Annotated in this window: 52 protein-coding genes (1 of these 52 only partly in view); 45 read left to right on the forward strand and 7 right to left on the reverse strand. The window is 40.0% G+C overall.

Annotation, left to right across the window (positions count from 1 at the left end):
* The 3 genes in view from RT761_RS10665 to RT761_RS10675 are tightly spaced (each overlapping or abutting the next) and all read right to left on the reverse strand, a layout consistent with a single transcriptional unit that may run on beyond the window.
* Window positions 1-500, reverse strand: the 5' portion of a protein-coding gene (locus RT761_RS10665; protein WP_218111406.1) for a hypothetical protein. 211 nt of this gene lie to the left of the window's left edge; only the first 500 of its 711 coding nucleotides appear in the window; the start codon lies at window positions 498-500; its stop codon lies off the left edge, out of view.
* Window positions 413-1,180: a hypothetical protein gene (locus RT761_RS10670; RefSeq protein WP_218111407.1), complete on the reverse strand. Its 768-nt coding sequence runs from the start codon at window positions 1,178-1,180 to the stop codon at window positions 413-415. Before RT761_RS10670 ends, RT761_RS10665 begins: the two co-directional genes overlap by 88 nt.
* Entirely contained in the window at window positions 1,177-1,836 is a 660-nt protein-coding gene (locus RT761_RS10675; RefSeq protein ID WP_218111408.1) for an endonuclease III domain-containing protein, read from the reverse strand. The genes RT761_RS10670 and RT761_RS10675 overlap by 4 nt, the downstream gene beginning before the upstream one ends.
* Window positions 1,837-1,873: 37 nt before the next feature.
* On the opposite strand from RT761_RS10675, the gene RT761_RS10680 reads away from it, so the two are divergent.
* The 11 genes from RT761_RS10680 to RT761_RS10730 all read left to right on the forward strand — a co-directional run bounded on the left by RT761_RS10680 (window position 1,874) and on the right by RT761_RS10730 (window position 14,459).
* Window positions 1,874-3,313 carry a sodium:solute symporter family transporter gene (locus tag RT761_RS10680; RefSeq protein ID WP_218111409.1) on the forward strand — a complete coding sequence of 480 codons (1,440 nt, stop codon included), beginning with the start codon at window positions 1,874-1,876 and terminating at the stop codon, window positions 3,311-3,313.
* Entirely contained in the window at window positions 3,288-4,298 is a 1,011-nt protein-coding gene (locus RT761_RS10685; RefSeq protein ID WP_218111410.1) for a zinc-dependent alcohol dehydrogenase family protein, read from the forward strand. Before RT761_RS10680 ends, RT761_RS10685 begins: the two co-directional genes overlap by 26 nt.
* A 466-nt stretch (window positions 4,299-4,764) precedes the next feature.
* Window positions 4,765-5,610 (forward strand): sugar phosphate isomerase/epimerase family protein, encoded by an 846-nt coding sequence (locus tag RT761_RS10690; protein WP_218111411.1) that lies wholly within the window; start codon window positions 4,765-4,767, stop codon window positions 5,608-5,610.
* 151 nt (window positions 5,611-5,761) lie between these two features.
* Window positions 5,762-6,991, forward strand: a complete 1,230-nt coding sequence (locus RT761_RS10695; RefSeq protein WP_218111412.1) for an ABC transporter substrate-binding protein — start codon at window positions 5,762-5,764, stop codon at window positions 6,989-6,991.
* Between the two features lie 92 nt (window positions 6,992-7,083).
* Entirely contained in the window at window positions 7,084-7,971 is an 888-nt protein-coding gene (locus RT761_RS10700) for a carbohydrate ABC transporter permease (RefSeq protein ID WP_218111413.1), read from the forward strand.
* Window positions 7,972-7,974: 3 nt separating this feature from the next.
* Complete coding sequence (locus RT761_RS10705; RefSeq protein WP_218111414.1) at window positions 7,975-8,802, forward strand: carbohydrate ABC transporter permease; 828 nt, start codon at window positions 7,975-7,977, stop codon at window positions 8,800-8,802.
* Window positions 8,783-9,829 carry a radical SAM/SPASM domain-containing protein gene (locus RT761_RS10710; RefSeq protein WP_218111415.1) on the forward strand — a complete coding sequence of 349 codons (1,047 nt, stop codon included), beginning with the start codon at window positions 8,783-8,785 and terminating at the stop codon, window positions 9,827-9,829. Before RT761_RS10705 ends, RT761_RS10710 begins: the two co-directional genes overlap by 20 nt.
* 327 nt (window positions 9,830-10,156) lie before the next feature.
* The gene (locus tag RT761_RS10715) at window positions 10,157-11,029 is read left to right on the forward strand and encodes a MurR/RpiR family transcriptional regulator (RefSeq protein ID WP_218111416.1); all 873 of its coding nucleotides are present in this window, start codon (window positions 10,157-10,159) and stop codon (window positions 11,027-11,029) included.
* Between the two features lie 280 nt (window positions 11,030-11,309).
* Window positions 11,310-12,128 carry a ParA family protein gene (locus RT761_RS10720; protein WP_218111417.1) on the forward strand — a complete coding sequence of 273 codons (819 nt, stop codon included), beginning with the start codon at window positions 11,310-11,312 and terminating at the stop codon, window positions 12,126-12,128.
* Entirely contained in the window at window positions 12,073-13,380 is a 1,308-nt protein-coding gene (gene ftsZ / locus RT761_RS10725; protein WP_218111418.1) for a cell division protein FtsZ, read from the forward strand. The genes RT761_RS10720 and ftsZ overlap by 56 nt, the downstream gene beginning before the upstream one ends.
* Before the next feature lie 2 nt (window positions 13,381-13,382).
* Entirely contained in the window at window positions 13,383-14,459 is a 1,077-nt protein-coding gene (locus RT761_RS10730) for an aldose 1-epimerase family protein (RefSeq protein ID WP_218111419.1), read from the forward strand.
* Here the strand turns inward: RT761_RS10730 and RT761_RS10735 are convergent.
* Complete coding sequence (locus RT761_RS10735; RefSeq protein ID WP_218111420.1) at window positions 14,434-16,590, reverse strand: lytic transglycosylase domain-containing protein; 2,157 nt, start codon at window positions 16,588-16,590, stop codon at window positions 14,434-14,436. The two genes, RT761_RS10730 and RT761_RS10735, sit on opposite strands and share 26 nt — an antisense overlap.
* A 457-nt stretch (window positions 16,591-17,047) precedes the next feature.
* Here RT761_RS10735 and polX point away from each other — a divergent pair, with 457 nt between their 5' ends.
* Window positions 17,048-18,787: a DNA polymerase/3'-5' exonuclease PolX gene (gene polX, locus RT761_RS10740; protein WP_218111421.1), complete on the forward strand. Its 1,740-nt coding sequence runs from the start codon at window positions 17,048-17,050 to the stop codon at window positions 18,785-18,787.
* Between the two features lie 35 nt (window positions 18,788-18,822).
* Here polX and nadE read toward each other — a convergent pair whose 3' ends face one another.
* Entirely contained in the window at window positions 18,823-19,581 is a 759-nt protein-coding gene (gene nadE / locus RT761_RS10745) for an NAD(+) synthase (protein ID WP_218111422.1), read from the reverse strand.
* A 215-nt stretch (window positions 19,582-19,796) separates the two neighbouring features.
* Between nadE and RT761_RS10750 the strand changes: the two genes are divergently transcribed.
* From RT761_RS10750 to RT761_RS10765, 4 genes are all read left to right on the forward strand, one after another.
* Window positions 19,797-21,053 (forward strand): 3-isopropylmalate dehydratase large subunit, encoded by a 1,257-nt coding sequence (locus RT761_RS10750; RefSeq protein ID WP_218111423.1) that lies wholly within the window; start codon window positions 19,797-19,799, stop codon window positions 21,051-21,053.
* A gap of 5 nt (window positions 21,054-21,058) precedes the next feature.
* Window positions 21,059-21,574 (forward strand): 3-isopropylmalate dehydratase small subunit, encoded by a 516-nt coding sequence (locus RT761_RS10755; RefSeq protein ID WP_218111424.1) that lies wholly within the window; start codon window positions 21,059-21,061, stop codon window positions 21,572-21,574.
* Between the two features lie 11 nt (window positions 21,575-21,585).
* Entirely contained in the window at window positions 21,586-22,842 is a 1,257-nt protein-coding gene (locus tag RT761_RS10760) for a serine hydroxymethyltransferase (RefSeq protein ID WP_218111425.1), read from the forward strand.
* 76 nt (window positions 22,843-22,918) lie between these two features.
* Complete coding sequence (locus tag RT761_RS10765; RefSeq protein WP_218111426.1) at window positions 22,919-23,137, forward strand: NifU family protein; 219 nt, start codon at window positions 22,919-22,921, stop codon at window positions 23,135-23,137.
* A 126-nt stretch (window positions 23,138-23,263) separates the two neighbouring features.
* Here the strand turns inward: RT761_RS10765 and RT761_RS10770 are convergent, their stop codons facing one another.
* Window positions 23,264-24,040: a formate/nitrite transporter family protein gene (locus RT761_RS10770; RefSeq protein WP_218111427.1), complete on the reverse strand. Its 777-nt coding sequence runs from the start codon at window positions 24,038-24,040 to the stop codon at window positions 23,264-23,266.
* A gap of 151 nt (window positions 24,041-24,191) precedes the next feature.
* Here RT761_RS10770 and RT761_RS10775 point away from each other — a divergent pair, with 151 nt between their 5' ends.
* From RT761_RS10775 to purF, 20 genes are all read left to right on the forward strand, one after another.
* Window positions 24,192-24,833: a corrinoid protein gene (locus tag RT761_RS10775; RefSeq protein WP_218111428.1), complete on the forward strand. Its 642-nt coding sequence runs from the start codon at window positions 24,192-24,194 to the stop codon at window positions 24,831-24,833.
* Between the two features lie 108 nt (window positions 24,834-24,941).
* Window positions 24,942-26,636 carry a formate--tetrahydrofolate ligase gene (locus RT761_RS10780; RefSeq protein ID WP_218111429.1) on the forward strand — a complete coding sequence of 565 codons (1,695 nt, stop codon included), beginning with the start codon at window positions 24,942-24,944 and terminating at the stop codon, window positions 26,634-26,636.
* Entirely contained in the window at window positions 26,636-27,676 is a 1,041-nt protein-coding gene (locus tag RT761_RS10785) for an FAD-dependent oxidoreductase (RefSeq protein WP_218111430.1), read from the forward strand. Before RT761_RS10780 ends, RT761_RS10785 begins: the two co-directional genes overlap by 1 nt.
* Window positions 27,677-27,741: 65 nt before the next feature.
* A complete protein-coding gene (locus RT761_RS10790) occupies window positions 27,742-29,196 on the forward strand; it encodes an ATP-binding protein (RefSeq protein ID WP_218111431.1) in 1,455 nt (484 codons plus the stop codon).
* A 60-nt stretch (window positions 29,197-29,256) separates the two neighbouring features.
* Window positions 29,257-29,640, forward strand: coding sequence for a hydrogenase iron-sulfur subunit (locus RT761_RS10795; RefSeq protein ID WP_218111432.1), 384 nt, complete (start codon window positions 29,257-29,259; stop codon window positions 29,638-29,640).
* A complete protein-coding gene (locus RT761_RS10800) occupies window positions 29,637-30,287 on the forward strand; it encodes a methylenetetrahydrofolate reductase C-terminal domain-containing protein (RefSeq protein ID WP_218111433.1) in 651 nt (216 codons plus the stop codon). The genes RT761_RS10795 and RT761_RS10800 overlap by 4 nt, the downstream gene beginning before the upstream one ends.
* The gene (locus RT761_RS10805; protein ID WP_218111434.1) at window positions 30,284-31,210 is read left to right on the forward strand and encodes a methylenetetrahydrofolate reductase; all 927 of its coding nucleotides are present in this window, start codon (window positions 30,284-30,286) and stop codon (window positions 31,208-31,210) included. The genes RT761_RS10800 and RT761_RS10805 overlap by 4 nt, the downstream gene beginning before the upstream one ends.
* The gene (locus tag RT761_RS10810) at window positions 31,207-31,707 is read left to right on the forward strand and encodes a 4Fe-4S dicluster domain-containing protein (RefSeq protein ID WP_218111435.1); all 501 of its coding nucleotides are present in this window, start codon (window positions 31,207-31,209) and stop codon (window positions 31,705-31,707) included. Before RT761_RS10805 ends, RT761_RS10810 begins: the two co-directional genes overlap by 4 nt.
* Window positions 31,694-36,193 (forward strand): FAD-dependent oxidoreductase, encoded by a 4,500-nt coding sequence (locus RT761_RS10815; RefSeq protein WP_218111436.1) that lies wholly within the window; start codon window positions 31,694-31,696, stop codon window positions 36,191-36,193. Before RT761_RS10810 ends, RT761_RS10815 begins: the two co-directional genes overlap by 14 nt.
* A complete protein-coding gene (locus RT761_RS10820) occupies window positions 36,190-36,627 on the forward strand; it encodes a hydrogenase iron-sulfur subunit (RefSeq protein ID WP_218111437.1) in 438 nt (145 codons plus the stop codon). The genes RT761_RS10815 and RT761_RS10820 overlap by 4 nt, the downstream gene beginning before the upstream one ends.
* A complete protein-coding gene (locus RT761_RS10825) occupies window positions 36,620-37,564 on the forward strand; it encodes a 4Fe-4S dicluster domain-containing protein (protein WP_218111438.1) in 945 nt (314 codons plus the stop codon). Before RT761_RS10820 ends, RT761_RS10825 begins: the two co-directional genes overlap by 8 nt.
* Before the next feature lie 10 nt (window positions 37,565-37,574).
* A complete protein-coding gene (locus RT761_RS10830; RefSeq protein WP_218111439.1) occupies window positions 37,575-38,573 on the forward strand; it encodes a 4Fe-4S dicluster domain-containing protein in 999 nt (332 codons plus the stop codon).
* Entirely contained in the window at window positions 38,557-39,399 is an 843-nt protein-coding gene (locus RT761_RS10835; RefSeq protein ID WP_218111440.1) for an FAD/NAD(P)-binding protein, read from the forward strand. Before RT761_RS10830 ends, RT761_RS10835 begins: the two co-directional genes overlap by 17 nt.
* 13 nt (window positions 39,400-39,412) lie before the next feature.
* The gene (locus RT761_RS10840) at window positions 39,413-40,747 is read left to right on the forward strand and encodes a bifunctional folylpolyglutamate synthase/dihydrofolate synthase (RefSeq protein ID WP_218111441.1); all 1,335 of its coding nucleotides are present in this window, start codon (window positions 39,413-39,415) and stop codon (window positions 40,745-40,747) included.
* Window positions 40,744-41,544: a dihydropteroate synthase gene (locus RT761_RS10845; RefSeq protein WP_218111442.1), complete on the forward strand. Its 801-nt coding sequence runs from the start codon at window positions 40,744-40,746 to the stop codon at window positions 41,542-41,544. Before RT761_RS10840 ends, RT761_RS10845 begins: the two co-directional genes overlap by 4 nt.
* Window positions 41,545-41,755: 211 nt before the next feature.
* Complete coding sequence (locus tag RT761_RS10850; protein ID WP_218111443.1) at window positions 41,756-42,133, forward strand: hypothetical protein; 378 nt, start codon at window positions 41,756-41,758, stop codon at window positions 42,131-42,133.
* A gap of 18 nt (window positions 42,134-42,151) precedes the next feature.
* Window positions 42,152-42,409, forward strand: coding sequence for a phosphoribosylformylglycinamidine synthase subunit PurS (purS, locus tag RT761_RS10855; RefSeq protein WP_218111444.1), 258 nt, complete (start codon window positions 42,152-42,154; stop codon window positions 42,407-42,409).
* A 10-nt stretch (window positions 42,410-42,419) separates the two neighbouring features.
* Window positions 42,420-43,130, forward strand: coding sequence for a phosphoribosylformylglycinamidine synthase subunit PurQ (gene purQ, locus RT761_RS10860; protein ID WP_218111445.1), 711 nt, complete (start codon window positions 42,420-42,422; stop codon window positions 43,128-43,130).
* Entirely contained in the window at window positions 43,117-45,315 is a 2,199-nt protein-coding gene (gene purL / locus RT761_RS10865) for a phosphoribosylformylglycinamidine synthase subunit PurL (protein WP_218111446.1), read from the forward strand. Before purQ ends, purL begins: the two co-directional genes overlap by 14 nt.
* Window positions 45,316-46,163: 848 nt before the next feature.
* The gene (gene purF / locus RT761_RS10870; RefSeq protein ID WP_218111447.1) at window positions 46,164-47,561 is read left to right on the forward strand and encodes an amidophosphoribosyltransferase; all 1,398 of its coding nucleotides are present in this window, start codon (window positions 46,164-46,166) and stop codon (window positions 47,559-47,561) included.
* Window positions 47,562-47,576: 15 nt separating this feature from the next.
* Here the strand turns inward: purF and RT761_RS10875 are convergent, their stop codons facing one another.
* Window positions 47,577-48,044 carry a flavodoxin family protein gene (locus RT761_RS10875; protein WP_218111448.1) on the reverse strand — a complete coding sequence of 156 codons (468 nt, stop codon included), beginning with the start codon at window positions 48,042-48,044 and terminating at the stop codon, window positions 47,577-47,579.
* Between the two features lie 418 nt (window positions 48,045-48,462).
* On the opposite strand from RT761_RS10875, the gene RT761_RS10880 reads away from it, so the two are divergent.
* The 9 genes from RT761_RS10880 (at window position 48,463) to RT761_RS10920 (ending at window position 57,071) form a co-directional block, all read left to right on the forward strand.
* Complete coding sequence (locus tag RT761_RS10880; protein WP_218111449.1) at window positions 48,463-48,786, forward strand: hypothetical protein; 324 nt, start codon at window positions 48,463-48,465, stop codon at window positions 48,784-48,786.
* Window positions 48,776-50,746, forward strand: a complete 1,971-nt coding sequence (locus RT761_RS10885; RefSeq protein WP_218111450.1) for a V-type ATP synthase subunit I — start codon at window positions 48,776-48,778, stop codon at window positions 50,744-50,746. Before RT761_RS10880 ends, RT761_RS10885 begins: the two co-directional genes overlap by 11 nt.
* Before the next feature lie 89 nt (window positions 50,747-50,835).
* The gene (locus RT761_RS10890; protein WP_218111451.1) at window positions 50,836-51,312 is read left to right on the forward strand and encodes a V-type ATP synthase subunit K; all 477 of its coding nucleotides are present in this window, start codon (window positions 50,836-50,838) and stop codon (window positions 51,310-51,312) included.
* 12 nt (window positions 51,313-51,324) lie between these two features.
* On the forward strand, window positions 51,325-51,918 hold the full coding sequence (locus RT761_RS10895) for a V-type ATP synthase subunit E (RefSeq protein ID WP_218111452.1): 594 nt from the start codon (window positions 51,325-51,327) through the stop codon (window positions 51,916-51,918).
* Window positions 51,915-52,949 carry a V-type ATPase subunit gene (locus RT761_RS10900; RefSeq protein WP_218111453.1) on the forward strand — a complete coding sequence of 345 codons (1,035 nt, stop codon included), beginning with the start codon at window positions 51,915-51,917 and terminating at the stop codon, window positions 52,947-52,949. The genes RT761_RS10895 and RT761_RS10900 overlap by 4 nt, the downstream gene beginning before the upstream one ends.
* Window positions 52,942-53,271, forward strand: coding sequence for a V-type ATP synthase subunit F (locus RT761_RS10905; RefSeq protein ID WP_218111454.1), 330 nt, complete (start codon window positions 52,942-52,944; stop codon window positions 53,269-53,271). The genes RT761_RS10900 and RT761_RS10905 overlap by 8 nt, the downstream gene beginning before the upstream one ends.
* A gap of 5 nt (window positions 53,272-53,276) precedes the next feature.
* A complete protein-coding gene (locus RT761_RS10910; RefSeq protein WP_246465133.1) occupies window positions 53,277-55,061 on the forward strand; it encodes a V-type ATP synthase subunit A in 1,785 nt (594 codons plus the stop codon).
* Window positions 55,054-56,463, forward strand: a complete 1,410-nt coding sequence (locus tag RT761_RS10915; protein WP_218111456.1) for a V-type ATP synthase subunit B — start codon at window positions 55,054-55,056, stop codon at window positions 56,461-56,463. Before RT761_RS10910 ends, RT761_RS10915 begins: the two co-directional genes overlap by 8 nt.
* Before the next feature lie 2 nt (window positions 56,464-56,465).
* Entirely contained in the window at window positions 56,466-57,071 is a 606-nt protein-coding gene (locus RT761_RS10920; RefSeq protein WP_218111457.1) for a V-type ATP synthase subunit D, read from the forward strand.
* Window positions 57,072-57,671 lie beyond the last annotated feature (600 nt).

Raw genomic sequence — 57,671 nt, forward strand, 5'->3', positions numbered from 1 at the left:
CGATCGATAAATTTGCCAGAATTTTCTAAACTGGGCAGAAAAAATATCTGTTCCATATCAAAAGTTGACTCGGTTATTTTTAGTGACGTCTCTTTTTTACCATAGGGAGATTCTAATATTACATCCACTTTTTCCTGGCTGTATTGAGCTTCAATAGTTATTTCACCTTCAGAAATTTTCAACCATTTCTTGGATAGTTTTGGAGCTAAATCCTCACGATTAATAATCAATTCAATGTCTTTTTGAGGTTCTTCACTTTGATTGGTGACAAAAAAAGAACGAATAATTATTTTCTGATCGATGGTTTCAATTTCATAAAACATCTCACCCAAAACCAAATCTCTAGAAATAATTGAATATTTTAAGGTTTCAGTTGCCAAGGCAATTGGTTTGAATGAAAAAAGGATGATAATTATGAAACAGATGAGTCCGAAACAACGTCGGTACTTGCTTTTTTGGTTTCTAATTCTTTTTTCTCTTGACGACGATAAGAAATCCATAAAAATACGCCTCCTAAAATGAAGAGAAGGGGTAATATACTAATGACATAAACAGCCGAGAAGAAGGCAAAGGACGGTACATATTGGAAAAGAACTTGAACTAAAGCGTCAATTTCTAAAATGCAAAAGGCAAAAATAATCGACATAATACCAGCTGAGTGTTGTTTTTTTGTCAACCTCATTAAGCCAATTCCTAAAAAGCCACTGCTCACAATAACGATGAGAATTTGAAGGATTTCCTGTGCTATGAAAAAACCGGTTATAAAATTTGAAAACTGGCCATATCCAAAAAAGGAACTGAGTGGATGATACCATACTAAAATCACATTCCTAAAAAAACGCCCGCAACCTAAACCGACTCCAATCAATAAAAAATATCTGAAAAGTTCAATCCCGCTTTTTTTGGTTACTTTTACTAAAAAAAGCAAACTTACAGATAATAGAATGAGTTCAACAATAACAAGAATCGAATTAATTGAAAAAACTGGTAGGAATCCTGCTAATCTATTGAGGAAGAATCGTTCGACCTGATGATAGGGTATGATCATCACCAAAATAAAAGGAAAGAAGAAAATTGTAATCCAATTTTGAAGCGATAACGGCTTTTTTCGAAAAAAGATCAGGTAGAACAAGATATTAATAATAAATATGGTTATAAGAGGAACAATGAAAATGTTCATTTAGTTTGAGTCTCCCTTTTTTCAATACCAACTTGATCACAGAAATTTTCAATAGAACAATTCCCACAGCGAGGTCGTCGAGGAAGGCAAATATTTTGACCGAATAATACCAGCAAGGAATTGATGGGAATCCAGAATTCTTGAGGAAGTTTGTCACGAAGGGCCATTTCAGTCTGTTCGGGTGTTTTGGTCTTTACATATCCCCATCGATTCACGATCCGATGAACATGGGTGTCAACACAAATACCAGGTTTACCAAACCCGACAGTTAGAACTAAATTGGCAGTTTTACGTCCAACCCCGGGGAGTTCCAATAGTTCCTCCAATGTGGAAGGAACTTGGCTTTGATATTTAATGATGAGAATCTTTGAAATATCAATTAAGTTTTTCGCCTTCCTTCGGTAGAAGCCAACAGGATAGATTAATTGAGCAATATCATCTTCAGAATAGCTGAGAAGTTGTTGCGGGCTCCGAATTATCTTAAATAACCGTTCAGCAACTTGACGGGTCATTTGATCCTTGGTTCGTAAACTTAAAATACATCCTACTAAAATGAAAAAGGGATTTTTTTCCAAACTTTCCAGAGTTGAATCTTGCCATTGTTTTTTATTTTCCTGTAAAATAGCAAAAGTTTGAGCAATGTTTTGGTTATTCATATGAGATAATAATAAATAAAAGGGGGTGGATTCGCAAGTGAAGATATTAGCTTTAGTAATTTACATTGTAATTATGATAGCAATTGGTTTCTATAGCTTGAAAAGAACAAAAAATATCGGCGATTTCTTTTTAGCTAATCGGACCCTTGGCCCTTGGGTTTCAGCATTTGCTTATGGAGGTGCCTATTTTAGTGCAGTAATTTTTATAGGATATGCTGGTCGGATTGGTTGGGGTTACGGTCTTTCCGACCTATGGATTGTTGCCGGAAATACCCTTGTTGGATCGCTTTTAGCATGGTTAGTATTAGCAAAAAAAACCCGCTCCGTAACCGAGCAACTTAACGCTCGGACTATGCCGGAATTTTTGGAAGCTCGCTACGGAAGCAAGATATTGAAATATCTTGCTGCGGTTATTATTTTCATATTATTAGTTCCTTATTCTGCATCTGTCTATATGGGACTGAGTTATTTATTTGATGTGGTTATGGGAATTCCCTATGTATACGCCCTCTTGCTCATGGCTGTTCTTACCGGAGCTTATCTGGTTATGGGTGGGTATTTCGCAGTGAGCATTACCACCCTAGTCCAGGGCGGAATCATGTTTTTTGGTTCAATTTATATGGTTTTGTATTTACTAAGTCGACCTGAAGTTGGAGGCTTGAGTCAGGTAGTGGAAAAAATGAGTGCTATCAACCCTAAATTGGTAGGTGTTGTTGGCCCGCCGGGATTCATTGGTCTTTTCGGTTTGGTGGTTTTAACCAGCTTTGGTCCTTGGGGACTCCCTCAAATGGTTCAGAAGTTTTACTCAATTAAAAATCAAAAAGTGATATTTACTGCTACCATTATAACCACCATTTTCGCACTGGTTTGCAGTTTTAGTGCCTATTTTTCCGGAGCTTTAACTCATCTCTTTTTTAAAGAACTTCCGACAATGAATGGGGTAGCCAATCCTGATCTTCTTATGCCCAATTTATTAATTCAATACATGCCCACTGCTTTTTCAATCATCTTTCTCTTGCTGGTTTTTTCTGCATCAATGTCAACACTCTCATCATTAGTTCTAGTGTCGTCTTCAGCAATCACCATAGACCTTTTACCAAAAAAATATGGGAAAGACAATGTGACGGTGATGAGAATTTTATGCATTTTATTTATCTTTCTATCCCTGATTATTGCCATATCCCAAGTAACCTTTATTGTAAATTTAATGTCGATTTCTTGGGGAGCAACTGCTGGTAGCTTTGCTGCACCATATGTTTATGGTCTTTTTTGGAAAAAAGCCAACCGCCAGGGCGCTTTAGCTAGCATGGTCACTGGCCTGGCATTTGCATTGATCCTTTCCTGGGCATTTGGATTTAAGTCCAGCATTGTGCCGTTTATCGGATCTCTCGCTATTTTAATTCCTTTTGGAGTTCTCCCCTTAGTATCAATATTAACTGGAGGAAATAAAAATGAAAGCGTGTCTATTCGAAGCTAAAGAAAAATTTGTAATAAGTGATATTAAAAAACCTGTACCACAAAAAGATGAAGTTCTAATTCGAGTTAAAGCTGCTGGGATTTGTGGCACAGATATTCATATTTTAAAAGGTGAATACTTTTCTGATTTCCCTTTAGTAGCCGGCCACGAGTTTTCAGGAGAAGTGGTGGAAGTTGGAGAAGAAGTCACTCAGTTTCAACCAGGTGATCGGGTTACTGCCGATCCCAATATATTTTGTGATAAATGTTATTTTTGCAAAATAAATAAAAACAATCATTGTTTGGATAGTCACGTGATAGGTGTAACTCAAAATGGAGCTTTTGCTGAATATGTTGCCGTTTCCGAAAAGGGTGTCTTTCATATACCCGACCATTTAAGTTATTCTGAAGCAGCGCTTGCTGAACCACTAGCGTGTGTGGTTTACGGAGTCCGAAGAAGTGGGATCAAACCAGGCGAAAAGGTTTTAATATTTGGAGCTGGAGCAATTGGTTTGCTTTTAATGTCATTGCTTAAAATAAGCGGTGCTTCCCAGGTGATTATGGTTGACATTAGTCAAAAAAAGCTTGATTTTGCTAAAAAGATGGGAGCGTCTGAGGTGATTCTCAACAATGCAGAAGGAGAAAAAAAATTAAAAGCGATTGCTCCTTTTGGGTTTGAATTGGTTGCCGATGCTACTGGATCACCCCGAGTTATGGAAAGAGAGCTGCAATTTGTTGAGCCCGATGGAACCTTTTTAGTTTTTGGAGTTGCTCCTATTGGTGATATGATGAAAGTCGAACCTTATGATATTTTTCGTCGTGATATTCATATCGTTGGCTCCTACGCTGTGAAAAAAACGATGCAGTATTCGATCAATCTCCTTGCCTCGGGTAAAATACAGGTCAAAAACCTTATATCTTCAACTTATTCCTTAGAAGATTTTGAAAGAGGGATACAGGATTTTTATCACGACCCCGATCATATGAAAATTCAAATCATTCCATAATTTATTAGCATGACTATGAGTGTGAATGGGATTGCCATGTCGTCCAACCATTCTTTGGTTGGACTTCTCGCAATGACGGAGCAGGAAAAAATTCAAATCCCCCCAACCCCCTTTGCTAAAGGGGGAGATTGATCGTCATATATATATTTTTCATTGTCATCAAATGACGTAACATGGCATGAAAATCAATCCTGAAAATACACGGGCATGATAAATCAAGCCCCCACAAAAGGATATAAAATTGTAGGGGGAAAGTATGTATTGCGCTCATTTTTTGATTAATGTAGCGACATGCCATAGCATGTCGAATCTTTGTTTTCGACCTCATCTGGTGCTGTGAAAGCAGCATGAGGGTCAATTCTAAAAATACGGGAACGAGTAATAAATAATCAAGCAGAAGTAAATAAATAGTGGTAATAAAAAACTATAATGATTTCTTATCATTTTTTCTTAAGGAGGATTAAAAATGAAAAAAGGAGTTAATCAATGGGCATTTCCTGGTAACTTTTCAATACCGGACATTATTCAATTAGCAGCGAAACACCGTTTCGATGGTGTAGAGCTATGCCCTGATGAAGAAGGTAGTTTTCCTTTAAATATCGATCAACAAAAGTTGCTGGAATGGAAAGCTCATTCAGAAGATAAAAATATAGAAATTCGTTGCATTGCTTCAGGGTTACATTGGAAATATAATTTGGCATCCATTAATACCGAAGTTAGGAAAAAAGCTATTGATATCGCTAAGCGTTTGATTGAAATCGCTTCTACTTTGGAAGCCAAGTCTATTTTATTAATCCCAGGGTATGTTAATGTTCCCTGGGACCCTTCTTCAGAAGTAGTTCCATACGAAAAAGCCTATAAAAATTCACGATTATCAATTTCAGAAATAGCAAAATTTGCAGCTGATGCTAAAATAACTATAGGTTTAGAAAACGTATGGAATAAATTATTTCTTTCCCCCTTAGAATTCCGCAGTTTTATCGATAGTTTTAATAATCAATGGGTAAGAGTTCATTTTGATACTGCCAATGTTCTTATTTCAGGATATCCAGAACAGTGGATCGAGATTCTTGGAAAACGAATTGTAACCATTCATATAAAAGACTTTAAACTTTCAGTCGGAAACATCAATGGATTCTGTCTTCCTCTTGAGGGTGATGTTAACTTTCCAGCAGTAATGGGAAGTCTAAAATCAATTGGATATGATGATTTCTTGATTGCAGAAATGATTCCTCCTTATCACTATTCCATCGACGCTTTGCTGGCAAACCTTTCTTATAATCTTGATTGTATCATGAATATGAGGGTATAATAATACCGTCTATCATTTTTTATGTTTATCTTTAAATAAAATATTTAACGGGTGAGTGAAAATTATTAATATTTTTAAGGGGGGTGAAACATTTTATCTAAAACATTTACCTAAAGAATATTTTAATGTAACACTAAAGGAGGAGTGAATTATGAAAAAATCATTATGGGTCGTTTGTCTTTCAATGTTTTTAGTTCTGGGATTAGCCTTAATGGTTGGAGCTGCAACTAAAGTTAGAGTTATGTGGGCAGAGTATGATGGATTAACTCCGGAATATGCTACAAATTTAGAAAAGGCTTTTGAAGAAAAACATCCGGATATTGATTTAGAAATAATATCTACACCTTGGAATGATATGCATGATCGTCTCATTACTTATATTGCGGGAGGCAATCCTCCTGATCTTTCAGTTATTGGAACTCGTTGGCTGCTGGAATTGATGGATATGGGGGTTGTGGAACCAATTGAGCAACATCTCAGCCCAGAATTACTCGATAATATAGATCCAGCACTTTTTGAAGGAAAAATTAAGGGAGTGGTGTATGGTTTGCCAGTAGCGGCGGGAACTCGGGTCATGTATTGGCGATCCGATCTTTTAGACAAAGCTCCGGAAACCTTTGAAGAAATGCGCACTATGTTAGAAAAAGTAGCCAAACCGGAAGAAAATTTCTATGGAATAGCCTTAACTGGTCAAAAATACGTTGAGCTCACTGAATTTGCTTATTTCTTGTTTGGTAATGATGGGTATTTCTTTGATATCAATGAAGACGGGAGCTACGGAAAATGTATTGTCAACAACGAAGCCGGTGTTAGCACTTTAACCTTTATGAACGATTTAGTTAAAGATAATTTAACCCAACCGGGAGTGACTGCATACAAAAGAGATGAGGTTCAAAATCTCTTTATATCTGGAAACGCTGCTATTATGATGACCGGAGGTTTTGGTGCGACACTTCTTACCCAACAAAATGTTCCTTTTGAATGGGATGTTGCTCCTCTTCCTCATTTTGAAGGGAAACCTCAGAGTTCACTTATTGTTACCGACGCCCTAGTTATGTTTAAGGATTCAAAAGCGAAAGCCGAAGCTTCCAAATTCTTAGACTTTTTCTATTCCGATGAGTGGAGGCTGGAATTCGATAAATTGGTTGGTTTCCCACCGGTTACCAAATCACTTGCCGACAATGAGTTCTTCCAAACTCCAGTATATAAGTACATGGTTGATCAAATTGCTGGTGCCAAACCTTGGCCATTGATGGCTGAGTGGCCAGAATGCAACGATCTGATTTGGGATAATATCGAGGCAACTTTCCTTGGACAGAAAACACCACAACAAGCGATGGATGATGCTGCAGCTTCTATTGATGCCGTAAGAGGATTCTAAATATGCTTTAGAGAGGGGAGACAAAATCCCCTCTCTAATATACTTAAAAGTTACAGGAATCACTTCTTAGCGATCTACAAAAGGAGAAGATTATGAGTCGGGCTGGGAAATTTTGGACTACAGAATCACGATTAGCCTATCTCCTCTTAATACCCTCAGCAGTTTTTCTAATCGTCTTCATGTTTTATCCCATTTTTTACGTTTTTCTCATGTCTTTCTTCAAAGTCAATAAATTAGCAAATTTAACTGGTTTTTTTGGAATGGGGAACTATATTACACTTTTTAAACTCCCTGAATTTTGGCAAATTATTATTCGATCGTGCGTATGGACAGCGCTGGCAGTAACTGCAAAAACGGTAATCGGATTAATTATCGCTCTTCTTTTAAACGTCGATTTCAGAGGAAGAAAATTAGCTCGGACTTTAATCATCATACCTTGGGCAAGCTCCATTCCAATCAGTGCCATGCTCTGGCAATGGACTTACAATAACGACTTTGGATTATTAAACTATACTTTACGATGGTTAGGTTTAAACCCGCCAGTGTGGTTAGCTTATCCCCTTTCTGCATTTATGGCAAATTTATGGGTTGATATTTGGTGTGGAATTCCTTTCATGGCATTGGTTTTTCTAGCTGGATTACAGGCAATTCCTCAAGAACTGTATGAAGCTGCTGAAGTCGATGGTGCAACCTCAATTTCGAAATTCCGATTTGTCACTCTTCCTCTTTTAAGTGGGGTATTGACAGTGGCAACCTTGCTTTCTATTTTATGGACGTTTAATGATTTTAATGTTATTTACATTTTGACCAAAGGAGGTCCTGCTAACTCAACCGACATTCTTATCACCTATATTTATAAATATGCATTTCAATACATCAAGTTTGGTCCTTCGGCAGCCATGGCAGTTATTACCTTTGCGATTCTCCTTACTGTGAGTATTATTTATGCCCGAAATTTCTTCCGAGAAGGAGCGCAATAAATAATGAATAGAAAAAATACTCACTATCTTGTTTATCCGGCTATTATCTTTGTCCTTTTAGTTTTACTCTTTCCTTTTTTTGTTATGATTTCAACCATGCTCAAACCACTTGAAGAAGTTTATTCCAATCCTCCTCACTGGATTCCTAAAAATTTAACCTTTACTAATTTTAGTGACATATGGTCGAAATACCCGTTGGTTGCTTATTTTAGAAACAGTTTTATTGTCGCCTTTGGAACTACTGTATTCAATATGCTTTTATGCATTCCAGCTGCTTATGCCATTGCTCGATTAAGATTTATGGGAAAAAACTTTATGATGTATCTTTTTTTAGTGGTTCAAATGTTTTCTCCAATTATTGTAGTCATCTCACTTTTTAAAATTGTCGCACGACTTGGTCTCTTAGATAATTTACTTTCCCTGGTTCTAACCAATGGTGTCTTTACTTTAGCTTTTGCTATATGGCTATTAAGTGGCTATTTTCGTAGTATTCCCAAAGCCATTGAAGAAGCAGCCCTCATCGATGGATGTTCTCGCCTCCAAACCATAACCCGGATTCTTATTCCAATTGCTATGCCGGGATTAGTTACAACTATCATTTATACTTTTATATCGGCCTGGAATGAGTTTATGTTCGCTTTAACCTTTATAACCTCGATGGAAAAAAGACCGTTAACTCTTGGTCTATATAATTTCATTGGTCGGTGGACCGTTCAATGGCAGTATCTTATGGCAGCAGCATTTTTGGCCTTGATTCCGGTGGTTATTTTATTTATGATTATTGAAAAAGAACTGGTCCAAGGTCTTTCGGGTGGAGCAGTTAAAGGTTGAAAGCGAGCTGAAAAATACGGTAGAAAACCCCGATCGAATGTTCAATTTTCAATGGCATATTACTGACCGTTGTAATCTTCGGTGCCATCATTGTTATCAATCGGAATATTCTCAAGGTGCAAGTCTTGATTTTTTACTCGCTGTTGCTGAGAAGATTATCAATGAATTAAAATCACGAAATTATTCAACCTGTATCAATATAACCGGTGGAGAACCCTTACTGGATAAACCGGTTCTTGTTTCCTTGCTCCGTTTTCTAAATCAAAGCCCAGTTGTCCAAGAATTGATGCTTATTACGAACGGATTGTTATTAAACGAAGACTATCTTCTTGAACTGAAAAAATTTTCAAAATTAAGCACCATTAAATTATCACTGGAAGGCGCTACTTCCCAGAGCAACGATCTTATTCGGGGGAAAGGCACCTTTAATTCTATACTGCAAAAAATAAAACTAATCCAATTGCGTCATGATTTTAAAACTGTTGTTATGTTTACCCTTCAAAAGATGAATCTCCCCGAGTTAGAATTAATGTTGTCCTTAGGCGAAAAACTCAACCTTGACGGATTAATATTGGAAAGATTCATTCCTGAAGGGCAGGGAAGAGGCTTAAAAAATTTAGTTTTAGACAAATATGACTGGGAAAACCTTTTAAAGAAACTGATTCAATATTTCGACCTTGATGTTGCTCCTGAAGACCTTCTTCCTTATAAGGCCTTTTGGATTCAATTTTATCCTCAGTTTGATATCTTGGGCGCAGCCTGCAATCTCAACGAAGCACTTTGTATAATGCCTAACGGAACGCTTTATCCCTGTCGACGATTTATCTATCCTCTGGGAAATATTCTTCAAGATGGGTTATGGTCGGTTATTGAAAAGTCCAAGCTCCTTCAAACTGTAACTAAACATGATCATCTAAAGGGGAAATGCCATTCCTGTTTCATTGATGATTGCCATGGCTGTCGAGCTCTTTGTTATTCTCTTTTTCGTGATCCGTATGCTGATGATTATCAGTGTTTTTTAAAATAGTTCGGTTTTAAACCATTATTTTTTTCTTTCTATCGATATATTTCTTCATCATTAAAAATGTTCGAATTACTTATTATCCTTATCCTTCTTCAACTGGTTTTTAATTTTAAAATCTGGTACAATTGCACCCTATTATAACTCGGATACAAGATAATCTATGTCTTTTATTTAAGCATAAAGCAGTTTTGTTAAATTTCACTATTATCTATTAAATATTATATTTATTTAAAATCATTTTTCTGATATAAATACATAAAACAATATTGACAGATGAAAATATTTATTCTAATCTGTTTAGTAAATCTTAAAGGAATGAGGTAAACTGAATTGGCTCAAAACAAACCACCCCTGATAATTAAAATTAAAAGCAATTATTCTTCGTTCACTCCATCTTTGAAAAAAGTTGCAGATTATCTATTCACCCATTTTGAAGATTTTACCCATATGACGATTAATGAAGTTGCCAAGCAAAGTGGAGTTAGTGAATCAACTCTTACCCGATTCTCTCAAAAGATAAATATGAAAAATTTTCAAGCTTTAAAAATTCAATTGGCTCACGAATTGGGAGGAGTTGAAGAAGACAAAGAATTAATCTATGGAGAAATCCGGTTTCAAGATAGTATGGAAGCAATTGTTCAAAAAATATATTTAGCTCAGGAAGAAGTTTCCAAAAGCACGCTCCAGCAAATCGATAAAAATATCATTGAAAAAATTGCTGTAAAAGCTGTTGAATCGCGCAAAGTTAATATTTTCTGCAGCGGAAAATCCATCATTGCTGGAATGAGTCTTTATGGTCGTCTCAGTCGTTTAAATATGAACTGCAATATTTATACCGATCTCCCTCTCATGATGGTAGCAGCCGGACATTCCGGTTCCGAAGATTTAATCATAGTCGTTTCGAATTCCGGGACTAATCCTGCTCTGATAATGGCAGCCGAAAAAGCCAAAGAAAACAAAGCAGACATTGCGACCATAACCAGCTATGAGTCTTCGCCGTTAGCAAAACTTGCTGATTATTGTATTCTTACCGCTGCTTGTGAAGAATCAGGATTCTTTGGTGAATCTACGGTTTCAAGATTTGCTCAACTCCTTGTAACTGATATTCTTTATGCGACCATTGTAGTAAAGTATGGACCTCCTGCTCTTCAACTCTTACAAAGAAGTGCTGAAGTTCTTCAAAAAATGAGCCAGGAAAAGTAAAATATATTTTCATTTTTTATTATTCAGGAATAATTGGATAAGGGCAAAATATACTTGACGCTTTGGTTTCTGACGGTTAACATAGGGAAAGAAAATTTAAACAAAGGAGGAGATTAAATAGGTTCATTATTGGTTTAAATGGAATTTTCCTATGTTAACCGTTATTTTGTTTCTGGTTTGATTTGTATTTATAAACTAATCTTGAACCTGTCGCATCGAACTACCATAGTTTGGGAATTATGGTAATTTTTGTAATTGTTTCTTGCGACAAGGGGGAATTATGAGAGTTATTGCGGTTGCCAATCAAAAAGGTGGGGTTGCCAAGACAACAACATGTATCAATTTAGGTGCTTCGTTGGCTTATCACGCCCGAAGGGTTCTTATAATCGACATGGACCCTCAAGCTCACTCTACGCTTGGTCTCGGTTTTGAACCTAATGAGTTTGAAAAAACTATTTTGAATGTACTCGAACCCGTCCGGAGTCCCTTTCATTTAGAACTGAACGATGTTATTATCCCGACCAAAACTCCAAATCTGTATATAGCTCCTTCAAATATTGATTTAGCTGGCGAGGAATACCGCTTGATCGATAAATTAGGTCGGGAAGATTTTTTAAATTCCGGTATACATCGGGCAAAACCGCAGTATGATTATATTTTAGTTGATTGCCCACCTTCGTTGGGAATATTGACTATTAATTCTTTGAAAGCATGTCAAGAAGTAATTGTTACTATACAACCTCATTATTTTGCACTTCGCGGTATACAAGAATTTGTCGAAACCGTAGATATAATGAGGGAAAGTTTAAAACACAACCCGGAAGTCTACGTCCTAATCACCATAGCCGACATCAGGACAAATTTATACCGGGAAGTCATGAACGAGATTGAAGAATATTTTGGAGATCGAACCTTTCAAACTATTATCCACAAGAACATTACTATTGCTGAAGCCTCGAGCCATGGTGTACCGGTAATCGAGTATGAACCGGAATCCAGTGGATCACAGGATTATCTTTCACTTGCGAAAGAGGTGATTGAACTTGAAAAAGAAAAGCCTGAAAAGGGGCTTTTCCGAAAGAATAGACTTCAAACGTGAGCTTATTCGTGATACAACAAAAAAATTTGATGTCGATGAAAGTGCAACGCCACCACCGAAACCCGTAGAGGAAAAAACTCTTCATCCTCCCAAAACTGTAAAAAAAGCAGCACCTTCAAAGCCAAAAAAAGATGAAGCCATGGAACGGCTAGCAATTATCAAGGTTATTGGAGTAGGAGGGGGAGGAAATAACGCTGTAAACCAAATGGCTGAATCGGGTTTGGATGGTGTTGATTTGGTTGCTGTCAATACTGACATTCAATCTTTGAAAAAATCCTTGGCAAACGAAAAGTTGCAAATCGGCATTAGTGCCACTCGTGGCTTAGGAACTGGTGGGAATCCTCGTATTGGAGAGGAAGCTGCCCGCCAAGATAAGGAAAAAATCGTTGATCTTATCAATGGTTCTGAATTAGTTTTTATAACTGCCTGTTTAGGAGGAGGCACCGGCACCGGAGCAAGCCCGGTTATAGCTCAGATTGCTAAAGAGGCTGGAGCTTTAACCGTCGGTGTTGTTACTAAACCTTTTCAATTCGAAGGAAATAAAAGAAAAATTCAGGCTGAAGCTGGTATTGAAGCCCTTCGAAATACCGTTGATGCCCTTATTGTTATACCGAACGATCGCCTAATGCAAGTAGCCAAAAAAGATACATCTTTTCAGGAAGCATTTAAATCAGCAGATTATATACTTTATCAGGCGGTTAAAGGGATAACAGATTTGATATCGTCAGCCCAAGATATAAACTTAGATCTTGCCGACTTACGGACCGTTTTAACCGGAGCTGGAACGGTATTAATTGGGATAGGACACGGCCGAGGAAGGGAAAAGGCTAAACATGCAGCCGAAGAAGCAATCTATAGTCCTTTATTGGAAATATCAATTAAGGGAGCTCGATCGATTCTCCTGAATATCACCAGTGGACCAGATATGACGCTTCATGAGGTAACCGAAATCACTGAAATTGTTCGAAATGCTGCTGGGATAGAGTCGGATATTTTATTTGGAAACAAAGTCGATGAAACATTGACTAATGAAGTTTCAGTAACGGTTATAGCAACTCGTTTTGAAAAAGAGGAAGAAGAAGTTTCTTCTTTTGAAGAAGATGATATTGATAGTAGAATTGTTATTGAAGATGACCTCGATATGCCAGCCTTCCTCCGGGAGTCACAAAGAAGATCATCAACACCACCACCAGAAGAAAAAACTCGCACCGATGATATATTGTCATTTTTTAGAAAGCAAAGGAGAGAATAGATATGGCTTTTATTTATAATCGAGAAATGACTCGAGAAGAAATTTTAAAACGAGTTGGAGATATTTCCCAAATTGGAGGAGTTATTCTTTCTGAATTACAAGATGGACCAGAAAGAGGAAATCGAACTGCACAGGTTATTACTGGAGGAGGTCTTCACTATACGGTTTTATTAGACAGGGGAATGGATTTAGCTTGGACCTGGTATAAGGGAATAGCAGTTTCCTGGAGATCTGCTACCCAAGCAGTAGCCCCCTATTATTTTGAATCTACCGATTTAGGTTGGTTAAGAGGATTTCATGGCGGTCTTATGAATACCTGTGGGTTAACTTACTTTGGTTCACCGGTTCATGACCCTGAAACCGGGCAAAATTTAGGATTGCATGGACGAGCTTCTTATACCCCAGCGAAAAACGTTTATGCCGATGGCGCTTGGCAGGGTGATGACTACCAGATATGGGTCCAAGGCAAAATTCGAGAAGCATCGGTATTTGGAGATAAATTAGTTCTTTATCGAAAAATTATGAGTCGTCTCGGAGAAAAAACTATTTATGTAGAGGATGAGGTTGTTAATGAAGGGTGGGCAGAAAGTCCTTTCATGCTTCTCTACCATGTTAATGTTGGATATCCATTGTTAGATGAGGGAAGCAAGCTTTATGTTCCTGCCGAAAAAACTGTTCCCCGAACCCCGGAAGCAGAAAAGGGACTTTCAGAATGGAATATTTTTAGTACTCCCCAAAAGAACTTCTTTGAGCAAGTTTATTTTCACACTCCAAAAGTTCTTCACGATGGGTATAGTGCGGCACTTCTTCACAATGAAAAAATGGCTTTAGGTTTTTATGTCAAGTTTAAAAAAGAAACCTTGCCCTACCTTAGCCAGTGGAAAATGATTGGGGAAGGCGAATATGTGCTCGGTATTGAACCGGGTAATTGTTTGCCAGAGGGACGTCCCATAGAAAGAGAAGCTGGTCGTTTAGTAACTTTAAAACCTGGAGAATCGCGAAAAATGGTTCTTGAAATAGGTATCGTTGAAGGTGATAAGGAAATCGAACAATTTAAAAAATACATGGGGACATTGTAAATTGTCCAGTATAAATCATTGAATATATGAAGTAGAAGTTTATTACTTTTTTAATATAGTTTTTGGTTTCTGGAAAAGGAATAGTTTCAATGAAGGAATCAGGATTAGCCTGATTTCCTTCATTTATCCATTCATTCAGTCTGCCCGGTCCCGCATTGTATGCGGCAATGGCCGGGCATATTTTTTGATTGAAATAATCTAATAAGTACCTAAAATAAGTTATCCCTAACTCAAGGTTAACCTCCGGATTCATAAGAAAAACATCTTTCCACTCAGCAAAATCGACAACCTGGTTCATTCCAGTTTCTATCATCCAGGCAGCCGTAGAAGGCATGATTTGCATCAATCCAACTGCTCCAACCGGTGATATGATATCATCTTCGAAAGCACTTTCAGCCTTAATAATTGCAAGAACAAGATAAGGATCAACAGAATACTGCTCGCTCAAACCCTTAATTATTGTATGATAGTAATCCGGATATAATTTTTTCCACACATTTTTAAAATTCTTAAACTCCGGATAGCGGTTCTGAAAATAAATTGCATTTATCTGGCTTTTTCGATATTCTTGGTTACGAGCATAAAACCGACTGAGTTCGAAAAAAATTTCTGGATGACTCGGCATCAATCTCTGTAGAGTCAAGAGCTCAGCTTCTGCATTGGTAAAAAGATAAAAGTCGCTAAGAATGAGATAGCGATGCCAATGAATCTTTTGATTTTGAGTAAATATCTCCATCTTGGTGATGAATTCATGAGGCGGAAAAAGCTCACGAGACGATGGAAGGTTCCAATTAATTTCACTCAGTTCCTGCCAAGCACGAACGAAGTAATAATCGAGACTTCTAGTTTGAATTATTTCTTCTAAATAGTGAATGTTTTCTTCCGATTGATCGATATTATATTTCCAAAAAAGGGCACGACTATTTTCATCAGGATAGGTTGAAAGCAAGTCTAAAGCCGATTGAGCTGAGTTTAAGTCTTTTTTTTGATAAAGATACCAGAATTTTTCCCATATTGGTTCACTATCATAGGGGAATTTCGCAACTCTTCGATCTAAAATATCGAGATAGTTCTTCTCATCGCCTAATACCCGATAACAAAAAGAAAGATTACGGAGAGTATTTAAAGCATATTCACTATTGGGAAATTGGTTTAAAAGGTTTTCATAGGCAATACTGGCTAAACTATATTCACCCCGCCTCTGATGGTAAACACCAGTATAAAACCAACCATCAGGATAATCCATTAACATATTGTTCTGCATTAAGACATTTTGTATATCTGTCAAATTTTCCTGACGTAAATGTATTCTTAACCACAATACCCAATATTCAAGGATTTCAGTATCAAGCAGTGAGTTAGTATCGATTTGATCTAAAAATTTTATTGAATCCGAAGTCCACCCTAACTGGAAGAAAAAAGCTGCGATATCCAACTTTGTATTCATTGAATAATCCTCTGGGTTAAGAACATTTAAAATGGGGTAAATCAAGTCTCGTGCTTGGTGGCTAGTCATGGTTTGATAAGAAAAATATATTTTTTTGGTGTGAAGTAGAGCTTCCAAGTGATTTCCTCTTTCTACAAGGACTCTGCTGATTCCCATCAGGGAATTGAGCCGTTCTGACTCATCGTAAGCATTAGTAAGGGATTCAATAAAATAATTGATCGATTGATTGTAGTTTTTTTCATCTCGAAACAATTCAGCAATTTGCCAGGCTGATTGATGAAGCAAGATTGACAAGGTCGATAATGATTGTAAGTGATGGTAAACAATTTCTACTAAGTCGATTCTTTTTTGTATTATAAGTTCATCAAGATATAGCGACCAAAGGTGATCAGAAAGAATTATTTGACGATTTTTTTCTTCTTTTAACAAAAATTCCTGAGCTTGTTCTAATTGATTGGTAGCTATAAACGATTGTAATTTTAGAATGGCGGTTTGATTTGCATAGTGTTTGGCTTGGTCGGGGTGGTTATTGATTTGATTAATAACCTTTTGGTAATCTTTTTGACGGTAGTCATTGATCAGCTCGGAAAGAAAGTCATCTTTCCCCCAGACATTTCCAGCTGCTCCTAATAGAAAGCTTATGAAAACAATGAAAACGATAAAGTCTTGGATTTTGTTTCTCATATTTCTTTCTCCTGGTTCATGATATTATATATTAAACTAACTTTTTTCAGTTCCTCATTCATCGTGCATCTGGTAAATAGTAAAAAATAATTAAAAAATGTTACTAAACAGTGAAAAGAAATGTATTGAAGGGGGAAGGAACTATAGTAACACGTCATCCTGAGCGGTGCTTTCCCGCGTGAGGATCTCAACTGACACTGCAGTTGTCATCCTGAGGCTTCGTATTGAGAAGCCGTTAGGATCCCATCCTTTCATTGTTTTAAAAAAAATACTAAATGAGATTGCCACGTCGTCCAACCAAAAAACGGTTGACCTCTTCGCAATAACGGATTTAGAAAGATATTTTCATCCCCATCTGGTGCGATGAAATAACATGAGGGTTTATTCAACCTTTATTTAAATTTAAAAATTGATATGAATTTATAATTAAGATGTTTTTATCTTGAGGGATAAAATTATGAGAAATATTGAAGTAGCTCAAATTCTTCGTGAAATTGGCATTCTTTTAGAAATAAAGGGAGAAAACCGGTTTAGAGTTTTGGCCTATCAGGAAGCTGCCAGAAAAATTGAAAACTGGCCTGAAGCGGTTGAAACACTCGCCGAAGAAGGAAAGTTGCGGGAGATATCTGGTATTGGCGAAGGATTATCAACTAAGATAGAAGAATATCTACGCACGGGAAAAATTGATTTTCTGGAAGAATTAACCAAAGAAATTCCTCGAGAACTCATTCGGCTCACTGAAATCCCTGGAGTTGGTCCAAAAATTGTCCGACAAATCTATTCCGAATTAGGAATCGTAAACATTGAACAGTTAGAACAAGCCATTCAGGAGCATCTCCTTCAAAACCTCCCTGGATTGGGTATCAAAAGTGAAGAAAAAATAAGAAAAGGGATCGATATTATCAAGAAAAGTACCGGTAGGATGCTTTTAGGTGATGCACTTCCCTTAGCTGAAGAAGTTGTTATCTTTCTTCGTGAAAATACTCAAATCAAAAAAATAAGTACTGCTGGAAGCCTTCGTCGCATGAAAGAAACCATTGGTGATATTGATATTTTAGCATCGACGGTTGATGCAAATCGGATGATGGAAGCTTTCATCAATCTTCCCATGGTAAAACAAATCATTGCCCATGGAACAACCAAATCGAGTATTTTAACTTATGAAGGAGTTCAAATTGATCTTCGCGTGGTTGATAACCAAAGCTTTGGTGCCGCTCTTCAATATTTTACCGGTTCAAAAGAACATAACGTCAAACTTCGGGAATATGCGTTAAAAAAAGGGTATAAAATTAACGAATACGGGATTTATCGGATAGATGATGGGGAAAGAAGAGGAGGAGAAAAGGAAGAAGATATTTACCAGATTTTGGGTATGGAATGGATTCCACCCGAAATGAGAGAAGATCAAGGTGAAATTGAAGCTGCCCTTCAAAAACGCCTGCCAATCTTGGTCGATGTAAAAGATATTCAAGGAGATCTTCATGTCCATTCTGACTGGAGTGATGGATTGGTTTCTATTGAAGAGATGGCAAAAGCTGCAGCACAGAAAGGATATCAATATATCGCTATTTGTGATCATAGCCAGGGATTAGCAGTTGCTTCCGGTTTAACACCCGAGCAAATCCAACAAAGAAAAAAAGAAATTATCCATTGGAACAATAATCATGCTGAAATATTTGTTTTAGAGGGGATAGAAGCGAACATATTAAGTGATGGAACAATCGATCTCCCAGATGAAGTCCTTGTTCAACTTCCTATTGTCGTTGCTGGAATTCATACCGGACTAGGCCAAGCCACAGAAAAAATAAACCAACGTCTTGAAAAGGCATTCAAAAATCCTTATGTCCAGATTATCAGCCACCCCACTGGACGATTGATCAATAAGCGTGATGCGACTCAAGGAGATCTCGCACTTCTTTTTAAATACGCTCAACAGACAACAACCGCCCTTGAAATGAATGCCCAACCAGAACGTTTAGACTTAAAAGATATTGATGCTCGACAAGCGAGTGAAAAGTACCAAATTAAATTGGTTGTTTCTACTGACTCTCATGATACTCTATCATTGAATCTTATGCGTTTAGGTGTTGCTCAAGCACGCCGTGCTTGGTTAACAAAGAATGACATTCTCAATACTTATGATAAAGACCAACTCCTTCAGACCCTTCATAAAAAACGGGATCGTCTTATAATTTAGGAGAATTCCTTCTTCTCAGTAGTCTTTTTGCTATATTACCTATAATTATCTGTTCTTTGCCATTCTTCAGTGCTTTCCAAGCGCGGTGGAAGTTGTCGTTTGTGTTCGGTTTTTTCTATCATATTTTGAATTTTGGCTGTATCCTTCTGGTTTCCTAAACCAAATTGAATAAATTGATCTAAAACTGCATAGCGAATACCCATTTCCTTTTCATCAGTTTGATCTTCCCATAGACCTGCTGATGGTGCCTTTTCGATTATGGATGCCGGTATTTCTAAAAAATTGGCGAATTGCCAAATTTCGGTTTTAGTCAGATGGGCAAGAGGCATCAGATCAACTCCTCCATCCCCATATTTGGTATAATATCCGACCGTTAATTCACTTTTGTTGGTTGCTCCACAAACCAAATAATTTTCCTTTTGCGCAAAATAATAAAGGAATATCATTCGGATTCGAGGAATCATGTTTGCCAGAGGAAGGGGCAATGGTTTTGAATAGCTTTTGCCAAGTAAAGCCAGGAAAGAATCATATATTGCATCGAGTGGAAATATTAAATAAGGAATAGAAAATTTTTCTGCGATTAATTCAGCATCCTGTTGATCTTGGGGGAGGCTATAACAGGGGAGCATGAGACCAAGAGTGTTTTCTGGAAAAGCAATTTTAGATAATATTCCCGCGACTGAAGAATCAATTCCTCCGCTCAAGCCAAGAACCACCCCCTTTGCCTTGGCTTTTTGGACTGTTTCCTTTAACCAATGAACTATTCGATCTCTTTCCTGACACCAATCTTTCATACCTTTTCTCCTTCATTGACATTTATTTCTCTGATACTGTATCATTTTTAGACATGTAGAATAAACTTACTATGTTGTATTAAGTAATTATAAACCAATCAGTGATCAATTTGTCCTTTTAATTGACCAGGTTATAATAGCAGTTGAGGGTTAACCCAATAAACTTGGTTTTTTAATTAAAAGATGAAGGGCAAAAACTCAAAGGAGCGATGGATATGGGAAAAACCATTGCAGAAAAGATTTTTGAAAAGAAAGTTGGCTACCCGGTTAAGGCAGGAGATTTGGTTATTGCCCGAATTGATATGGCAATGGGTCAAGATGGAACCACACCACTGGCAATCCAATCTTTTAAAGAAATGGGCGGAAAAAAAGTATTCGACCCATCTCGCATCGTGTTTATCATTGACCATAATGCCCCAAGCCAGTTGGAAGCAATATCGATGCTTCATGATAGCATGCGAAAGTTTGCTGAAAATTATAGATTGACTCTTTTTGAAATCGGATGTGGAGTTTGTCATGAAATCATGGTCGCTAAAGGTTTGGTGGTTCCCGGTGACTTAGTGATTGGTGCTGACTCACACACCTGTACCTATGGTGCCATCGGAGCCTTCTCAACCGGAGTAGGAAGCACTGAGTTGGCAGCAGCCATGATATCAGGCCAACTCTGGTTCAAGGTTCCTGAAACCATTTTGGTTCATCTCAACGGGACTCTTCCTCCGGGAGTTTTTTCTAAAGACGTTATTCTTTACCTTGCTTCTCAAATAGGTGCTGATGGAGCAACTTATCAGGCTATTGAATTTGCTGGTCCCATTATTGATCAACTTTCGGTAGATGAACGATTAACTATTTCGAACATGGCGGTTGAATTAGGAGCCAAAGCTGGCATAATTGCCCCTGATGAAAAAACCTTAACCTGGGTTAAACAAAGAACAAACAAGCCTTTTGAGCCGATTTTTCCAGACCCGAATGCGGTATATATAAAAGAATTAACCTATGACTGCTCAACGCTTGTTCCCCAGGTTGCTCTTCCTCATCGGGTTGATACGGTTACCTCAATCGGTTCCTTAGGAGAGGTAATAATTCAAGAAGCCTATTTAGGAACCTGTACCAATGGTCGAAGCGTAGATATTGAAATTGCTGCCAAGATACTACAAGATAAAAAAGTCCACCCAAAGGTTCGTCTTATCGTTGCTCCGGCCTCAAAAGAAATTCTTTTGGAAGCGATCGAGAAAGGTTGGATAGAAACCATTGTCAAAGCTGGAGGAGTTCTGGTAACTCCCGGTTGTGGGCCTTGTGTTGGAACCCATCAGGGAGTTCCAGGCGATGGATGGAATGTTGTTTCAACAGCCAATCGAAATTTTAAAGGACGCATGGGTAATAATAAAGCTTTCATTTACTTGGCTTCTCCTGCTACCGTTGCTGCCTCGGCATTAGAAGGAAAAATAACCGATCCGAGAAAATATTTGAGGTGATTGACATGATACTCAAAGGAAAAGCTCACGTTTTTGGAGATGATATTAACACCGATTATATCATTTCAGGGAAATATAAATTTAAAACACTGGATATGAACGAATTGGGAAAACACGTCATGGAAGATATCGATCCTCAGTTTTCACAAAAAGTAGAGGTTGGAGACTTCATTGTAGCTGGGAAAAATTTTGGCTGTGGTTCTTCCCGTGAACAGGCGCCCAGAGCTTTGCTTGCCAGTGGTATAAAAGGAGTTATTGCTTCGTCAATAGCGCGTATTTTCTTTCGTAATGCCATTAACTGCGGTTTAGTGGCATTAGAGTGTGATACCAGTCGAATTCAGAGTGGTGATGAATTGGAAATTAACCTAACAACAGGGAAAATTAAAAACGTAACTCAGAATATTAGCATTGAAGCTGCTCCGCTTCCGGAAGTAATGATTCAAATCCTGAACGAAGGCGGTTTAGTTTCTTATTTTAAAAAACATGGATCATTTCCTGAGCCGGTTAAACACCAATCTTAAAGGAGAAAATTATGTGGGAAAGTTTAAAAAAAGGTGATCCAGAAATATTCCATTGGGTAAAAGAAGAACTAAATCGACAAAGAAATACTCTGGAAATGATTGCTTCAGAAAATTTTACCAGTTTAGCCGTTCTTGATGCCCAAGGATCAGTGCTCACTAATAAATACGCTGAGGGTTATCCAGCTAAACGGTATTACGGCGGCTGTATCTATGTCGATGAAGTGGAAAATATTGCCCGCCAAAGAGCCTTAGATATTTTTGGAGCTGATCATGTTAATGTTCAAGCCCACTCGGGTTCTCAAGCAAATATGGCGGTTTATATGGCAGTCCTCAAGCCTGGTGATACAGTACTTGGTATGAATCTTGCCCACGGAGGGCACCTTACCCATGGAAGCCGGGTGAATTTTTCCGGGGTTCTTTATCATTTCATTCCTTACGGCGTCCATCCTGATACCGAAAGGATTGATTATGATGAACTGGAAAAACTGGCTGCCGAACATAAGCCTAAATTGATTGTAGCTGGAGCCAGTGCTTATCCTCGTTTTATTGATTTTAAAAGGTTAAGAAAAATCAGCCAACAAATTGGCGCTTATCTGATGGTGGACATGGCTCACATAGCAGGTCTGGTAGCAGCCGGTGTTCATCCCAATCCTATCCCTTATGCTGATTTTGTAACCACGACGACTCATAAAACCCTTCGTGGACCTCGGGGAGGAATGGTTTTTTGCCGAAAAGATTTTGCCGGAATTATTGATAAAGCTATTTTTCCTGGAACCCAGGGAGGCCCTCTTTTACACGTTATTGCTGGTAAAGCAGTTGCTCTCAAAGAAGCACAAAGCGAAGAGTTTAAAACTTATCAAAGACAAACAGTCAAAAACGCAATTGCACTTGCTGTTTCTCTTAAAGAAAAGGGATTTCGCTTAGTTTCCGACGGAACTGACAACCACCTCATTCTTGTTGATGTTCGAAATCAAGGGATAACTGGGAAGGAAGCTGAAAAGTATCTGGATCAAGTTGGAATAACGGTGAATAAAAATGCTATTCCCTTTGACCCAGAAAAACCAAATACCACCAGCGGAATCCGGGTTGGAACTCCGGCTTGCACAACTCGTGGAATGAAAGAAAGAGAAATGTCGATCATTGCTGGACTGATTCATAAAACATTTGAATTAAAAAGCGATATATTGGCACTCGAGAAAATTGCTCACGAGGTGAATCAACTGTGTCATCAATTTCCCTTATATCCTGATCTTGTAATTCCGGAATAGATAATTTAAATTATGGTTTTATAGATCATAATCAGCAAAGAGATTCCAGGATTCGCAAACGAGGAGGTTTGTACCGATGAAAGAAAAAGTCGAAAAAGCATTGGAAAAGGTAAGAGGATATCTCCGTATGGAAGGTGGAGATGTTGAATTAGTAGATATCGTTGATGGCGTAGTGAAGGTTCGATTAAAAGGAATGTGCAGTTCTTGTCCAATGTCAATGATGACTCTAAAAGATGGCATTGAACGTGTGGTAAAAGAAGAAGTTCCTGAAGTCGTTTCAGTTATTCAAGCTTAATCAATCAGATTATCTCATAAAAAAAGCGTCTGATTTTCAAGCCAGACGCTTTTTTTATTTTTCAACTTTTCATTCCAAAATTTATATTTGATTAAAAAATACCTACCATTCAATGCAATTTTCTACTTATTTTGCTGACTTTCCCTGAATAACCCAATAAAAAAGACTGACAAAGACGATTCCTCCAATAATATTTCCTAAAGTAACTGGTAAGAGATTTCGGAAAATATTCCCCCAGCTTAAGAGTTTTTCTACAGAAATGTATCCTTGAGCAACAATACCAGCTGGTAAAAAGTACATATTCGCTACACTATGTTCATACCCCAGCGCTACGAAGGTTAGAATTGGTGCCGGTATGACCAGAAGCTTGGTTAGGTTATTTTCTGAATAAATACAAAGCAAGACGGCAAAGCAAACTAACCAATTACATAGAATTCCGCGACTTAAGGCAGGAATAAAAGCAAGACTCATTTTAGCACTGGCGATGGCATAGGCTCTTTCGGCTATGATTCCTTGCCCGGAAGCAAGTAATCCAGAAGCATGGTAAAGTCCAATCAAAAGAAGAGCTCCAAGAAAATTACCAACATAAACAACCACCCAATTTTTCAAAGTTAAAAGCCAAGATGATGTTGAGTCATAACAGGAATAAGAAAGCAGACAATTCCCCGTAAAGAGATCGGCTTTCCCCAATACCACAAAAATCAAGCCTACCGAAAATATCAAGCCACCTAAGATTTGGCTCAGTCCGAAAGAAAGCCCCGATGATGCAGTGAGCAGAGTAAAAAGTTGTGATGCAAATCCGATATAGGCACCAGCTAAAATCGAAGCAAAAAAAAGAGATAAAAAACCTTTATGAGTTTTTCCATTACACCATTGAATTAAAGTCGTATGCTCTGTTTCCATATTTTTTCCTCCTAATTTGGAAAAATCATTACAATAACTAATTACTTAAATAGATAATATAATAGGTTATAAAATTTTTAAAGATAAATTATAGATTTTTATTTATGTTTTTGTTAAAATGTGCACAATACCTTACGAGGGAGGGTCATTAATGGCGGAAGTATTAGAACAACTCGCAAAAGAATTATTTGCTGGAAATGCTAAAGGTGTAGCCGAGCTAACCAACAAAGCATTAGCAGAAGGCCTTAAACCTTCTGAAGTACTGAATGATGGTCTTATCAAAGGAATGGGCGAAGTTGGTGTTAAATTTAAAGCCAATGAAATTTATGTTCCCGAGGTATTAATTGCTGCCCGTGCTATGAAAGCTGGTATGGAGATTTTAAAACCAAAATTAGCCGAAAGTGGAGTAGAACCGGTAGCAAAAATGATCATCGGTACGGTAAAGGGAGACCTTCATGATATCGGAAAAAATTTAGTTGCCATGATGATGGAAGGAGCTGGTTTTGAAATAATCGATCTTGGCATTGATGTCCCGGCTGAAAAATTTATCCAAGCAGTAAAAGATAATCAACCACAACTCATCGGGATGTCAGCTTTGTTAACCACCACCATGGTCCAAATCAAAGAAAACATTAAGGCTTTCCAGGATGCTGGAGTAAGAAATAATGTAAAAGTATTAATTGGAGGAGCTCCAGTTACTCAGAAGTTTACAGATGAGGTCGGTGCTGATGGTTATTCACCAGATGCCGCATCAGCCGTAGACAAAGCAAAAGAACTATTAGGTATTGCGTAAAAAAGGGTGGAATTCCACCCTTTTTTTTAATCTTGAATTAATTAATTATCTTATTTAATAAATAATTCAAATACTTTATTAATTTTCACTAAAAGGGGGATTACAGTTATGATGAGCGATCTTGAAATCGCCCAGCGCTCAAATATGAAGCCAATTTCAGAAGTTGCCAGCTTAATTGGTTTAAGCGATGATGATTATGAACTCTATGGAAAATATAAAGCAAAAGTATCACTCGATGTCTTGGACAAGTTTCACGATCGACCCTTAGGAAAGTATATTGATGTAACGGCTATCACACCAACTCCGTTAGGAGAAGGAAAGACAGTTACCACCATAGGATTAGCCATGGGTTTAAATGCCATTGGCAAAAAGAGCATCGTCTGTATTCGTCAACCTTCTCTTGGTCCAGTATTTGGAATTAAGGGTGGAGCAGCTGGCGGTGGGTACTCCCAGGTTATTCCCATGGAGGATTTTAATCTCCATTTAACCGGGGATACTCATGCCGTATCTTTAGCTCATAATCTTCTTGCCGCTTTTATTGATAATCATCTTCATCACGGCAATGAATTGAATATTAACCCATTTACAATAAGCTGGCCTCGAGTTGTTGATGTAAGCGATCGAGCACTTCGAAAAATTGTCCTTGGTTTAGGCGGGAAAGAAAATGGAGTTCCTCGAGAATCCGGTTTCGATATCTCGGTTGCTTCCGAGGTCATGGCAATTTTAGCTCTGACGACCGATTTATCGGATATTCGAAAGCGATTAGGACGAATTGTTATTGGTTATAACAAAAAGAAACAACCGGTAACTGCGGAAGATTTGAAATGTGCTGGTTCGATGGCAGTTTTAATGAAAGATGCCATTAAACCCAATCTTCTCCAAACCTTAGAAAATACTCCATGTCTGGTTCACGCTGGTCCATTTGCCAACATCGCTCATGGCAACAGTTCTATTCTCGCTGACCAAATCGCTCTTCGTCTAACCGACTACGTTGTAACCGAGAGTGGTTTCGGAGCTGATTGTGGAATGGAAAAGTTCATGGATATTAAATGTCGATATAGTGGGCTCAAACCCAATTGCGTGGTAATGGTGTGTTCCATTCGAGCATTAAAAATGCACAGTGGAAAATATAAAGTCGTACCAGGAAAACCACTGGATCCTGGTTTAGCTCAAGAAGATATTGAAGCTATTACCCAAGGCTCAGAAAATTTAATTAAACAGATCGAAAATGCCCGCTACTTTGGAATACCAGTAGTCGTTGCTATTAACGCCTTTACCTCCGATACTCCAAAAGAAATTGAAGCGGTCAGAAAAATATCCATAGAAAATGGTGCCTTCGATGCAGTGATTTCCGAAGTATGGGCTAAAGGTGGAGAAGGAGGAAAGGATCTAGCTCAAGCAGTTGCTCGGGCGTGCGACAATGGAGGAGATTTTCAATTCCTCTATCCTCTTGATGCTCCAATCAAAGATAAAATCCACGCCATCGCGACCAAAATTTATGGAGCAGACGGAGTGGTTTACGAAAGTGTTGCTGAGAAAAAAATCAAACTGTTCACCGAAATGGGATGGGATACTCTCCCTATTTGCATGGCAAAAACTCATCTTTCTCTTTCCCATGACCCCAAACTACTAGGTCGTCCAAGAGATTACAAATTACCAATTCGCGATATTCGACCTTCAATTGGTGCTGGTTTCCTTTACCCACTTTGTGGTGAGATGAGAACCATGCCTGGTCTTCCCTCTAAACCGGCAGGAAATGCAGTCGATTTCGATGAAGACGGGAATGTGGTGGGACTTTTCTAATGAACCGATTTATCTCTTCTGTTCCCATTTATGATATCGCAATCCTGGGTGCCGGTGTCGCTGGTTTATCTGCTGCTCGGTTTTTGAGTTCCTCATTAAAAGGAGTAGTAATCGAATCGGAAAAGCAAATAGGGGGGTTAGCTTGGCAACTGGGTTGCAAAGCCACTGATATGTGCTTATATTGTGGTGTATGTCATGGAATACAATTGCGACGGGACCTGGAAGGTTTCTCGTCATACCCCTTTGATCTTATCCTTGATCAACAACTATCTTCGATGACTAAAGAAAATGGGGATTATCAACTTTCTTTCAAAAACGGCCGATCGATAACTGCTCATTCGATATTGGTCGCAACTGGAATTCAACCTTTTGATGCCTGCCAAGTTCCTCAATACGGATATGGCACTTTTTCTCATATTTACACGGGAATTGAAATTGAAAGAAATTTAAATTCAGAAGGGGTTAATGCATTTAATACCTATCAAAAGATCGCCTTCATCCAGTGTGTAGGATCAAGAAATTTTAAAGAAAAAAGAGGGTATTGTTCTCGGGTATGTTGCCGGTATGCTCTTAGGATTGCTGAAGATTTAGCTTTTCAGTATCCCCATCTACAGATTGATATGTATTATATGGACCTCCAACTTCTGGGCGGAAAGAAAGAATTACTTGCTGAAATCTCAGAGAAAAGGGTAAAGCTCATTCGCCATATGCCTTATCGAGTGGATTCACCAAATGGAAAACCGATTCTCATGTTTGAGGATGACCAAAGGGTCACTCGAATTGAATATGATGCGGTCATCTTATCGGTTGGCATGATCCCTAGCCCGGGAACTAAACAAGCAGCTGATATTCTTCGGCTAAATATCGACGATTCTGGTTTTATAAAAGATTACGGGGATGGAACCACTAGTCAGGAGAATATCTATGTATGTGGAACCGCATCGGGAGCAAAGGATATTGAAACAGCCATTTCCGATGGAAAAAGAGTTGGGCGGCGAATTCTTTCTGTTCACCAGGAATTGCAACAGGTTAAATCCTAAAAAAAGATGTTAAAATATTCGAATATTTGTCGTCTGATGACAAATCTGATAAGGGGGATAATAACTTGAAGACTGTTCTTATCGTCTCTCTTGGCGATACCCGGTCTTGGATGAAGCCTTGGATAGATCAAATTGATACTCATTTCCCGGTTCGGGTTCATTCGCTTTCTTCGGCTGAACTTGGGAATAATCTTCCATTGGATTACGATCGGTTCATATTTACTGGAAAAAGCCTTCTCCTACATCGAGAAAATATAGCTCGGATTTGTGCTGCAGCAAACATTGATCCTTTGCGAGTTTTTTCTTATCCAGAAGAACATCTTCCTCAGTCAATGGATGATGAAAAAATAAATCAATGGAATTCTTACCTTCACCAGGTCATACTCGCTCCTGAAGCTGAACAACCGGTTGAAGCAATCAACCTTCATTTAATTAAGAAGATTGCTGTCTTAGGGAAGAATCCAATTGACGATAGCATTCTCGAAGAATTTCAAAAAGTCGGTCTTGAAATTTTCCAACCCATATTTCCTTTTGCTATCGAGCGTCAGGGAATTCAATATTGTATTGAGTCACAAACAGGAGCAACAATAGTTGGAGGGGTAGTGGTTGTTCCCGAATTTCAACCGGTTTTTTCCTACCCAATTCCCAATGAAGTGGATGATACTCGTAAGGTCTTTTTCCTCGAAGATTTTAAAAATAAAGTTCCCATGAGAAATTTTCGAAAACAAACCGCGGTTTTTCTGATTCCAGAAGTTATGGTCTCAGCTGAAACCTGGTCAACACTTTATGACATCTCTCAGCTCTTGGTTCAAAGAGACCAAGCTCAAGTATTCATTCTCTGCAGGGAAGCCGTTGTTGCCGGTGATGGTTTGGAAAGGAAATACCTTGAAAGCCGAAAATCAGGTGTTCTTATTGAAAAAATTGACTTTTCTCGTTTGATACTTCAACCATCTTTGGACATGAGAGGAAGTTGGGTTCGCTTTGTTACCGAACGAGATGGGATCTCGCAGAAAATTTTAAGTGATTGGCTAATCAAGGTGCCTGGAAAAAAATTCATTCCTTATGACTTCACCAAAATATTCTCCGGTGATCGTTTGATTCCATCTTTATCGCCATTGAATAATATTAACCTACCTCTCTATAGTTTACCTCTGGAAGGTTGGTATCAGCTTCCTGATAATAAATTAACAATTGATACTCACTATGCTATACAGGAAGTAATTGACTATTTCCAACGGGGAGTAACCGCCGAGAGGAATCGGGCCATGGTTGACGAGGAAAAGTGTGTTCTCTGTTTGACCTGCCTTCGAACCTGCCCTTGGAGTGCTATTGACATTGAAGGAACGTCGAAAAGAAAAAAAGCCAGAATCAATTGGGAACAATGCCATCTCTGTGGTTTATGTTCAACGTCTTGCCCAGCTGGTGCTATAACTCTATACGGTCTTGAAATGGGAAAAGACCAACACAACTCAAGAAGACTTGAGGTCATGGGTGTTAGTGAAAATACCGGGAAGATTTAAAATGAATTCGTAATCACTCGTTGCTATTTTTTAAATATTTTTGTTTTGGAGTGATGGATATTGAAAATATTGGTAATCGCTTGTGATAAAAGTGGTTATCCAGCGATGATAAAATATACCACCGAAAATACGACCGATCATGAACTTACTAGCATTTTAAAAGTACCCTGTCTTGGGAGTGTAAAAGAAAGTGATATTCTTGAGGCCTTAGAAGGAGATTGCGACCGGGTTCTCTTGGTGGGCTGTCCCATTGATAGCTGCTTTCACCAAGATGGAAGTCGCTTTGCTCAAAGAAGAGTGAATAGAATCAATCATCTATTAGAAGAAGCTGATATTAGCAAAAGAGTTGTGATCAGTTTTGTAACTGCTGAAAAAATATCTGAAATAAAAAGGACTTTGGATTTAATCTCGGGTACTCCAGCCCAAGAGGAGCTTAAACCATGATCGTTGGTGAAAGAAAACCAATACCAGAAATCCTTGCTATGCTTGATGATTCTAAAAAAGTCTTAGTCTTAGGATGCGGAACTTGTGTAACCGTCTGCCTCACCGGAGGTGATAAAGAAGCAAAAGAATTAGCCTCTTTATTGAGAATCAAAGGATATGAAGCTGACAGTTTAACTGTTGAACGACAATGCGAACTAGAGTTTATCAATCCTTTGCGGGAACGCATTCAATCGGTTGACGCCGTTATTTCTCTGGCTTGTGGTGTTGGCGTTCAAGCTCTATATGAGCTCGATTCTGGAAAAAGCATCTATCCTGGATTAAATACGACCTTCATGGGAATGCCGGTAAAACAAGGAAATTGGGAAGAACGTTGCTGGGGGTGTGGAGACTGTATCATTCATCTTTTTGGAGGAACATGCCCGATAACCCGCTGTGCTAAAAGTCTCTTAAACGGCCCTTGTGGTGGCTCAAAAGATGGAAAATGTGAAGTGAAACCTGATCGTGATTGTGCTTGGCAGTTGATTTATGATCGCCTAAAGAAACTCAACCGTTTGGATTGGTTGTTAACGATCCAGCCTCCGAAAGACTGGTCAACATCCCGCTATGGTGGACATCGTAAAATGACCCGGGAGGATATGCTGTTATGAGCTGGCTCAAGCAAGTATTGCAAAGTGGTCATTTCGCTGTTACTGCTGAAGTGGGACCTCCCAAAGGATCCGATCCTCAGGTAATACGAAAAAAATGCAATTTGCTCAAAGGTTTTGTTGATGCAGTCAACATCACTGATAATCAGACGGCTATCGTTCGTATGTCAAGCTTTGCCAGTAGTTTGGTTGCCCAGGAGCAGGGAATCGAACCGGTTATGCAAATGGTCACTCGAGACCGAAATCGTATTGCTCTGCAGAGCGATTTCCTCGGAGCTTGCGCTTTAGGAATTTCCAATCTTCTTTGTCTTACCGGTGACCATCAGAGCATGGGGAATCACCCCCAATCAAAAAACGTCTACGATATTGACTCAATTCAACTCTTGCAAATCTTTAAAAATATAAGAGATCAAAAAATATTCCAGAATGGAGAAGAAGTGAAAGGGGAAATGAATATTTTTTTAGGTGCGGGTGAAAGCCCATATGCTGATCCTCTCGAGTTTCGTGCTCTTCGCTTGGCGAAAAAGATTGCTGCCGGAGCCGAATTTATTCAAACTCAGGCAATTTTCGATGTGGAAATTTTCACCCGATGGATGGAAGAAGTGTGTCGCTTAGGACTTCATAAAAAATCATTTATTTTAGCCGGAGTTATACCGGTAAAATCAGCGAAAGCGTTACGTTATATGAAAAACGAGGTACCGGGTGTTGTCATTCCCGACAGCTTAATTGAGAGAATGGAAGCAGCCACTGATCAAAAAGCTGAAGGAGTTGAGGTTTGTATCGAAACCATCCAAAAAGTTGCAAAAATCGAAGGTGTATCCGGGGTTCACATTATGGCCATTGCTTGGGAAAGTATAGTTCCGGAAATCGTACAACGGTCTGGTCTATTACCCCGACCGGCAAAAGGAGAGATCACTTCATCATGAAGGCTGAAAAAAAATTCGATCCTCAATTCAAATATCAAGTTGCGTCACGACCCGGTGGAGAGGGCTTGATGGCATGTTTTGCCTGTGGAGTGTGTACCGCCGGATGTCCGGTAAGTGAAGTGGAGAGTGGTTTTAACCCTCGTCGAATTATTCATCAGATCTTAGTAGGAGATCGTGAGGGAGTTTTAGCCTCAAAGGCAATTTGGATGTGTATCGGTTGTTATACCTGCACTGCTCACTGCCCGCAGGATGTTGAATTTACCAATCTTCTAAAAGTTCTCCGACGTATGGCAGTGGAAGAAGAATATGTTGATTCTCATTGGATAAAAATGATTGAAGATGTTGACCGACAAACCCAAAAGCTCCGTCGTGATTTAATTTCCCACCTCTGGGAAGAGAAGAATATTCACTCGGTTAATGACTTTGAAAAATTCTATGAAAATGAAATCAAAAAATTGGCCTGGGTAAAGGAGAATAATAATCATGACCATGAATAAAATCGGTCGGGTCATGGTAGTGGGAGGAGGAATCGCCGGAATCCAGTCATCTCTTGATTTGGCTAACTCCGGTTTTCATGTTTATTTAGTTGAATCGTCACCCACCATCGGAGGCCTCATGGCTCGGCTCGATAAAACCTTTCCGACCAACGACTGTGCGATGTGTATTCTGTCTCCCAAATTGGTAGAATGTGGTCGTCATCTCAACATCGACATTTTATCCTATTCCGAAGTTGAAGAGATTGAAGGGCAACCAGGACAATTTACCGTAACTGTTCGGAAAAAAGCTAGATATATTGATGAATCTAAATGCACCGGTTGTAGCGATTGTGTTGGAGTCTGTCCAGTTGATCGACCCAATGAATATGAAAATTTTCTCAATACTCGAAAAGCTACTTTCCGACCGTTTCCTCAAGCTTTTCCCAATGCTTTTACCATTGAGAAAAAAGGAACGGCCAATTGTCAGGCTGCCTGTCCATTAGAGCAAAAAGCCCAGGGATATATCGCCCTGGTGAAAAGTCAACGTTATGAAGATGCTCTTCGAACTGTACGATTGGACAATCCCTTCCCGGCAATTTGCGGAAGAGCCTGCCATCATCCCTGTATGGAAAAGTGTCAGCGTGGCGTGCTGGATGAGCCTTTGGGAATACCGTCGATTAAAAGATTTTTATCCGATTATGAAACTGCTCATCAAATGAAAGCATTGCCGGAACGGGAAGAACCAAAACCTCAAAAAGTGGCGATTATTGGTGCTGGACCCAGCGGATTAAGTTGTGCTTATTTTCTTGCGTTGAAAGGATATTCAGTCGAAATCTTCGAGGCCAAAGACCAACCGGGTGGGATGATGGTCTACGGAATACCAGCCTATCGGCTCCCCCGTGATGTCGTCTCTCGAGACATCGAAACCATTCTATCCCTGGGAGTTTCAATTCATTACGGAAAAAAGTGGGGTAGTGATTTTACCCTTGATCATTTATTTGAGCAAAATTTTCAAGCGGTCTATTTGGCCTGTGGAGCTTGGAAGGGGATGAAAGTTGGAGTCAATGGAGAAAATCATCCCCGAATCATGGATGGCCTTTTTTATTTAGATAAAGCCAATAGCGGTAAAGAACTTCCTAAAGCTCAAGAAGTGGTTATTGTTGGAGGAGGAAATGTTGCCATCGACTGTGCCCGAACCGCTCTGCGGCGTGGTGCCAAAAAAGTATCCATTTACTATCGTCGTTCCCGGGAAGAAATGCCAGCTCGAAACGAAGAAATCGAAGATGCCCAGGAAGAAGGAATTGAATTTGTCTATTGTGCCAGTCCCCGTGCTTTTACCGAACGGGATGGTTCTCTATATATGGAAACCTTTGTTATGAGGCTCTGTTCTCCGGATGAATCAGGACGAAGAAGACCAGAAGTTATTCCCGGATCAGGATATGAAGTGGCTGCCGATCTCTTCATATTGGCTATCGGTCAGGAAGTCGACATTCCCGACGAGGGCCTGGAAAAAACTCGAAGAGGAACCATAAAAACCAATGAAAAACTGGAAACATCCCGTCAAGGCGTCTATGCCGGCGGTGATTTGGTAATGGGACCTGCTACGCTGGTTGAATCAATCGCTCACGGCAAAAGAGCTGCTCAAGCAATTGATGCCAAGTTTACTGGAAAGGAGTTTTCAGTTGAACGCCGCCGTCCAGCACCTCTTAGCATTCCTTGGAACACCATTCGTAAAAACCATACTCACATGGCAAAAGCACCAGTTTCGGAAAGAATCAACGATTTTCGTGAAGTGGAGTTAGGATATACTGAAAAGGAAGTTCTCGAAGAAGCCGCCCGTTGTCTTTCTTGTGGGGGTTGTTCCGAATGTATGCAATGTGTTTTTGCCTGTCAACGGAATGCAATTGACCACACCATGAAAGACACCAGGGAAAAGATTGAGGTTGGTGCCATCATTTTTTCTGCAGGAGCTGAAACCTTTAATCCCACCGAGAAGTATCGGGAACTTGGTTATCGGAAGTTTCCCAATGTTATCACCAGCCTGGATTTTGAAAGAATACTCAACGCTTCCGGACCATTCTCGGGCAAAGTCCAACGTCCATCAGATCGAAAAACTCCTAAAAAAATCGCATTTGTTCAATGTATTGGCTCAAGGGATCCAGAAAGAGGAAAATCCTACTGTTCCTCGGTTTGTTGTATGTATGCTATTAAAGAAGCTTTGGTTGCCAAAGAGCATCTGGCTATAGAACATCATGAAGAGCAACCAGTTGAAGCTGGCTGCAGTTGCGGAACCGACTTGTCCAATGGCGAGGAGACTGCCAACCAAAACCTGGTCATGGCAAATTCCTCAGAAGAATTTTCGGCCACAGTGTTTATGATCGATATGCGAGCCTATGGAAAAGATTTTGAAAAATATTATCAGAGAGCGAAACGGGAAGGGATTCGGTTCATTCGAGGGAAGGTTGATCGGGTCAAGGAATTAGATAACGGCGACCTCGAAGTTGCCTTTGTTGACAACCTGGGGAACTTCCAGAAAGAAAATTTTGAGCTTTTGATTCTCTCGGTTGGACTTCAAGTTGAACCGGAAAAATTGGCTCAATTGGAAAAATTAGGACTTTCGATAAGTTCAGAAGGCTTTCTTTCTACTGATCCCACCAATCCCATCCAAACCACTCGCCAAGGAGTTTGGGTTTGCGGCACCTTAGCTGGTCCGAAAGATATTCCTGATACAGTAATGGAAGCCAGTGCTGCCAGTTGTGATGTTGCCGGATTTCTTCATTCCGCCCGATTTACCCAGGTAAAAGAAAAAGCCTATCCCCAGCAACGAGACGTTTCCAACGAGCCGCTTCGAATCGGAGTTTTCATCTGCCGCTGTGGAATCAATATCGGTGGAGTGGTGGAAGTTCCGAAAGTGGTTGAATGGGCAAAAAGCCTCCCCGGTGTCGTCTATGCCGAGGAAAATCTCTATACCTGTTCCCAGGATACCCAAGAGCGGATTAAAGAAATGATTTTGGAACTCAGCCTCAACCGGATTATCGTGGCTTCCTGCTCACCACGAACCCATGAACCGCTCTTCAGAGAAACGCTCAAAGAAGCCGGACTTAATCCTTATCTCTTTGAAATGGCCAATATTCGAGACCAATGTTCCTGGGTTCACCAACAAACTCCTGATGATGCTACCGATAAATCGCGGGATTTGGTTTCTATGGCGGTTGCCAAAGCAACGCTTTTGGAACCACTCACTCCCATGCTTCTCCCCTTAGAAAAATCTCTATTGGTTCTCGGAGGAGGCTTGAGTGGAATGACCGCCGCTCTGGAAGCCGCCCATCAGGGATTAAAAGTTTTCTTGGTGGAAAAGGAAACAAAACTAGGTGGAAATGTATGTGGTTTCCAGAATAAAATGAACATTGAAGGAACTCATCTCACTGACCTTTTGAATTCAATGAAAGACCAGATCACCAATCATCCCAATATTGAAGTTTACCTCAATGCCCAAGTAAAAGAGGTCAATGGATTCGTGGGTAATTTTGAAAGCACTATTTTGCAGGCTGATATTGAAATCCCGGTGAAGCACGGAGGAGTTATAGTTGCTACCGGTGCTCATCAATATCAACCTCAAGAATTTCTTTATCAAAAAGATCAACGGGTTCTTACTCAAACCGAGTTAGAGAAGCAACTTGATCAGGATGATTTTTCTCCAGTCACTTCAGTGGTGATGATCCAGTGCGTCGGTTCTCGGAACGACGAGCATCCCTGGTGCAGCAAAATATGTTGTGGCACCGCGATTAAAAATGCTCTGACCATTAAAGAAAAGAGTCAGGACACCGAAGTGTATATTCTCTATCGAGACATGAGAAGTTACGGTCTTCAGGAAAAATACTACCGAGAAGCGCGAAAACGAGGTGTGGTTTTTATTCGCTTTGAGGATGACGACCCCCCTGAGGTTTTTCAAAAAGATTCTCTTCTCCAGGTTAAAGTCAATAGTTCAGTGTTTCAGGAAAGTGTAACATTACCAGCCGGTATGGTCGTGCTCAGTGCCGGGATTGTTCCTCTTGAAACAAACGTTGCCATCGGTAAGATGTTGAAGGTACCTCTAAATGAAGATGGATTTTTCTTGGAAGCCCATGTTAAGCTGCGACCGGTTGATTTTGCTACTGATGGTGTGTATGTCTGTGGTTTAGCCCATGGCCCAAAATCTGCTTTGGAAAGTATGCTGCAAGCTAAAGCTTGTGTAGCCCGAGCGATGAATATTTTAAGCAAAGATCAAATTCAATCAGAAGCTCAAATTGCCTATGTATTGAAAGAACGCTGTACCGCTTGTGGCGATTGTGAGAAAGTATGTGCCTATAAGGCAGTAAAGATTAATCAAGAAAAGAAGATAGCCGAGGTTAATGCTGCTCTTTGCAAGGGGTGTGGTTTATGTAGTGCAACCTGCAAGAGCACCGCTATCAAAGTTCAGGGGTTTGCCCCTGAACAGCTCATATCTGAGGTGGAATACTTATTATGACCGAATCATCTTGGGAACCAAAAATTGTTGCTTTTCTTTGTCATTGGTGTAGCTATGCTGGAGCCGATTTAGCCGGGGTGAGCCGAATGCAATATCCTCCCAATATTCGGGTGATTCGTGTTCCCTGTTCCGGAGCAATCAATCCTCTCTATATTTTTAAAGCCCTTCGGGAAGGAGCCGATGGAGTTCTGGTTTCCGGCTGTCATCCTGGTGATTGTCATTACATCAGTGGTAATTACTATGCCCGACGTAAGTTTTACATCCTTAAGGAACTGCTGGTCTGGGCGGGAATCGAAGCTGATCGCATCCATTTTTCCTGGGTTTCAGCTTCTGAAGGACAAAAATTCTCCGAGGTGGTTACCGAGGTTGTCAATGCTGTCAAGCCACTCGGACCCTCTCGAAAATTAGTAAAGGAGTTTTCAACCAATGTTTGAAAGCATCCTCATAGATATAGCAAAAAAACTACTCCGAGATAAAACGGTTGATTTGATAATTGGTTATGGGTCTACTCACTATCCCTTTCGAACCGAACCTATCGTTATAAAACAAGAAGACCAGGCTGATGCCTTGGTTTGGAATCCTTTTTGTGGAAATAACTTAGCCCGTTATTTAAAATATTATAAAAATACCCAGCATAAAATCGCTTTGATGGTCAAAGGTTGTGATTCCCGGGCTGTTCAGGTCCTCTTAAAAGAGGATCAAATCAAAAGAGATCGACTTTACTTGATTGGATTATCCTGTCCGGGTTTAGTCAATCATGAAAAGCTTCAAAAGCAATTTCCTCAAGCTTCACCAGATGATTTCCAATGGAAAGAAACCGGTTGGTTCTTTCATGGTGAGCAAATTGACCCGGGACTGCTTCTTGAGGAAACCTGTCTTCGTTGTCGATACCCCAATCCTCTTGAATATGACCAGCTGATTGGTGAACCCCAAACTACCAGTCCCTATCAGACCTATCAAAAAGATTACTTAGATCCAATCGATGACCTTTCTCCAGAAGAACGGTGGGATCGGTGGTCGAAGGAAATGACGAAATGCATTCGTTGTTATGCCTGTCGAAACTCTTGTCCTCTTTGTTATTGTCAGGAATGTTTTGCCGAGAGCACTCAACCCCAATGGGTGAGTCCGGCTGCAACTCCTTCAGATAATTTCCTTTTCCATTTAGTTCGGACCATGCATATGGCTGGACGTTGCGTTGAATGTGGTGCCTGTGAAAGAGCCTGTCCGGTTTCCATTCCAATTGCCCAGCTTCCACTTAAAGTTGAGGCGATCATTCGTGAACAATTTCAATTTGAAGCCGGAACCGATCAAGAGAGCGCTGCTCCTTTGCTCACTTATCGGGAAAATGATCCCGGAGACTTTATAAAGTGAGGTAATGGCTATGAATTCCGGAAAAGTGACCAAAAATGATCTCATTCAGTGGCTAAGAACCCATCAAAAAAACTTTTTAGTCACCGAAAAGGTGGCTCATCACCAACCAGAGCTTTTATGCGATCAATCAAAAGAAATAAAAAATATTAAAGAAGCCCTTTTCCTCCCCTGGGACAAACTTTTCAATTATCATTGGGAAAATCAACAATGGAATGTTGAGAATATCCAGCCATCAGCTTCACCCCGATTCCTGATGGCTCTTCCCTGTGAAGCCCGAGCCATATATGAAGTTCTTGATCGAGTCTTTCTCCAACCATCAGAAACCGAAAGTGGATATGCAGCTCGTCGCCAAGGACTAAAAATGGTCATCATAGGATGTATAAATCCCGAACCGACCTGTTTTTGCCACTTAGTGGGTGGAAATCCTTATTGGACCCATCCCGATGCTCTCTTTATTCTTCCCTTTCATGATGAATATTATCTTGAAACCAACCAATCAGAGCAATTTGATATCATGAAAAAAGGAACTACACTGAATAAATCTGAGAAGGAAGAAATCGAAGTTTTACGAAAACAGATGAAAGAGAAAACCAATCAGGAGAAGCTTCCTGAAGAGGTCCCTCAGGGACTTTATGACCTCTTTGAAGACCAAGAATGGGAAGATTTGAGTTGGAAGTGCTTGAATTGTGGAGCCTGTACTTATCTCTGTCCAACCTGTCAGTGCTTTGATATGAATGCTGAAGGACGTTTAAAGGGTTTTCAACTTAAAACCTGGGATTCATGTATGTTTCCCAAGTTCACCCTTCATGCCTCGGGACATAATCCCCGACCTACTTTCAAAGAAAGAGTCCGACAGAGAGTTCTCCATAAGTTTTCTTATTTTCCTCTTCGAGAGGAAGGACGCTACGGATGTGTTGGTTGTGGAAAATGCATCGAAATTTGTCCGGTGAACTGGAACATTCGGGAAGCCGTTGAAAGGATGGTAAAAAAAATTGGCAATCGATCTTGAAAATAAAAACATTTATCTTCCACGTCTCTTTCGAATTATGGAAATCATCCCGGAGACTTCCGACATCAAAACCTTTCGTCTTGACTTAGAAGGTGAAAATTCTTCCCATCTCCCTGGGCAATTTGCTGAACTTTTTGTACCAGGGGTAGGAGAAGCCCCAATTTCCATCACGTCCTCACCAACCCAAAAAGGGATTCTGGAATTTAGCATTAAAAGAACTGGCTTGGTAACCTCTGCCATTCATCGCCTTAATTCCAACGATCGTTTGGGTATCCGAGGTCCTTATGGGAATACTTTTCCCATTTCGGACCTCACCGGACAAAACCTGCTCTTCATTGCCGGTGGCATCGGATTAGCACCGCTTCGTTCTTTAATAAACTACGTTTTAGATACCGAAAAACGAAATCAATTTAAAAAAGTAATCATTCTTTATGGAGCACGTTCACCACAGGATCTGGTTTTTAAATGGGAACTCAAAAAATGGCAAATGCGAGATGACATTACCTTTTTACTTACCGTTGACCGAGGAGATGACCAATGGAAGAGTACGGTTGGTTTGGTTCCTAATGTACTTAAGGAAAACATTCAGGTGAATCCTTTAGAGTGGAAGTCCATCATCTGTGGCCCTCCGATTATGATTAAATTTACTATCAAGGCGTTATTGGAAATGGGTTTTCAACCTCCCGATATTATTACCACACTGGAAATGAGAATGAAATGTGGATTGGGAAAATGTGGTCGATGCAATATCGGACCCTATTATGTCTGTAAAGACGGTCCGGTATTTACCTACCAGCAACTCCAGAATATACCAGAAGAGTATTGACGGAGGCTATTTTATGAATTTCCAAGAAAGCATTCAAGCTCTCTATTCCTTAATTAATTATGAAAAAACTGATTTTTCTTATTCTGACCTCAAGCTCGATCGGATGAGAGAATTCATGACTCTCCTTGAACACCCCGATATCCATTCACCGGTAATATTGGTTGCTGGCACCAAAGGAAAGGGAAGCACTTGTTATTATTTGGAACGAATTTTAGCGTCTCAGCAAAAGAAATGCGGATTGTATATTAAACCGCATCTTCTTACCTTTCGAGAACGTTTGCGATTTAATGGAGAACTCATACAACCAGAAGAGTTAGCTCGGTTGGTAACAGAAATTTTTCCTATTATTGACCATATGGAAAAATATTCACTTTATGGAAAGCCTACTTATTTCGAAGTTTCGGTTGCCCTGGCTTTCCAATACTTTAAAAAAAGAAATGCCGATTATTCGATCATGGAAGTCGGTTTAGGAGGTCGTTTAGATGCGACCAATGTAGCCAATCCAATCCTTACCGTTATCACCCCGATAAGCTATGACCATACTGAAATTTTAGGAGAAACCATCCCTCAAATTGCTCGAGAAAAAGCTGGAATTCTCCGTCCTCATATTCCTCTGATTTTAGGATTACAGGAAAAAAAACAAGCCAAGAATACCATATTACAAATTGCTGAAAACCTCCGGGTTCCAGTATTACCTCTTGAGGAGAATTACTCATACCGAATTCACAACCGGAGTGAAAAAGGATCAGTTTTTGAGTTGCAATCAAAGTCTGGTCGAGAAGGGATTTTTTCACTACCGCTGTTAGGTGATCAACAGGTTGAAAATTTTCTCACTGCCTTGCTTAGTGCCGAGCATTTAGGGTATTCACCATCCAATCAACAGCTCCAAAACCTTCTCAATGAAGCAGTTTGGCCCGGTCGAATTCAAATAATTCATTCATCACCCATGACAGTATTTGATGTCGCCCATAACCAGGCTTCATTTGCCACATTATGCCATACCTTAAGAGATTATTTGGGGATAAGAAAAGCTGTCTTCCTTTTAGGTTTTTTAAATGGAAAAGACTTTCCAGGAATTGCTCAAGAACTTTCTCAAATTGACTCTCAAGTCATTTTAACCACACCTTTTAATCCGAAAGCCGCTTTTCCAGCTGATATTGTTCATTTCTTTGCACTTCATATTCCTCATTATGAAGTTATCAATGATCCCTACCAAGCTTTTAAGAGAGCCCTTCAATATGCTAATGAATTTCACTTGCCCTTAGTTATAGCTGGATCATTTTATTTAGCAAAATTATTAAGTGATAAACTCAACGTAACCCTTTCGAAAGAGGAGGTGGAATTATGATCATAGTCGCCGAAAGAATCAACGCTACCCGAAAATCCATCCGGGAAGCACTGGAGAAAAAGGATCGGGAGTTTTTTGTTCATGAAGCTCAAAAGCAAGAAAAAGCCGGAGCAGCTTTTATTGATGTCAATGCTGGCACCGAAGCCACTAAGGAAGTTGCTGATCTGAAATGGCTGGTCGGGTCTATTCAAGATGACGTTGAAATTCCATTATGCTTAGATTCCGCTAATGATCAAGCTTTAGAGGAAGCCCTCACCGTCTATAACAAAAAAGAGGTAATGATTAACTCATTCACCGCTGAAGAAAATCGAATCAAAGCCTTGCTTCCAATTGTGAAGAAATACGATGCTTTGGTTGTTGGGTTGGCGATGGGTGAGGGAGGAATCCCGCAGTCGGTTGAAGAACGAATGAAATTAGTAGAGACTTTAGTTAAAGCCGTTGATGAATATTCTATTCCACGAGAGCATCTTTTTATCGATCCACTGGTAGTACCAATCGGTACCGATCAAAATCAGGGGAGATTGTTTTTAGAAACCCTCCAGGCAATCCCACAAACCTATCCTGGAGTGAGAACCGTCTGTGGTCTCAGTAATATTTCCTTTGGAATGCCTAATCGTCGCCTTATCAATCGCTCCTTTTTAGCGTTGAGTATAGGTTTTGGCCTTCACGCCGCAATTATTGATCCTTTGGATGATAAACTCATGGGTATACTTTTTGCGAGCGAGGCTTTGATGGGCCGCGATGAATATTGCATGAACTACCTCACTGCTTTCCGAGCTGGCCGCTTAAACGAGTAAAACTATTAAAAAAACATCCTCTCTCCTGATTGGTAAAAAGACAGGAGAGAGGGAAAAATTACTGGTATTAAGCTGGTTCACGGTTAAACGAAGAAAATGAATACGAAAAGACTACAAATTATTATTTCTTTTTCAGGTCACGAATAAATGCTCATTATTAATTATCCTCTGGTAAGGAAGAAAAAAAAGGGTATAATACCTCTGAAAAGAGGTGTTTTTTATTCAATTAACCAAAGCCAAAGAGTTTCGTCGTTATATTGAAGATCATTATGAATTCGGGGATTTCGCTTTGATTCGAGGTCGAGAAGAAACTGCCGAGATCGGTTTTGTTTTCGCTGATGAAGATGTTAACAATTGGCCTTCTCTCTACAAAAAAGCCGGAAATATTTGTGATCATTTTGATAAAAGATTACGAGAAAAGGGTCTCAATACTGCTGCGTATTCTCGAATAGGAAAAGATTTGGATTTTATCACCGCGTCAATTGTCATCCGTCTTCATGCCTTTCCTGAGGATCAAATTCATCGAATTGCTGACGACATTATGAATATCCTTCGAGAGGTAAACCCCTATCGTGAATATGAAAATTAAACTTTTAAGGAGGCTATCATGAGGTTCAGAGGAAAAATTGTTATCACCTTGAAGCCAGGGGTTTTTGATCCACAAGGAGTAACCATTAAAAGTGCACTCCATTCCCTTGGATACCAAGAAACTGACGAGGTTAAAACTGGGAAGTATTTCGAAATCAATCTTGATTCAAACAACCTGGATACCGCTCAAAAACGTTTGGAAGAGATGTGTGACCAATTGCTGGCTAATCCGGTAATTGAAAATTTTCACTTCACCGTCGAACCCTCTGATAACTAAGGAGCCTCCAATGAAATTTGGTATAGTGGTTTTTCCTGGGTCTAATTGCGATTATGATTGTCAACACGTCCTTTCCGTAGTTCTCGGCCAAGAAACAGAAATGCTTTGGCATGAAAGCCATGACCTTAAAGAATGCGATTGTATTGTCCTTCCTGGAGGGTTTAGCTATGGCGATTATTTACGTACTGGTGCTATTGCCCGTTTTTCACCGGTCATGGAATCAATTCGAAATTTTATTGAATCGGGAGGATTAGTCGTTGGGATCTGTAATGGATTTCAAATCTTAGTCGAAAGTCAACTCCTGCCAGGTGCCTTGCTTCCCAACCAGAAGGGACACTTCATTTGTCGTCATGTTCACCTGCGAGTTGAAAACACCGATACGCCTTTTACCCGGCTCTTTTACCCGGGAGAAGTCATCTCAATTCCTATCGCTCATCATCAGGGAAATTACTTTATTCCTCATTCTTCTCTATCTAATCTTCAAAAAAACCGTCAAATCATTTTTCGTTATTGTGATATGAACGGACAAATCAATCATGGAACCAACCCGAATGGGTCGATTGACTCAATTGCCGGGATAATTTCTTCTTCCCAAAATGTTCTGGGGATGATGCCACATCCCGAAAGGTCATCAGAAGCAGTATTGGGTTCTCATGACGGAAAAAGAATATTTCTCTCGATTATTCAATGGTGGGAGGAAAATCATCATGCAAGACAATGAACAAATCCAAGTAGCCCGTGGATTAGGGCTCCGCGACGAAGAATACCAAAGAATACTTGATATACTACGAAGACCACCAACTCCAACGGAACTGGCGATGTTTTCGGTCGAATGGTCAGAACATTGTGGCTACCCGCATTCTCGTCGGTGGTTTGAACTCTTTCCACGGAAAGGAAAATTCCCGGTTTTGGTCGGTGAAGATGCCGGCGGAATTGTCTATCAAGGACAGGCAGTGGTATTTAAAATGGAAAGCCATAATCATCCTTCCCAGGTCGAGCCCCGCCAAGGAGCAGCGACCGGTATTGGGGGAATTATTCGTGATATTTTTGGAAGCGGTGCTCGCCCCATAGCTTGCCTTGATTCTCTCCATTTCGGTCCTTTGGATAACGCCCGTTCTCATTTTATTTTTAAAGGTGTTGTAGACGGAATTGCTTTTTATGGGAATTGCGTCGGTGTCCCAACTGTTGCTGGCGAACTCTATTTTCATCCTTCTTTCCAAGGTAACTGCCTGGTTAACGTGATGAGCATTGGAATAGCTTCTCAAGATCGATTGGCAAAATCTTGGGCTAAAGGGGAAGGAAATCTCATTATCTATGCTGGGAACCGGACCGGCCGGGATGGCATTGGAGGGTGTAGTATTTTAGCGTCCCAGGAATTCAGCGGACAAGACGAGAAACGCCCCAGCGTTCAAATTGGGGATCCCTTTACTGAGAAGTGTCTCATTGAAGCTACTATGGAAGCTCTGTCAACCGGATTCTTGGTCGGAATTAAAGATATGGGCGCTGCTGGATTAACTTGTTCATCCAGTGAAATGGCTGCTGCTGGGAAAAGTGGAATCAAAATATATCTTGATCGTATTCCGGTTCGCGAAGAAGCTATGGAACCCTGGGAAATCATGATGTCTGAGTCTCAAGAACGCATGCTTCTCTGTGTAAAAAGAGGATACGAAGATTCAGTGCTTCAAATTTTTCATAAATGGGGCTTAGAAGCGGTTGTGGTCGGAGAGGTAGTTGACGGGGATAAAATCACCATCGAATTAAATGGTCAAATTGTTGCTGATATTCCCGCTCAAGAATTAACCAAACCTCCGGTTTATACACCTCCTGCTGATAAACCAGATTACCTTGAAAAGGTAAATCGATATGACTGGAACGACCTTCCTCTGCCTCATAATTGGAATGATGCTTTGCTCCAGCTAATGGGCTCTCCTAATCTTTGTTCTCGTCATTCGGTTTTTGAGCAATACGATCACATGGTTCAAATTAATACTTCAATACTGCCTGGAACCGGAACGGTTATCCTTCGGGTCAAAAATCTTCCCTGGGGGATTGCCGTTACCACTGATTGTAATCCAGTATTTTGCTACCTCGATCCTTACCGGGGCTCGCAAATTGCCGTTGCTGAAGCGGCTCGTAACTTGGCTGCTTGTGGAGCTCAACCAGCCGGCATAACCGACTGCTTAAATTTTGGGAATCCGCAGAAGCCCGATCGTTATTGGCAATTTATTGAAGCAGTCAAGGGAATAAGTGACGCTTGTAAATTTTTTAACCTTCCGGTTGTGAGCGGCAACGTTTCCTTTTACAATGAAAGCCCAACCGGTCCTATTCATCCAACCCCAACCATCGGCATGATTGGTATTATCGAAGATGTTCAAACAGCGGTTAATGCCGCTTTTAAAGAGAATGACGATTTGATCGTTTTACTCGGTGAAACCCGAAATGAAATAGGCGGAAGTGAATATTTACGTGTGATTCACCAGCAGGAATTTGGACCGGTTCCACAAATTGATTTACCGGCTGAAAAAAACCTTCAAGAATTTTTAATCGAAGCAGTTCGACAAGGGTTAGTTCAATCATCTTCTGATCTAAGCGAGGGCGGCTTGGCTTGCGCTCTCGGCGAAGGATGTGTTTGTGGTCAGGAGAAGAAAGGATGTTTGATCGATATTGGAAATTTACCCAATATACGTTTGGATGCATTGCTGTTTGGAGAAAGCTGTGGACGCGCTCTGATTACCTGTAAACCTGAAAATATTGCTCCTTTGGAAAAGCTGGCTCGAACAAATACGCTTCCCTTTTTTGTTATCGGGAAAGTGACTGGAAAGAATATAACCATTTATAATAATCAGCAATTACTGATTTCAGTTTCTATAGAAGATTTGTGGAAAGCCTGGTATCGAACTTTGTAGTTGATTTATTATATCCGTATATTTTCTATATAAACATCCATATCGGATACCGGCACCAGATGTGAGGATGAAAACCCAAGATTCGACATGCCATGGCATGTCGCTACATTTATTAAAGAATGGGCACGATGCATTGTACCCCTACGATTTTATATTCTTTTGTAGGGGCTTGACTTATCATGCCCGTGTTTTTTCGGGATAGACCATCGTGCTGCATGGCAGCGCCAGATGATGAAGAAAATTGGTACCCAGGAATGATTTCCCCCTTTAGCAAAGGGGGTTAGGGGGATTCGATTTTTTTTCCTGCTCAGTCATTGCGAGGAGCGTCCTATGCGACGTGAGAATCTCATCCATCCACTCCGTCATTGCGAGGAGCGTCCTATGCGACGTGAGAATCTCATCCATCCACTCCGTCATTGCGAGGAGCGTCCTATGCGACGTGGCAATCTCATTTAGTGAATTTTTTTAAAAATAATTAAAAGATGAGATCCTCACGCGGGAAAGCACCGCTCAGGATGGCACCTTTTTAAAATTCTTTTGTAGGGGCTTGATATATCATGGCAGTTGGTTTTAAGGATAGGTCCTCATGATGTTTTGCAGTATAAGATGAGGATCAAAACCCAAGATTCGACATGCCATGGCATGTCGCTACATTAATCGAGCGCAATAAAGACCAAGGAGAACGACTTTTTGATTCCTTCTCCCTCGATGGGAGAAGGTGATGATGAGGGTGAGATTCGCACTATTCACCTCTCATCATGTTTAAAGAAGAGTTTTCGAGACTTCAAAAAACCAAGATACCGGATGGTAGGTTAATAAATCATGACTATCTTTAAGTGGAGGAATCTATGACCGGAGAGAAATGCGGAATATTTGCCGCTTATGGAGTAAAAAATGCTGCTGAATTAATATTTCATGGATTATACTCCCTTCAGCACCGGGGTCAAGAAAGTGCTGGTATGGTTATCTCCGACCAACATGGTGTTAGAGAACACAAAGGAATGGGGTTGGTTTCAGAAGTTTTTCAAGGAGATATACTAAAAAAGCTAACCGGTTCTATTGGACTCGGGCACGTTCGTTATTCCACCACAGGATCATCATCCTTAAGAAACATCCAGCCTTTTATTGGAGATTGTCGTTTTGGCAATGTCTCTATCGCTCACAACGGAAACCTTGCCAATACCAACACACTTTGGAAAAAATTAGGTTACCAGGGAGCAGTTCTCCAATCAACTATGGATACTGAAATGATTCTCCACCTGATTGCCCAAAGTTCTTTCGATGGATTTGAAGATGCAGTCAAAGAAGCATTATGGGAAATCCGAGGAGCTTTTTCCCTGGGAATAATGACCGAGAAAAAGATTATTGCCGTCCGTGATCCCTGGGGTTTTCGGCCTTTAGCTTTGGGTAAGATAGACGGAGGTTACTTGATTAGTTCGGAAAGTTGTGCTTTTGATATCATCGGGGCTCAATTCATTCGAGAAATCGAACCCGGCGAGATGCTGATAATCGATGAAAACGGTCCGCGATCTCTTTTTTATGCCCATTCCCATCGAAAAGCTTTTTGTATTTTTGAACTCATTTACTTTGCTCGACCAGATAGCATCATTTTTGGTGAAAGTGTCTATTCAGCTCGGAAAAAAATGGGATGTGTCCTTGCCGAGAGAGAAGAACATGATGCCGATATGGTTATCCCGGTTCCCGATTCAGGTATCTATGCAGCATTGGGGTTTTCGGAAAGATCAAAAATCCCTTTTGAACTGGGAATGATTCGAAACCCTTATGTCGGAAGGACTTTTATCCGTCCGGGGCGAGAAAACCGTAATCTTGCAGTGAAGCTGAAACTCAATCCCATGAAGAGCCTTTTAAAAGGAAAAAAGATAATTATTCTGGAAGATTCTATTGTGAGAGGGAATACCTCGAGAGAGAGGATCAAAACGCTCAAGAACGCCGGAGTGAAGGAAGTTCACATGCGGGTTACTTCACCTCCTCACTGTCATCCCTGTTACTACGGAATTGATTTTCCAACCCGAGAAGAGCTCATTGCCTGCCGCATGAACCAGGAAGAAATAAGGCAATTCCTTGGTTTGGATAGCCTCCGTTATATTGACATCGATGGTCTCAAAAAGAGCGTATCCAAACCAGGTGAAAACTTTTGTTTTGCCTGCTTCAACGGTGACTATCCAGTAATACCCGATAAGGGTTTAGGAAAATTTATCTTAGAAGAAAATTCCTCAGATCAATAATGCACCTTATATCTTTTAAGCATTTAAAAAATCCGCCAGCTGATTGGCGTAGGAACGGCATTCTTTTTCTGCCCGGTCATCAAAAGATTTAATAGCAACTGGTCCGTAGTGGCTTCCTTCCGCCATCCCTTTGACCAGCATTCCATGAATGAGGAGAGCCGAGAGAACAGAGAGAATTGCGGTTTCATTTCCTCCGGCAGCATTCGCCGAAGAAGAAAAGGCACCACCCAACTTGCCATCCAATCGGCCATGTAAGCGGATGCTGTTATCTAAAAGCTTTTTAATTTCTGCTGCCATGGTTCCATAGTAAGTTGGCGTCCCAATGATGATCAGGTCATAATTGACTAGGTTATTAATCTCTACTTGATCTGAAGTCATTAAATTGACGGTAATTTTCCTTTTCTGGAGTTCCTCGGATATGGTTTCTGCCATTTTTCTGGTTGTTCCAGAACGGGTATAGTAAATGATGATTGCTTTTGACATAGAATGCCCTCCACAGTATAATATTTTTTTTTCTTTCATATTTTAACATAGTTTATCATAAAACTTCGTGTCACTTTAGTGGCACCGGTTGAGGGTGGAAATGATGCCCCCTTACCCTGACCCTCTCCCAAGAAGGGGCGAGAAAAAGGTTTTTCCTTTAGAAAAGAGGGTAGGGGGATCTGAATATTTTCCTGCTCCGTCATTACGAGGAGCATCCTTTACGGTGTGGCAATTTCATCCACCCACTCTACCATTCTGAGGAGCGTCTTGTGCGACGTGAGAATCTCATCCTTTTCAATTCCTCAATTTCAATAAAATATGATAAAATAGGGGTTCTGAATATTTATTTATCTGGTTGAAAAACCTAAATTCATTTGTTAATATAGTCCAAGTTTATTTTCCCCGGGAGGGATATAGATTGATTGCCAATGACCTTGATAAAATACGTGAAATCGAAAACCTGAAAGAAAAAGAATTAAAAGAAGCACAAAGACAAGCGAATCAATTGCTTCTTGAGAACGAGAAGTTGATTGAGCAAAATCATGCTCAAGCTCTCATGAATGCTGAAAAGAAAGCCGAGGAAAACAAAAATCATCTGCTCAAAGAAGCCGAAGATGAAGTTGATAAAATCCTCAAAACCTATAAAGAAGAAGCCGAAGTTTTGCAAAAGGAAATTTCTCAGAGAATACCTCAGGTTGTAAATTACCTTCTGGAAAAGGTGTGGCAAGAATATGGCAATTAGGAATATGAAAAAGGTAGAGATCCTCATTCACCGATCTCTTCACGACGAAACTTTTGATATACTCCAGGATATGGGAGTTTTACAAATCACGAGCCATCAAGAGTTAAAAAATGATGACCCTCTCGAGGAGTTCCATTCAGAAGATATTGAACGAAATATGAACGAGACACGTTATTGTCTTGAATTCATGAATAAATATCGTACTGAAAAACAACCTTTCTTAGAAAGCTTTTTTCCTGCACCCATTCCCATTAAAAAAAGCGAGTTTCTTGACAAGGTATTTGATCATAGTCAAATATATAAAAATTGTCAATCCATTGAAGAACAACTCAACACTATCCGTACTTCGATGAACCGTCTCTATACACAACTGGAATTTTTGAATCGAATTGAAAACCTTTCAATTGCCTTGGAAGATATTGGAACAACTCGCTATGTAAAAAGTTATCTTCTCGAAATGAATGAAGCCCAATGTCCGTTGCTTCAAAATCGTTTAGATCAAATTGGTAAAGAATATTCCCTTCAAAAATTTCCAGGGAAAGAGAGAAATTGTTTTGCTTTCCTCATCGTTCATCAAGACCTAATAGAGCCATTAGAATCCATTTTCACTGAGGAATCAATCAGTGTTCTTTCTCTTCCCCAGGCTTTTGAGGGAACACCAAAAGATGCTATCCAATCAGTTGAAAAGAAAATTCAAAAATTAGAGAAAGAACGAAATGGCGTCGAAGAAGAAGCCGTTTCTCTATTAAAGCATGAACCGGAATTAAAAATAACCCTTGATTATTATTCAACCGTATTGGAGCGGCGAAATTCTGAAGCCCAAATCTTCAAAACCCATGATGTCAGTTTGATTACCGGTTGGGCGATTGAAGAAACCATACCGGCAATTGAAGAAAGAATGAAATCAATCGGTAAGGAATGGGTGATTTCTCAAAGAGATCCTGAACCCGGAGAAGACGTTCCGATTGCATTGGAAAATGGTCCCTGGTCACAAAACTTCGATGTTCTAACCAATCTCTATGGATTACCAAACTATACCGAGATTGATCCTACACCTTTTGTTGCAGTCTTTTTCTTCATTTTTTTTGGTATTTGTCTGGGTGATGCTATTTATGGACTCATTGTCGCTTTGATTGGCTTTATGGCGCCTAACTTTATTCAAATGCCTGACTCCTCAAAGCGTTTTTTCCGAATGTTGGCTTGGGGAGGAATCGCATCATTAATATTCGGAGTAATAACCGGATCATGGATGGGGGATACCTTTGATTACCTCCCACCATTCTTGAGTTTTTTGACTGTTTTAAAAAATAAATTAGTTATTATCAATCCTTTAAATAATCCACTTCCTATGATTATTGTTTCTATTGTTATCGGGATTTTTCAGGTTTTAATTGGACTACTGGTGGCTTTTACCAAAGAATGGAAAAGAAAAAAATATCAGGAAGCCATCTTTGATCATTTGAGCTGGTTTCTATTTATTTTATCCATAGCTATTTATATCCTTACTATGGCTCTTCTTCCAAATCTAAAAACTTTTGGGCTTTGGTTCCTAATTGCTACAGCTCTTTTTTTGGTTGGAACTCAGGGAAGAAAAAAGAAAAATCCAATTATGAAAGTGTTATCCGGCCTATATAGTCTTTATAACATTACCTCTTATCTTGGAGATGTGTTGTCTTATTCTCGATTGTTTGCACTGGGACTGACCACAACTATTATTGCTATGTTGGGTCGGACTATTGCCGGTTTGTTTGGTTCTTCACCTTTTGTTGGGTGGATTATTTGGATAATCATCTTTGTCGGGTTTTCCGTTTTTAATATCCTAATGAGCGGATTAGGGGCTTTCGTCCATTCAGCACGTTTAAACTATGTGGAGTTTTTCACTAAATTTTACGAAAACGGTGGAAAACCCTTTCAGCCCCTTTATTATAAAACCAAGTACATAAAATTTACTGAAGACTAAACTTGATCTTTTGGTTTTCATGATTTTCTAAATCGATATAAAACCATCCGGTAAGAACAACCGGGCTATTAAGGGAGGTCGTTCGAATTATGTTCATTGATGGAGTTGCATTTGCTTTATTAGGTTCAGCCCTCGCAATTGGATTAGCAGGAATAGGGTCAGCTAAAGGAGTTGGGATTGCCGGAGAAGCCGGAGCAGGAATAATGACTGAAGATCCGAGCAAATTTGGACAGGTTCTTCTTCTGCAGGCTCTTCCTGGAACTCAGGGTATTTATGGATTACTTTCTGGATTCTGGGTACTTTTAAAACTTGGTCTTTTTGGTGGAACACCGGTTGCCGTTACTTCCGCTCAGGGATTGCAGATCTTGTTTGCTTGTCTTCCTATTGCTATTGTTGGTTTAATCTCAGGAATTTCACAGGGGAAAACATCCGCTGCCTGTATTGGTTTAATTGCCAAGAGACCGGAAGAAACCGGGAAAGCGATTATTCTCCCTGCTATGGTAGAAACCTACGCAGTTTTGGCATTACTAGCTACCATTCTGCTCCTTAACTCTGTTCAGTTGTAGAGGCGATTGGTTATGTCTTTCGAAGATATTTTAATTAAAATCGAACAAGAAGCCCAGAGACGACAAAAAGCTATCTTGCAAAATGCTCGCCTGGAAGCCGAAAAAATACTGGAAAAAGCCAATATGGAAATTAGCCAGGAAAGCGAACGGCTTGTCCAGCAGCGGACAAAAGAATCTCAACTGTTGGTTCAACGCATGCTCGCCGAAGCCAAATTAAAAGGGAGAAGCATTATCGGCAAAATTAAGTCTGATGCTTTTCAAAAAGTAAGGTCCGAAGTTGCTGCTGCTTTTTCCAAAAAAATTACCCAATCTCCAGAAAAATGGTACACGAAAATTATTTTAAATCATTCAACATCAAAGGATGAAATAATCCTTATGGCTTCTAATGAAGCTGATTCCTTGGGAGAAAAATTTGTCAAACAACTCAATCAAGAAAATAAAACTTCCTTTCGTTATGGTGGACTGACCCAGGAAATTGATAGTGGGTTGTTACTAAAAAAGGGTGGTATGGTTCTAAACCTGAGTTTAAATTCTCTTTTAGAAGACACCTTCCGTCAAAATGAAAGTCAAATATCACAAATGCTCTTCAAAGGAATAAAGAAATGACAACAATTCAAATGAAAAACTGTCCAGTAAACGCTACTGCTTATACTTATATTATAGGAAGAATTCGTGCTTTGGAACGAGGTCTTCTTAACAATCGTTTGCTGGAGAATGCTTTAAAAGCCGAAGACCTTGAACAAGCAATTCGAGTTTTGTCGGAGCTTCCCTATATAAATGAAGTGCTCCAAAATGCAGTTAAAAATCCTAGTTCAATAGATAAAGCTTTGACTGAGCATTTTTGGGAAACTCTCAATGAAATCCTTAAAGACCAAGCAACAGTACCAGTAGGGCTTTTTTTTCAAATGATTTATGATTTCAATGACCTGAAGTTGATCATTAAACGACATCTCACAAAATCTCCCAATGACACTGAGTATCCTGCAAGTTTTGAGTGGAAACGCGCCCTTCGTTTCATCTCTGGTGAAAGAAATGAATATCTTGATGACGTCTATCGAAAAGCCATAGATGCTGCACTAACTGGATATGAAAATGTCCATAATGCTCAGGTTATCGAAAATCTAATGGATCGGGCTTTTTTGATGGAAGTAAAAGCTTTGGCTGATAATTGTGAGAGCAGAGTAATCAAAAATTGGTTGATTGCTTATTTTATATTTGCTTACCTTCGATCCGCGATACGAGCAAAATTTCAACAAACCAAAATTGATCTCTTTCGATCAATATATTGGGAAAACCCCTATGTTCGCTTCGAAGATTTAGCTGAAATTGTTACCGGTACTGATGAAAAAGTTACAGAAACCATCATTCATCATGGATTTCGAGAACTTCTGCCCCATGATGTTGAGTATAAAAATGATCCACGGTTTCTATCCGAGATGGAGAAAAACATGGATAATTACCTCATGAAATTTCTTCGTCCTTACCGCATTCAGGCATTTGGACCTGAACCGGTATTTGGATTTCTCTATGCAAAATTTACCGATGTTCGAAACCTGAGGATCATTTTGCACGGAAAGTATTTCCAAATCAGCGAGAATGAAATAAAAAGTAAACTGCGAGAGTGTTACTATGAGTAAGGTAAAAGTTGCCTTTGTTGGTGGAGAAGAGAATTCTCTTTGCTTTCGAGGAATGGGATTTGATGTATTCTCAGTAAATTCTTTTGAAGCTTTGAATAATATTCTACCTATTTTGAGAAGAGAAAGATACTCAATGATTTTTTCCGAATGGAAATTTTACAATCAAATAAAAAAACAATTTGAAGACATACGCTCTGAAGCCCTGCCAGCCATATTGGGAATTCCAACTAACCCAAATGAAATGGGACAAGGATCAAAATATATTTCTCATTTGGTTGAAATGGCGATTGGGAGTAATATTATGCTTCAGGGAGAGGAATGATGAACGTGCAAAAAGAAACGAACGGATTCATATTGAGCATTAACGGCCCGGTAGTCATTGCTCAAAATCTTTCCAATGCCAAAATGTATGATATGGTTAAAGTTGGAACGAAAAAATTGGTCGGTGAAATTATTGGAATACACAATGAAGATGTTACTATTCAGGTCTACGAAGAAACCGCTGGCCTCCAGCCTGGAGAACCGGTTGAGACGACCCATGAACCTTTGAGTGTCGAACTCGGGCCTGGTTTAATTTCCAACATTTTTGATGGAACCCAGCGACCTCTTGAAGTCATCTTACAGTCCTCTGGAAACTTTATCGCCCGAGGAGTAGAGGAACCAGCTCTTAATCGGAGTAAAAAGTGGGACTTCAAACCTCTGGTTAAAGAAGGAACCCGAGTTCAAGCTGGTGACATTTTAGGTGAAACCCAGGAGAGTACAACTATTAATCATAAAATTATGGTTCCTCCAGGGATCTCAGGAACCTTAGCTGAAATAAAAGCTGGGTCTTTTACAGTTATCGAACCACTAGCCACCATCCAAACCGATGAAGGAGAGGAGTATTCAATTACCATGTTGCAACGATGGCCGGTTCGGACTGGTCGCCCCTTTGCTAATAAGCTTATTTTAGGAGAACCTCTTATCACCGGACAGCGAGTTATTGACCTTTTCTTTCCTATCGCCAAGGGAGGAGTCGCTTGTATTCCAGGACCCTTTGGAAGTGGAAAAACCGTTGTTCAACATCAGCTGGCTAAATGGGCTAATGCCGATGTCATCATCTTCATTGGATGTGGAGAACGGGGAAACGAGATGACCGATGTTTTAATGGAATTCCCCGAGCTAATCGATCCCTATACCGGTGAACCCTTGATGAAAAGAACGGTATTGATTGCCAATACTTCGAACATGCCGGTTGCTGCTCGTGAAGCCTCGGTTTATACTGGAATTACTATCGCTGAGTATTACCGAGACATGGGTTACAACGTAGCCTTGATGGCAGACTCCACATCTCGATGGGCAGAAGCCATGCGAGAAATCTCCGGACGCTTAGAAGAAATGCCCGGAGACGAAGGTTTCCCTGCTTACTTAGGAAGTCGAATTGCCAGTTTCTATGAAAGAGCTGGAAAAGTTAAATGCCAAGGTTCTGATGATCGTTACGGGTCACTCAGTGTTATTGGAGCAGTTTCACCTCCAGGTGGAGACCTATCCGAACCAGTCACCCAAAATACTCTTCGGGTTGTACAAGTGTTTTGGGGATTAGAAGATAAACTGGCTTATAAACGGCATTTTCCTTCAATCAACTGGTTGCAAAGTTATTCAATTTATGTTCAGAACTTAGAAGCTTACTGGAAACAAAATGTTGCTCCTGATTTTGCCCAGCTGCGCAGTGAAGCCTTGCGACTTCTCCAGCAGGAAGCCGAATTGGATGAAATTGTTCGTCTGGTAGGCGTGGAATCGCTCTCATTCAAAGAGCGTTTTGTTTTAGAAATTACCCGTTCTATTCGGGAAGACTTCTTACAGCAGAATGCTTTTGTAGAAATCGATACCTTTACTACCTTACGAAAGCAATACTTGATGATGAAAGTGATTTTGGTTTATTACCAAGAGGGCATGAAAGCTCTTGATCAGGGATATTCTCTAAAAGAAATCCTTGCTATACCGGCTCGTGAACGAATAGCCCGAATGAAGTTTGTCCCCGAAGAGGAATTATCAAAATTAGAAAATTTAATTGGAGAAATCCAAGATCAAGTAAAAGCCAAAATGAGGGGGGAGGTTGAAAGCAATGTATAAAGAATATTTAACCATATCTGAAGTTAACGGCCCCCTATTAACCATTGAACAAGTTACTGATGCTCGCTATATGGAAATTGTTGAGATTGAACTCCAGGATGGATCTCGTAAGAGGGGTCAGGTGCTCATGACCAGTAGCAATCAAGCTCTGGTTCAAGTTTTTGAAGGAACTGAAGGAATCGGTATTGGCCAAACTCGAGTAAAATTTTTAGGACGGGTTATGGAGTTACCGGTGTCACCTGACATTTTGGGAAGAATCTTTAATGGTTCTGGTTTTCCCATCGATAACGGGCCCGAGATTTTCCCTGATGCTCGCTTAGATATCAACGGGAACCCGATGAACCCAGTAGCTCGAGATTATCCCATCGACTTCATCCAAACCGGAGTATCAGCCATCGATGGACTGAATACTTTAGTCAGAGGACAAAAACTTCCGATATTTTCTGGTTCTGGACTTCCTCATGCTCGTTTAGCCGCTCAAATCGCTCGACAGGCTAAAGTTTTAGGAGAAGCTGAAACCTTTGCGGTGGTTTTTGGCGCTTTAGGAATTACTTTTGAAGAAGCCAACTACTTTATTTCTGAGCTCCGTAATACCGGTGCCATTGAACGATCAGTTCTTTTTATCAATTTAGCCAATGACCCGGCAGTCGAGCGAATCATTACTCCCCGTATGGCTTTGACAGCTGCTGAATATCTGGCTTTTACCATGGATATGCAAGTATTGGTTATTCTGACCGATATGACCAATTACTGTGAGGCTCTGCGTGAAATTTCTGCCGCTCGAAGAGAAGTGCCGGGACGCCGGGGTTATCCAGGATATCTCTACACCGACTTAGCGACTATGTATGAAAGAGCCGGTCGTATTCGAGGGAAAAAGGGTTCAATTACTCAAATTCCTATTCTCACCATGCCAGAAGATGATAAAACTCATCCTATTCCTGACCTTACCGGATACATTACCGAGGGTCAAATTATTGTTAGTCGCCAGCTTTTCCGAAAGGGCATTTATCCGCCGATCGACGTTCTTCCATCTTTATCTCGTTTACGAGATAAAGGTATTGGTAAGGATAAAACTCGTGAAGACCATTCCGATCTGGCAAATCAGCTTTTCGCTGCTTATGCCCGAGGTCGTGAGGCGGTTGAATTGGCAACCATTCTGGGTGAAGCATCACTCACCGATATCGACAGGATTTATATGAAATTCGCCGAAGAATTTGAAGCGAAATTTGTCAAACAGGGAGAATATGAAAACCGCAGTATCGATGAAACTTTGAATATTGGTTGGGAATTACTCAGAATGCTTCCAAAAGAGGAATTGAAGCGAGTTCGGGATGCTTTTATCGAAAAATACTATGAATCTGAATCATCAGAATCATCAGTTCTGACTCAACAGGAGGATTGAGAGTGAGACTGAACGTCAATCCGAACCGGATGGAATTAATGAAGCTTAAAAATCGCCTGGCTATGGCCAGGCGTGGCCATAAACTTCTCAAGGATAAACTTGATGCCTTAGTTCAGGATTTTGTGAAAATAATCCGTGAAAATCGCAACCTACGGCAAGAAGTTGAAAAAGATATCATTAAAGCCTTCGAAGCCCAGAACAAGGCATCGCTCATGCTTTCCGAACAAGATAAAGAATTAGTCACCACCATGACTCAACAAAAAGTTATTCTTGATGTCAGTACCCGTCATATCACCGGCGTAAGAGTTCCTCATTTTGAAGTCTATCTCGAGGGGAATCCCTATGCCTATGGTTTGATCAATACTCCTGCTGAATTAGATGAAGCATTCAGTTCTTTCTTTCGGGTTTTACCGCTCATGATAAAATTAGCCGATGCCGAAAAAACTATTGAGCTATTAGCTGTCGAAATCGAAAAGACCCGCCGGAGAGTGAATGCTCTCGAGTATGTTTTGATTCCGAATTTGGAAGAGACTATTAAATATATTAACTTTAAACTTGACGAATTAGCTCGGGGAGCCATCACTAGCATCATGCGAATCAAGCACTAACTCTTCTATCCTGAAAATACCAGAATGATTTTTTATAGGTAACTCATATTGAGTAACTTACCAGGATCTCATCCTGGGCTTTCACCCTCATCCTGACCTTCTCCCATCAAGGGAGAAGGAACTCTGAATTCTTTTGTTCTTTTTTCCCTCGCCCCTCGGTGGGAGAGGGCTAAGGTGAGGGGGCAACTTATTTTCATATTCATCTGGTGCTGCGAAAGCAGCATGAAGGTCTATTCTGAAAATACCATCTTATAAATTCCCCCATTGAGGGGGGATAAAGGGGGGTGTGCCTTTAATCGGTCATCCTGAGCCCTCGCTTTTTGAGGGCGTGAGGATCTCATCTTTTAAGTTTTTTCTTCATAAATACTTTAAATGATGAGATTCTTACGTCGTCCGGCAAAAACACCGGACTTCTCAGAATGACTAAGTGGATGGTAGAGATTGCCACGTCGCACAAGACGCTCCTCGCAATGACGGATTTAGATAGGCATTTTCATCCTCATCTGGTGCTGCAAAGCAGCATGACGGTCTATCCTGAAAATACAGAATGTTTTTTAATGTTACTTTTTTATAACAATCAACCATAATCTCATTCTGAAC

This window comes from Atribacter laminatus, assembly GCF_015775515.1.
Lineage (GTDB): Bacteria > Atribacterota > Atribacteria > Atribacterales > Atribacteraceae > Atribacter > Atribacter laminatus.

What these genes read in the sequence shown, in the direction of transcription:
- RT761_RS10695 (WP_218111412.1), top strand. Translation starts at nt 5,762, where the DNA reads ATGAAAAAATCATTATGGGTCGTTTGTCTTTCAATGTTTTTAGTTCTG.
- RT761_RS10760 (WP_218111425.1), top strand. Translation starts at nt 21,586, where the DNA reads ATGTGGGAAAGTTTAAAAAAAGGTGATCCAGAAATATTCCATTGGGTA.
- RT761_RS10800 (WP_218111433.1), top strand. Translation starts at nt 29,637, where the DNA reads ATGATCGTTGGTGAAAGAAAACCAATACCAGAAATCCTTGCTATGCTT.
- RT761_RS10885 (WP_218111450.1), top strand. Translation starts at nt 48,776, where the DNA reads ATGGCAATTAGGAATATGAAAAAGGTAGAGATCCTCATTCACCGATCT.
- RT761_RS10905 (WP_218111454.1), top strand. Translation starts at nt 52,942, where the DNA reads ATGAGTAAGGTAAAAGTTGCCTTTGTTGGTGGAGAAGAGAATTCTCTT.
- RT761_RS10780 (WP_218111429.1), top strand. Translation starts at nt 24,942, where the DNA reads ATGATGAGCGATCTTGAAATCGCCCAGCGCTCAAATATGAAGCCAATT.
- RT761_RS10675 (WP_218111408.1), bottom strand. Translation starts at nt 1,836, where the DNA reads ATGAATAACCAAAACATTGCTCAAACTTTTGCTATTTTACAGGAAAAT.
- RT761_RS10820 (WP_218111437.1), top strand. Translation starts at nt 36,190, where the DNA reads ATGACCGAATCATCTTGGGAACCAAAAATTGTTGCTTTTCTTTGTCAT.
- RT761_RS10690 (WP_218111411.1), top strand. Translation starts at nt 4,765, where the DNA reads ATGAAAAAAGGAGTTAATCAATGGGCATTTCCTGGTAACTTTTCAATA.
- RT761_RS10840 (WP_218111441.1), top strand. Translation starts at nt 39,413, where the DNA reads ATGAATTTCCAAGAAAGCATTCAAGCTCTCTATTCCTTAATTAATTAT.
- RT761_RS10845 (WP_218111442.1), top strand. Translation starts at nt 40,744, where the DNA reads ATGATCATAGTCGCCGAAAGAATCAACGCTACCCGAAAATCCATCCGG.
- RT761_RS10890 (WP_218111451.1), top strand. Translation starts at nt 50,836, where the DNA reads ATGTTCATTGATGGAGTTGCATTTGCTTTATTAGGTTCAGCCCTCGCA.
- RT761_RS10765 (WP_218111426.1), top strand. Translation starts at nt 22,919, where the DNA reads ATGAAAGAAAAAGTCGAAAAAGCATTGGAAAAGGTAAGAGGATATCTC.
- purF (WP_218111447.1), top strand. Translation starts at nt 46,164, where the DNA reads ATGACCGGAGAGAAATGCGGAATATTTGCCGCTTATGGAGTAAAAAAT.
- RT761_RS10815 (WP_218111436.1), top strand. Translation starts at nt 31,694, where the DNA reads ATGACCATGAATAAAATCGGTCGGGTCATGGTAGTGGGAGGAGGAATC.
- RT761_RS10750 (WP_218111423.1), top strand. Translation starts at nt 19,797, where the DNA reads ATGGGAAAAACCATTGCAGAAAAGATTTTTGAAAAGAAAGTTGGCTAC.
- RT761_RS10775 (WP_218111428.1), top strand. Translation starts at nt 24,192, where the DNA reads ATGGCGGAAGTATTAGAACAACTCGCAAAAGAATTATTTGCTGGAAAT.
- purL (WP_218111446.1), top strand. Translation starts at nt 43,117, where the DNA reads ATGCAAGACAATGAACAAATCCAAGTAGCCCGTGGATTAGGGCTCCGC.
- RT761_RS10895 (WP_218111452.1), top strand. Translation starts at nt 51,325, where the DNA reads ATGTCTTTCGAAGATATTTTAATTAAAATCGAACAAGAAGCCCAGAGA.
- RT761_RS10670 (WP_218111407.1), bottom strand. Translation starts at nt 1,180, where the DNA reads ATGAACATTTTCATTGTTCCTCTTATAACCATATTTATTATTAATATC.
- RT761_RS10705 (WP_218111414.1), top strand. Translation starts at nt 7,975, where the DNA reads ATGAATAGAAAAAATACTCACTATCTTGTTTATCCGGCTATTATCTTT.
- RT761_RS10770 (WP_218111427.1), bottom strand. Translation starts at nt 24,040, where the DNA reads ATGGAAACAGAGCATACGACTTTAATTCAATGGTGTAATGGAAAAACT.
- RT761_RS10875 (WP_218111448.1), bottom strand. Translation starts at nt 48,044, where the DNA reads ATGTCAAAAGCAATCATCATTTACTATACCCGTTCTGGAACAACCAGA.
- polX (WP_218111421.1), top strand. Translation starts at nt 17,048, where the DNA reads ATGAGAAATATTGAAGTAGCTCAAATTCTTCGTGAAATTGGCATTCTT.
- RT761_RS10830 (WP_218111439.1), top strand. Translation starts at nt 37,575, where the DNA reads ATGAATTCCGGAAAAGTGACCAAAAATGATCTCATTCAGTGGCTAAGA.
- RT761_RS10730 (WP_218111419.1), top strand. Translation starts at nt 13,383, where the DNA reads ATGGCTTTTATTTATAATCGAGAAATGACTCGAGAAGAAATTTTAAAA.
- RT761_RS10755 (WP_218111424.1), top strand. Translation starts at nt 21,059, where the DNA reads ATGATACTCAAAGGAAAAGCTCACGTTTTTGGAGATGATATTAACACC.
- RT761_RS10915 (WP_218111456.1), top strand. Translation starts at nt 55,054, where the DNA reads ATGTATAAAGAATATTTAACCATATCTGAAGTTAACGGCCCCCTATTA.
- RT761_RS10900 (WP_218111453.1), top strand. Translation starts at nt 51,915, where the DNA reads ATGACAACAATTCAAATGAAAAACTGTCCAGTAAACGCTACTGCTTAT.
- RT761_RS10700 (WP_218111413.1), top strand. Translation starts at nt 7,084, where the DNA reads ATGAGTCGGGCTGGGAAATTTTGGACTACAGAATCACGATTAGCCTAT.
- purQ (WP_218111445.1), top strand. Translation starts at nt 42,420, where the DNA reads ATGAAATTTGGTATAGTGGTTTTTCCTGGGTCTAATTGCGATTATGAT.
- RT761_RS10810 (WP_218111435.1), top strand. Translation starts at nt 31,207, where the DNA reads ATGAAGGCTGAAAAAAAATTCGATCCTCAATTCAAATATCAAGTTGCG.
- RT761_RS10685 (WP_218111410.1), top strand. Translation starts at nt 3,288, where the DNA reads ATGAAAGCGTGTCTATTCGAAGCTAAAGAAAAATTTGTAATAAGTGAT.
- RT761_RS10720 (WP_218111417.1), top strand. Translation starts at nt 11,310, where the DNA reads ATGAGAGTTATTGCGGTTGCCAATCAAAAAGGTGGGGTTGCCAAGACA.
- purS (WP_218111444.1), top strand. Translation starts at nt 42,152, where the DNA reads ATGAGGTTCAGAGGAAAAATTGTTATCACCTTGAAGCCAGGGGTTTTT.
- RT761_RS10825 (WP_218111438.1), top strand. Translation starts at nt 36,620, where the DNA reads ATGTTTGAAAGCATCCTCATAGATATAGCAAAAAAACTACTCCGAGAT.
- RT761_RS10805 (WP_218111434.1), top strand. Translation starts at nt 30,284, where the DNA reads ATGAGCTGGCTCAAGCAAGTATTGCAAAGTGGTCATTTCGCTGTTACT.
- RT761_RS10785 (WP_218111430.1), top strand. Translation starts at nt 26,636, where the DNA reads ATGAACCGATTTATCTCTTCTGTTCCCATTTATGATATCGCAATCCTG.
- nadE (WP_218111422.1), bottom strand. Translation starts at nt 19,581, where the DNA reads ATGAAAGATTGGTGTCAGGAAAGAGATCGAATAGTTCATTGGTTAAAG.
- RT761_RS10735 (WP_218111420.1), bottom strand. Translation starts at nt 16,590, where the DNA reads ATGAGAAACAAAATCCAAGACTTTATCGTTTTCATTGTTTTCATAAGC.